The organism is Vibrio mediterranei (assembly GCF_013364395.1).
Classification (GTDB): Bacteria; Pseudomonadota; Gammaproteobacteria; order Enterobacterales; family Vibrionaceae; genus Vibrio; species Vibrio mediterranei.
In genome coordinates this window covers 1,034,067-1,091,737 of record NZ_JABXGK010000001.1, presented here as the reverse complement: position 1 = coordinate 1,091,737, position 57,671 = coordinate 1,034,067, and the positions used below count along the sequence as shown (strand labels likewise).

The 57,671-nt window shown below is 44.1% G+C and carries 50 protein-coding genes, 1 riboswitch and 1 other annotated feature (1 of these 52 only partly in view); of the genes, 21 read left to right on the top strand and 29 right to left on the bottom strand.

Annotated elements, in window-relative coordinates; all coding sequences use genetic code 11:
- The 12 genes from tolQ to aspS all read right to left on the bottom strand — a co-directional run.
- Nucleotides 1-421, bottom strand: partial view of a protein TolQ gene (gene tolQ, locus HOP38_RS05255; protein WP_006075294.1) — the 5' portion only. 266 nt of this gene lie to the left of the window's left edge; 421 of the gene's 687 nt are visible here — the first part of the coding sequence; it begins with the start codon at nt 419-421; its stop codon lies off the left edge, out of view.
- The gene (ybgC, locus tag HOP38_RS05250; RefSeq protein ID WP_006075293.1) at nt 411-830 is read right to left on the bottom strand and encodes a tol-pal system-associated acyl-CoA thioesterase; all 420 of its coding nucleotides are present in this window, start codon (nt 828-830) and stop codon (nt 411-413) included. Before ybgC ends, tolQ begins: the two co-directional genes overlap by 11 nt.
- Before the next feature lie 183 nt (nt 831-1,013).
- On the bottom strand, nt 1,014-1,316 hold the full coding sequence (gene ybgE / locus HOP38_RS05245; RefSeq protein WP_006075292.1) for a cyd operon protein YbgE: 303 nt from the start codon (nt 1,314-1,316) through the stop codon (nt 1,014-1,016).
- Nucleotides 1,309-1,416, bottom strand: coding sequence for a cytochrome bd-I oxidase subunit CydX (gene cydX / locus HOP38_RS05240; protein ID WP_006075291.1), 108 nt, complete (start codon nt 1,414-1,416; stop codon nt 1,309-1,311). Before cydX ends, ybgE begins: the two co-directional genes overlap by 8 nt.
- Before the next feature lie 12 nt (nt 1,417-1,428).
- Nucleotides 1,429-2,565 (bottom strand): cytochrome d ubiquinol oxidase subunit II, encoded by a 1,137-nt coding sequence (cydB, locus tag HOP38_RS05235; protein ID WP_031495488.1) that lies wholly within the window; start codon nt 2,563-2,565, stop codon nt 1,429-1,431.
- Between the two features lie 15 nt (nt 2,566-2,580).
- Entirely contained in the window at nt 2,581-4,167 is a 1,587-nt protein-coding gene (gene cydA, locus HOP38_RS05230; RefSeq protein ID WP_063605596.1) for a cytochrome ubiquinol oxidase subunit I, read from the bottom strand.
- Between the two features lie 524 nt (nt 4,168-4,691).
- Nucleotides 4,692-5,699, bottom strand: a complete 1,008-nt coding sequence (gene ruvB / locus HOP38_RS05225; RefSeq protein WP_006075045.1) for a Holliday junction branch migration DNA helicase RuvB — start codon at nt 5,697-5,699, stop codon at nt 4,692-4,694.
- Between the two features lie 65 nt (nt 5,700-5,764).
- Nucleotides 5,765-6,382, bottom strand: coding sequence for a Holliday junction branch migration protein RuvA (gene ruvA, locus HOP38_RS05220; RefSeq protein ID WP_006075044.1), 618 nt, complete (start codon nt 6,380-6,382; stop codon nt 5,765-5,767).
- An 80-nt stretch (nt 6,383-6,462) separates the two neighbouring features.
- On the bottom strand, nt 6,463-7,890 hold the full coding sequence (locus HOP38_RS05215) for a methyl-accepting chemotaxis protein (protein WP_006075043.1): 1,428 nt from the start codon (nt 7,888-7,890) through the stop codon (nt 6,463-6,465).
- 203 nt (nt 7,891-8,093) lie between these two features.
- Nucleotides 8,094-8,615 (bottom strand): crossover junction endodeoxyribonuclease RuvC, encoded by a 522-nt coding sequence (ruvC, locus tag HOP38_RS05210; RefSeq protein ID WP_006075042.1) that lies wholly within the window; start codon nt 8,613-8,615, stop codon nt 8,094-8,096.
- 13 nt (nt 8,616-8,628) lie between these two features.
- Nucleotides 8,629-9,375 carry a YebC/PmpR family DNA-binding transcriptional regulator gene (locus HOP38_RS05205; protein ID WP_038230107.1) on the bottom strand — a complete coding sequence of 249 codons (747 nt, stop codon included), beginning with the start codon at nt 9,373-9,375 and terminating at the stop codon, nt 8,629-8,631.
- A gap of 262 nt (nt 9,376-9,637) precedes the next feature.
- Nucleotides 9,638-11,416: an aspartate--tRNA ligase gene (gene aspS, locus HOP38_RS05200; protein WP_124940907.1), complete on the bottom strand. Its 1,779-nt coding sequence runs from the start codon at nt 11,414-11,416 to the stop codon at nt 9,638-9,640.
- 287 nt (nt 11,417-11,703) lie between these two features.
- On the opposite strand from aspS, the gene HOP38_RS05195 reads away from it, so the two are divergent.
- From HOP38_RS05195 to HOP38_RS05170, 6 genes are all read left to right on the top strand, one after another.
- Nucleotides 11,704-12,585 (top strand): DUF72 domain-containing protein, encoded by an 882-nt coding sequence (locus HOP38_RS05195; RefSeq protein WP_038223187.1) that lies wholly within the window; start codon nt 11,704-11,706, stop codon nt 12,583-12,585.
- 183 nt (nt 12,586-12,768) lie between these two features.
- The gene (cmoA, locus tag HOP38_RS05190) at nt 12,769-13,497 is read left to right on the top strand and encodes a carboxy-S-adenosyl-L-methionine synthase CmoA (RefSeq protein ID WP_006075038.1); all 729 of its coding nucleotides are present in this window, start codon (nt 12,769-12,771) and stop codon (nt 13,495-13,497) included.
- A gap of 67 nt (nt 13,498-13,564) precedes the next feature.
- Complete coding sequence (gene cmoB / locus HOP38_RS05185; protein WP_198557584.1) at nt 13,565-14,542, top strand: tRNA 5-methoxyuridine(34)/uridine 5-oxyacetic acid(34) synthase CmoB; 978 nt, start codon at nt 13,565-13,567, stop codon at nt 14,540-14,542.
- Nucleotides 14,543-14,700: 158 nt separating this feature from the next.
- Nucleotides 14,701-15,435, top strand: a complete 735-nt coding sequence (locus HOP38_RS05180) for an ATP-dependent zinc protease family protein (protein ID WP_006075035.1) — start codon at nt 14,701-14,703, stop codon at nt 15,433-15,435.
- A gap of 53 nt (nt 15,436-15,488) precedes the next feature.
- Nucleotides 15,489-16,994, top strand: coding sequence for an inactive transglutaminase family protein (locus HOP38_RS05175; protein ID WP_006075034.1), 1,506 nt, complete (start codon nt 15,489-15,491; stop codon nt 16,992-16,994).
- A gap of 3 nt (nt 16,995-16,997) precedes the next feature.
- A complete protein-coding gene (locus HOP38_RS05170) occupies nt 16,998-17,981 on the top strand; it encodes an alpha-L-glutamate ligase-like protein (RefSeq protein WP_006075033.1) in 984 nt (327 codons plus the stop codon).
- Between the two features lie 116 nt (nt 17,982-18,097).
- Here the strand turns inward: HOP38_RS05170 and HOP38_RS05165 are convergent, their stop codons facing one another.
- Nucleotides 18,098-20,215: a methyl-accepting chemotaxis protein gene (locus HOP38_RS05165; RefSeq protein ID WP_198557583.1), complete on the bottom strand. Its 2,118-nt coding sequence runs from the start codon at nt 20,213-20,215 to the stop codon at nt 18,098-18,100.
- A gap of 176 nt (nt 20,216-20,391) precedes the next feature.
- Here HOP38_RS05165 and xthA point away from each other — a divergent pair, with 176 nt between their 5' ends.
- Nucleotides 20,392-21,198, top strand: coding sequence for an exodeoxyribonuclease III (gene xthA / locus HOP38_RS05160; protein WP_198557582.1), 807 nt, complete (start codon nt 20,392-20,394; stop codon nt 21,196-21,198).
- Nucleotides 21,199-21,348: 150 nt separating this feature from the next.
- On the opposite strand, the gene HOP38_RS05155 is transcribed toward xthA, so the two are convergent.
- The 4 genes from HOP38_RS05155 to HOP38_RS05140 form a co-directional block, all read right to left on the bottom strand.
- Nucleotides 21,349-22,032, bottom strand: a complete 684-nt coding sequence (locus HOP38_RS05155) for an ABC transporter permease (RefSeq protein ID WP_006075030.1) — start codon at nt 22,030-22,032, stop codon at nt 21,349-21,351.
- Between the two features lie 2 nt (nt 22,033-22,034).
- The gene (locus HOP38_RS05150) at nt 22,035-22,775 is read right to left on the bottom strand and encodes an ABC transporter permease (RefSeq protein ID WP_006075029.1); all 741 of its coding nucleotides are present in this window, start codon (nt 22,773-22,775) and stop codon (nt 22,035-22,037) included.
- Nucleotides 22,776-22,896: 121 nt separating this feature from the next.
- Nucleotides 22,897-23,667 carry an ABC transporter substrate-binding protein gene (locus HOP38_RS05145; RefSeq protein WP_031494603.1) on the bottom strand — a complete coding sequence of 257 codons (771 nt, stop codon included), beginning with the start codon at nt 23,665-23,667 and terminating at the stop codon, nt 22,897-22,899.
- 91 nt (nt 23,668-23,758) lie between these two features.
- Nucleotides 23,759-24,529 (bottom strand): ABC transporter ATP-binding protein, encoded by a 771-nt coding sequence (locus HOP38_RS05140; RefSeq protein WP_198557581.1) that lies wholly within the window; start codon nt 24,527-24,529, stop codon nt 23,759-23,761.
- 889 nt (nt 24,530-25,418) lie between these two features.
- On the opposite strand from HOP38_RS05140, the gene HOP38_RS05135 reads away from it, so the two are divergent.
- The 3 genes from HOP38_RS05135 (at nt 25,419) to HOP38_RS05125 (ending at nt 30,742) form a co-directional block, all read left to right on the top strand.
- Entirely contained in the window at nt 25,419-26,966 is a 1,548-nt protein-coding gene (locus HOP38_RS05135) for a DUF3360 family protein (RefSeq protein ID WP_031494604.1), read from the top strand.
- 259 nt (nt 26,967-27,225) lie between these two features.
- Nucleotides 27,226-29,502: a formate C-acetyltransferase gene (gene pflB / locus HOP38_RS05130; protein ID WP_124940904.1), complete on the top strand. Its 2,277-nt coding sequence runs from the start codon at nt 27,226-27,228 to the stop codon at nt 29,500-29,502.
- Nucleotides 29,503-29,761: 259 nt separating this feature from the next.
- Nucleotides 29,762-30,742: a lipid A deacylase LpxR family protein gene (locus HOP38_RS05125; protein ID WP_006074145.1), complete on the top strand. Its 981-nt coding sequence runs from the start codon at nt 29,762-29,764 to the stop codon at nt 30,740-30,742.
- 62 nt (nt 30,743-30,804) lie between these two features.
- Here HOP38_RS05125 and HOP38_RS05120 read toward each other — a convergent pair whose 3' ends face one another.
- Nucleotides 30,805-32,685 carry a methyl-accepting chemotaxis protein gene (locus HOP38_RS05120; protein ID WP_198557580.1) on the bottom strand — a complete coding sequence of 627 codons (1,881 nt, stop codon included), beginning with the start codon at nt 32,683-32,685 and terminating at the stop codon, nt 30,805-30,807.
- A 275-nt stretch (nt 32,686-32,960) separates the two neighbouring features.
- Between HOP38_RS05120 and pflA the strand changes: the two genes are divergently transcribed.
- The 6 genes from pflA (at nt 32,961) to HOP38_RS05090 (ending at nt 40,001) form a co-directional block, all read left to right on the top strand.
- Nucleotides 32,961-33,701, top strand: a complete 741-nt coding sequence (gene pflA / locus HOP38_RS05115; RefSeq protein ID WP_006074139.1) for a pyruvate formate lyase 1-activating protein — start codon at nt 32,961-32,963, stop codon at nt 33,699-33,701.
- 171 nt (nt 33,702-33,872) lie between these two features.
- A complete protein-coding gene (locus HOP38_RS05110; protein WP_006074138.1) occupies nt 33,873-34,373 on the top strand; it encodes a YfbU family protein in 501 nt (166 codons plus the stop codon).
- A gap of 287 nt (nt 34,374-34,660) precedes the next feature.
- Nucleotides 34,661-36,595, top strand: coding sequence for a PrkA family serine protein kinase (locus HOP38_RS05105; protein WP_006074135.1), 1,935 nt, complete (start codon nt 34,661-34,663; stop codon nt 36,593-36,595).
- Between the two features lie 76 nt (nt 36,596-36,671).
- Nucleotides 36,672-37,943, top strand: a complete 1,272-nt coding sequence (locus HOP38_RS05100) for a YeaH/YhbH family protein (protein ID WP_198557579.1) — start codon at nt 36,672-36,674, stop codon at nt 37,941-37,943.
- A gap of 12 nt (nt 37,944-37,955) precedes the next feature.
- Nucleotides 37,956-39,488 carry a SpoVR family protein gene (locus HOP38_RS05095; RefSeq protein WP_198557578.1) on the top strand — a complete coding sequence of 511 codons (1,533 nt, stop codon included), beginning with the start codon at nt 37,956-37,958 and terminating at the stop codon, nt 39,486-39,488.
- A 111-nt stretch (nt 39,489-39,599) separates the two neighbouring features.
- Nucleotides 39,600-40,001, top strand: coding sequence for a hypothetical protein (locus HOP38_RS05090; RefSeq protein WP_006074128.1), 402 nt, complete (start codon nt 39,600-39,602; stop codon nt 39,999-40,001).
- On the opposite strand, the gene HOP38_RS05085 is transcribed toward HOP38_RS05090, so the two are convergent.
- Nucleotides 39,998-41,143 carry a glycosyltransferase gene (locus HOP38_RS05085; protein WP_198557577.1) on the bottom strand — a complete coding sequence of 382 codons (1,146 nt, stop codon included), beginning with the start codon at nt 41,141-41,143 and terminating at the stop codon, nt 39,998-40,000. The two genes, HOP38_RS05090 and HOP38_RS05085, sit on opposite strands and share 4 nt — an antisense overlap.
- Before the next feature lie 264 nt (nt 41,144-41,407).
- On the opposite strand from HOP38_RS05085, the gene HOP38_RS05080 reads away from it, so the two are divergent.
- Together HOP38_RS05080 and HOP38_RS05075 are read left to right on the top strand one after the other, a co-directional pair.
- Nucleotides 41,408-42,346 carry a glycosyltransferase family 2 protein gene (locus HOP38_RS05080; RefSeq protein ID WP_198557576.1) on the top strand — a complete coding sequence of 313 codons (939 nt, stop codon included), beginning with the start codon at nt 41,408-41,410 and terminating at the stop codon, nt 42,344-42,346.
- Complete coding sequence (locus tag HOP38_RS05075; RefSeq protein ID WP_198557575.1) at nt 42,343-43,776, top strand: lipopolysaccharide biosynthesis protein; 1,434 nt, start codon at nt 42,343-42,345, stop codon at nt 43,774-43,776. Before HOP38_RS05080 ends, HOP38_RS05075 begins: the two co-directional genes overlap by 4 nt.
- Before the next feature lie 61 nt (nt 43,777-43,837).
- Here the strand turns inward: HOP38_RS05075 and hisIE are convergent, their stop codons facing one another.
- From hisIE to HOP38_RS05030, 9 genes are all read right to left on the bottom strand, one after another.
- Nucleotides 43,838-44,464: a bifunctional phosphoribosyl-AMP cyclohydrolase/phosphoribosyl-ATP diphosphatase HisIE gene (gene hisIE / locus HOP38_RS05070; protein WP_006074118.1), complete on the bottom strand. Its 627-nt coding sequence runs from the start codon at nt 44,462-44,464 to the stop codon at nt 43,838-43,840.
- Entirely contained in the window at nt 44,461-45,234 is a 774-nt protein-coding gene (gene hisF, locus HOP38_RS05065; protein WP_198557574.1) for an imidazole glycerol phosphate synthase subunit HisF, read from the bottom strand. The genes hisIE and hisF overlap by 4 nt, the downstream gene beginning before the upstream one ends.
- A complete protein-coding gene (gene hisA, locus HOP38_RS05060; protein ID WP_198557573.1) occupies nt 45,216-45,953 on the bottom strand; it encodes a 1-(5-phosphoribosyl)-5-[(5-phosphoribosylamino)methylideneamino]imidazole-4-carboxamide isomerase in 738 nt (245 codons plus the stop codon). Before hisA ends, hisF begins: the two co-directional genes overlap by 19 nt.
- Nucleotides 45,954-46,026: 73 nt before the next feature.
- Nucleotides 46,027-46,650: an imidazole glycerol phosphate synthase subunit HisH gene (gene hisH / locus HOP38_RS05055; protein ID WP_006074112.1), complete on the bottom strand. Its 624-nt coding sequence runs from the start codon at nt 46,648-46,650 to the stop codon at nt 46,027-46,029.
- Entirely contained in the window at nt 46,650-47,723 is a 1,074-nt protein-coding gene (gene hisB, locus HOP38_RS05050; RefSeq protein WP_006074110.1) for a bifunctional histidinol-phosphatase/imidazoleglycerol-phosphate dehydratase HisB, read from the bottom strand. Before hisB ends, hisH begins: the two co-directional genes overlap by 1 nt.
- A 28-nt stretch (nt 47,724-47,751) precedes the next feature.
- Nucleotides 47,752-48,804 (bottom strand): histidinol-phosphate transaminase, encoded by a 1,053-nt coding sequence (gene hisC / locus HOP38_RS05045; protein ID WP_006074108.1) that lies wholly within the window; start codon nt 48,802-48,804, stop codon nt 47,752-47,754.
- Nucleotides 48,804-50,102, bottom strand: a complete 1,299-nt coding sequence (gene hisD, locus HOP38_RS05040) for a histidinol dehydrogenase (protein ID WP_198557572.1) — start codon at nt 50,100-50,102, stop codon at nt 48,804-48,806. The genes hisC and hisD overlap by 1 nt, the downstream gene beginning before the upstream one ends.
- A 4-nt stretch (nt 50,103-50,106) precedes the next feature.
- Nucleotides 50,107-51,003 carry an ATP phosphoribosyltransferase gene (gene hisG, locus HOP38_RS05035; RefSeq protein ID WP_006074105.1) on the bottom strand — a complete coding sequence of 299 codons (897 nt, stop codon included), beginning with the start codon at nt 51,001-51,003 and terminating at the stop codon, nt 50,107-50,109.
- Nucleotides 51,004-51,043: 40 nt separating this feature from the next.
- Nucleotides 51,044-51,180: a sequence feature (His leader region), on the bottom strand.
- A 226-nt stretch (nt 51,181-51,406) separates the two neighbouring features.
- Nucleotides 51,407-53,008, bottom strand: a complete 1,602-nt coding sequence (locus tag HOP38_RS05030) for a Na+/H+ antiporter NhaC family protein (protein WP_006074104.1) — start codon at nt 53,006-53,008, stop codon at nt 51,407-51,409.
- A 113-nt stretch (nt 53,009-53,121) separates the two neighbouring features.
- A riboswitch (Lysine riboswitch) is annotated at nt 53,122-53,305 on the bottom strand.
- Nucleotides 53,306-53,847: 542 nt separating this feature from the next.
- Here HOP38_RS05030 and HOP38_RS05025 point away from each other — a divergent pair.
- On the top strand, nt 53,848-54,255 hold the full coding sequence (locus HOP38_RS05025) for an H-NS family histone-like protein (RefSeq protein ID WP_038222895.1): 408 nt from the start codon (nt 53,848-53,850) through the stop codon (nt 54,253-54,255).
- 53 nt (nt 54,256-54,308) lie between these two features.
- On the opposite strand, the gene HOP38_RS05020 is transcribed toward HOP38_RS05025, so the two are convergent.
- Complete coding sequence (locus tag HOP38_RS05020) at nt 54,309-55,613, bottom strand: inosine/guanosine kinase (RefSeq protein ID WP_006074101.1); 1,305 nt, start codon at nt 55,611-55,613, stop codon at nt 54,309-54,311.
- A 241-nt stretch (nt 55,614-55,854) separates the two neighbouring features.
- On the opposite strand from HOP38_RS05020, the gene mnmA reads away from it, so the two are divergent.
- Nucleotides 55,855-56,964: a tRNA 2-thiouridine(34) synthase MnmA gene (mnmA, locus tag HOP38_RS05015; RefSeq protein WP_038230055.1), complete on the top strand. Its 1,110-nt coding sequence runs from the start codon at nt 55,855-55,857 to the stop codon at nt 56,962-56,964.
- Nucleotides 56,965-56,996: 32 nt separating this feature from the next.
- Nucleotides 56,997-57,614 carry a high frequency lysogenization protein HflD gene (hflD, locus tag HOP38_RS05010; RefSeq protein ID WP_006074097.1) on the top strand — a complete coding sequence of 206 codons (618 nt, stop codon included), beginning with the start codon at nt 56,997-56,999 and terminating at the stop codon, nt 57,612-57,614.
- The last annotated feature ends 57 nt before the right edge of the window (nt 57,615-57,671 follow it).

Genomic DNA, 57,671 nt, shown 5'->3' with positions numbered 1-57,671 from the left:
TATATGGAGAGATAGAACCAACGGTTGCTAAAAATGGTAGGTTTGTCTCTAGATCTTCTACTTCGCGAGAAACCGCAACACGCATCGAACGCCCCGTTCCTTCCATAATGAAAGCTGGTGATTCAGCGTTAGATTTACGAAGTCTTAAAAACTCAGTGAAGCCGCTATAGAAAATCTCTTCCGTACCAGAAAGGTCGTCTTTTCTTTTTTTCACGTCTTGGTAGATCTGCGAAAGATCGGCACCTGACCAGAACTTATCTTCAAACTCGTCGGAGTCTTTAGTAGCCTGTTTTAGCACCTTGCTGCGTTTGATGATCATCGCCCAAGATACGACTGACATCCCAAGCAGAATCAACATTACCAATTGAACCAGTAGACTTGCCTCTAGAATGAGGTCCACAAACGAAATATCAGCCGTCACTGTTTTTTAACTCCAATAAGATAGTCGAAGGGATAGCCTTCGGCTTCATTTTTATATTATCGATACATGCCACTTTAACGAGAGCCTTTGCAATTGTCACATTTTGCTCATCAACAATTTCTTGTTGAAATGTTAATGACGCTCGTTTGAATTCAGAAATATGTGTCTTCACTGTGAGGTGGTCGTCTAGCCGTGCACCGCGGATAAAATCAATATCGATATGACGAACGACAAAGCCGACTTGTTGGTCAAGCAGCTGACGTTGATGTACGTTTCTGCTACGAAGCAACTCGGTTCTAGCGCGTTCAAAGAAATTGAGATAATTCGAATGGTAGACCACGCCGCCTGCGTCGGTGTCTTCATAATAGACGGTGATGGGGAATTCGAAATACGGTGATAACTGAGACAAACTGGTAACTTCCTAATGAATACTGCGCTCTAATATAACGCAAGTGATTGTGTTTGTTATAAGAGCTGACAAAAAATTTTGAATAAAGTGCCAAAATTTACACTCAACTGATGAAGTTATTAGCAGTTTCGAAAGTTTGTTTGTTTCAAAAGGTAAAAAACCCGAGCATAGCTCGGGTTTTCTTTAGATAACGTACATTAACGTTAAGTAACTCAACACAGTTAGTGACAAGTACGGACTGAACACCGCTTGCCAGAGCCAGAACCTCGGTCGGAATCCGACTCCAAACACCATGCTGGCACAAACAGACAATACAAATAGCAATCCTAAGAATGGCGAGAAGCCACCAATGGCGTCAGCGTATTGGTCTGGACTCCACATAAACAAACCGACATTAACAAAGCCGAGTATCAGAGATAAGACGCGCAATAGCGTCTTATCTACAGGTTTGTGGAGTTGCTCTAACTGTTGGTTAAGATTACTCACTGTCTTCGTCCATCATCTCACTGTGCTCTAACCAAAGAGCGTTGATGATGCCGAATGCACACGCAAGTAATACACCTAAAATCCAAGCGAAATACCACATATCAAATGCTCCTTAGTAAAGTGAATTTTTGTTTTCTTCGATGAACTTGTCATCAAGACGACCAAACATCTTGTAGTAAGTCCAAGCTGTGTAGCTAAGAATTACTGGAACCATGACGAACGCTACTGCTGTCATTAGGTTCAGAGTCAACTCACTTGAAGTCGCATCCCACATAGTCAAGCTATGGTTAGGGTTTAGGCTACTTGGCATTACGAATGGGAACATTGCAAAACCAGCCGTAAAGATGATGCCACCGTTCGCTAGAGAAGAAGCAATGAACGACACTGCACATTTCTCTAGACGCGAAGCCAGTACTGCTAGTAGAGGCATCACCACACCTAATGCTGGAGCAATCCAAAGTAGTGGGTACTTCTCAAAATTCGCCATCCACGCACCTGCTTCACGAACCACTTCTTTATTAAGTGGGTTCGATGCTGCATTACCGTCAATTGCGCTTACGATTGAGTAGCCATCGATGTTTTGAATCCAGAAACCTGCTGCTACGAAAGCCGCAACAACCAATAGACCCATTAGCTGTGCTGTGTTGCGAGCACGAGTATGGATATCACCTGTTGTCTTCATTTGTAGCCAAGTTGAGCCTTGTAGCAAGATCATGAACAAGCTTACTAGACCGCAAAGTAGCGCAAATGGGTTTAGTAGACCAAAGAACGAACCGTGATACGTTGGCATCATGAATTCACTCAGTTGGAACGGTACACCTTGTAGCAAGTTACCAAATGCCACACCAAAGATGATTGGTGGAACAAAACCACTGATTGAAATAGCGATATCCCAAACGTTACGCCATTTGGTGTCTTCTAGCTTTGAACGGTAGTCCAAACCGATTGGACGTAGCCATAGCGCTGCTAGCGTCACAATCATTGCAAAGTAGAAACCGGAGAACGACGTTGCATAAACAAGTGGCCATGCAGCGAATAACGCACCACCAGCAGTGATCAACCATACTTGGTTACCATCCCAGTGAGGGGCAATCGAGTTGATCATTACACGGCGTTGGCTGTCCGTTTTACCTAGGATAGGCACTAGAGCACCTACCCCCATATCAAATCCATCGGTGATTGCGAAACCAGCCAATAGTACGCCGATCAGAATCCACCAGATGAGTCGTAAGACTTCGTAATCAAACATTCTTTTTCTCCTTGCTTACGCTTCTACTTGGCGACTAACTTTGTTCTCTACCGTTTCGTCATTTTGTTCGAAATGGTAACGACCAGTCTTCAAGCTACTTGGACCTTTACGTGCGAATTTCACCATCAAGTAAACTTCAGCAATTAGGAACACAGTATAGAGGGCGATGATTGCGAACAGTGAAGACCATAACTGGCCTACCGTTAACGCTGACGCGGCTACGTGAGTCGGTAGAATTTCACCAACAGCCCACGGTTGACGTCCGTATTCAGCAACAAACCAACCTGCCTCGATAGCGATCCAAGGTAGTGGGATACTGAATAGCGTTGCTTTGAGAATCCATCTCTTCTGTTCGATTTTTTGACGACATGTTTGTACAAACGCTGCGCCGAATACGAATAGCATGACAAAGCCACACGCAACCATGATACGGAATGACCAGAATAGCGGCCAAACTTTAGGGATAGAGTCATCCGCTGCTGCTTGGATTTGATCTTCTGTCGCATCAACAACTTTATCTGTGTAGCGTTTAAGTAGTAGACCGTAACCTAGGTCATCTTTCACTTCATCAAACGCGGCAACGTTAGCTTCGCTGCGGTCACCTGCACGAAGTTTTTCTAGCAGCTCGTAAGCGTACATACCGTTACGAATACGATCGACGTGCTCTTCGCGTAGGTCACGAAGGCCAGTTACAGGAGTATCTAGAGAACGCGTTGCGATAATACCCATTACATATGGGATCTTAACCGCGAAGTCGGTGTGCATTTCTTCTTGGTTTGGTAAGCCAAACAGAGTAAATGCTGCCGGTGCTGGCTCAGTGTGCCACTCTGCTTCAATAGCCGCGAGTTTCACTTTTTGAACATCACCCAGCTCGTAACCTGATTCATCACCAAGTACGATTACCGATAGGATAGATGCCATACCGAACGAAGCTGCGATAGCAAACGAACGACGAGCAAATGCAACATCACGACCTTTAAGTAGGTAGTAAGAGCTGATACCTAGGATGAACATTGCACCCGTTGTATAGCCTGATGCTACTGTGTGAACAAACTTAACCTGAGCTACTGGGTTGAGTACTACCTCAGCGAAGCTCACCATTTCCATACGCATTGTTTCAAAGTTGAACTCAGCGCCTACTGGGTGTTGCATCCAACCGTTTGCAACAAGAATCCAGAGTGCAGAGAAGTTCGAACCAAGCGCAACTAACCATGTAACGGCTAAGTGCTGACGTTTTGAGAGCCTATCCCATCCGAAGAAGAAAAGTCCGACAAAAGTGGATTCGAGGAAGAAGGCTACGAGGGCTTCGATAGCAAGCGGGGCACCGAATATGTCGCCAACATAATGGGAATAGTAAGACCAGTTGGTACCAAACTGGAATTCCATAGTAAGACCGGTGGCAACACCTAGAGCGAAGTTAATACCAAATAGCTTACCCCAGAACTTTGTCATGTCCTTGTAGATTTGCTTATTGGTCATTACGTAGAGGGACTCCATGATGGCTAGCAGGAACGCCATACCGAGAGTCAATGGAACGAACAAGAAGTGATACATTGCCGTGAGTGCAAATTGCAGTCTCGACAGATCAACAACGTCTATCATGGTAACTCCTTTTGTGTCAGCTGAACGACACTTTCTACATTTAGCTTCAAGGACTTTGTTTAATAGACATTAAACTTGTTGAGCAAATCATCATCCTTGTTGCAAAAATGTACCTCAATGGTTAGTTAATTGTTAAGCTTGCGCTAATATAGCTGGCGCTAATATTACTGTTAAATTGACTCGGTTTCAAAAGGTTTATTTGTAGAGTTGCTTTGATTTACATCAATAAACACAAAGAGTTGATTGTACGATCTTTAATCACATTGATGCAGATCAATTTCAATGAATTTATGTAAGCAAATTAAGGGAAGTGTGAAGGGGAGGAAGAATTGGGAATCCCCCTTTAGTAGCAAGGGATTATAGCGTGAAGTGTTAGCTATATGAAACAGAATTGGACTTCAAATCACACAAAACGATAGATATGACAAATAAAACAAAGCCGCATATTTGCAATATAAATTTACAATAATGCGGCTTAATAATTATTCACAAAAAGGAACTATTTGGATGAAATCTGACAATTATCAATGTTTATCGATACCGAAGTGTAAATAAGCTCGGTCAGACGCGATACGGCCACGAGGTGTGCGTTGTAAATAGCCTTGTTGTATCAAATAAGGCTCAATCACATCTTCGATGGTGTCTTTCTCTTCACCAATGGCTGCTGCTAGGTTGTCGAGACCTACAGGACCACCTGCGAACTTCTCCATAATTGCTAGCAAGAGCTTTCTATCCATGTAGTCAAAACCTTGATGATCGACATCAAGCATATTCAGTGCTTTGTCTGCGATATCCGCACAAATATGACCATTGCCTTTCACTTCCGCATAATCTCGAACGCGGCGCAGTAGACGGTTGGCAATACGAGGTGTACCACGAGCACGACGAGCAATCTCCAACGCGCCTTCTGGTTCCATTGACAAGCCAAGACAAGACGCGCTGCGTTGCACGATCTTTTGCAGATCAGCAATTTTGTAATATTCCAAACGCTGAACAATACCGAAACGGTCGCGAAGTGGTGAAGTCAGTGAACCTGCTCTGGTTGTCGCGCCAATCAAAGTGAACGGAGGCAAGTCAATCTTAATAGAGCGTGCAGCAGGGCCTTCGCCAATCATGATATCCAGTTGATAGTCTTCCATCGCGGGATATAAAACTTCTTCAACCATTGGACTTAAACGGTGAATCTCGTCAATGAACAAGACGTCATTTTCTTCGAGGTTGGTCAACAGCGCAGCCAAGTCTCCTGCCTTCTCAAGCACCGGACCGGACGTGGTGCGAATGTTCACTTCCATTTCATTGGCGACGATATTGGCTAAGGTTGTCTTACCTAGACCCGGAGGACCAAATATCAACAAGTGATCAAGCGCCTCATTACGCAGTTGTGCCGCTTTGATGAAAATTTCCATCTGGTCACTAACATGCTCTTGGCCTTCATAATCGGCCAGTTTTTTAGGACGTATTGCTCGGTCAATCACGTCCTCATCTTTGAAAACAGGATTTTCAGGCGCTATTAAGCGATCGGCTTCAATCATGTCACGCTGTCTCTTTGCTATTCATTCAGCTTATTTAATAAAGGTGAGATTTAATTTCTCACAACTTAAACCATAGCACGCAGTGCTTCACGAATCAGCGCTTCGCTGGTCATATCTGGTTTCGCAACTTGAGAAACTACTTTTGATGCCTGTGTAGGTTTATAGCCCAACGCAAGCAGTGCACTGACCGCCTCTTCTTCCGCGTTGTCGGCATTCATAGCACCAACACTATCAACTGGTGCAGCGTCAGTCGCAGGCGTAAACAAGTCACCCGCGCCCCAACCTTTCAAACGATCTTTCATTTCAACAACTAGACGCTCAGCAGTCTTTTTGCCGACGCCAGGTAGCTTAACAAGAGTAGAAATGTCTTCACGTTCTACACACGCAACAAACTGAGTAGCCGACATGCCGGATAGGATACCAAGACCTAGTTTTGGACCAACACCATTGGCTTTGATGACCTCTCTGAACAGTGCACGTTCACGGACGGTATTAAAGCCATAAAGTAATTGCGCATCTTCACGCACTACAAAGTGAGTGTAAATGATCGCCTCTTGGCCAATTTCAGGTAGTTCGTAGAAACAGCTCATCGGCATTTGAATTTCGTAGCCAACGCCGCCCACTTCAATTAACAGTTCTGGCGGTTGCTTTTCGATTAGAGTTCCACGTAATCGTCCTATCACAGTTCAATGTCTCATGTTAGTTGCAATAGGGCTTAGGATATAGAATAACTGGATAGGTATCCAGTTATTCTAAGTAAAATTTAAGGCATAACAGAGCGTAGGCGCTCGGAGAGTTCAGTGCCCTCATGGATTTGCTGACCAAGCTGATCACTAATCGTCTGAATGTCTTCGGCAATCGCTTTACTGCCGACAACAGACTCCGCCACATCACTGCTTGCTTGGTCTAATTCGCCGATGGCTAAATTCTGCTGAGTGACCAACTCACTGAGCTCGGTAATTTCTGAAGAGATGGTTTGCACCTGTTCTATCATCATACTCAACTCAGAGACTGTGGTTTGAATGGTTTTTTGTCCAGAGTTGATTTCTTGCTGACTGTTGTTAATAAGAGTGCGAATCTCATCCACTGAATTACTGGTTTTAGACGACAGTTCTCTGACCTGCTCAGCAACGACGGCGAAGCCACGACCATGTTCACCTGCCCTTGCTGCTTCAATAGCAGCGTTTAACGCAAGCAAGTTAGTTTGCTCTGCCACGGAAGTAATCAGCTCAATAACCGACACCACTTTCTGATTACTGTTATCGATATTGGTGATGGCCTGCGTCGAAGCATTCAGCATTTCCGAGCTGCTCTCTGCTTGCTGCTTTATTGAGTCGGTTTGGGTAATCACTTGCTCCATAAAATTGACCGACTCTTGGGTGAACGACGACAGCTGTTCCAATTGCTGACTCATTTCCTCTGCGGCACTGGCTTGAGAAGCGCTGTTGAGACTCAGTGACTGTACGTTACTTGTCAGTTGTGTAGATTGCGTGTTCACTTGGTGAATCACTTCATCTAACTCTTGAACACTTTCGTTAACAGCGAGCAGCATGCTATCAAGTTTCTTCTCACCTTCTGACGCTTTTTCTGCTTGTAACGCACTCTCTTTTTGCGCTTTTTCAGCGCGTGAAATCGCACTTTCTTTCTGTTTTGAAGTAAAACTTTGCGCGAAGCAAATGACAAATAGCGGCAGTAACATGCCAGACCAAATCTCTATATTTTGCTTAGATGCCGACAAGTTAATCGTTGGGAACTGATAGCCGGAAGTATGCAAATAGGTCATCACGGCGGATACCGCTAGAATCCCGACGCTCCACGTTAATGCCATAATACGAGATGCGGAAAGATAGAAGGCTACGATCAACAGCGGGGCCCAGAACGCTTGCGTCGAATCAACGATGCCACCGCTTTGGAAGATAATATTCACCGCATGCAGCACCATACCAAAGAAACCGATGTTCAGTGCAAGTGTGATCATCTTACTAAAACGAAGCACTGCTAAAGCAATAACTTCGACTAAGATCAACGCGATAGAGGTGAGAAATAGAGACGCGTGGCCATTGGATTGCCACTTAATCGCGCTGTATAAACCAACCACCAAAGCCACAACTGAGAAGACCGCGGTGATTTCCGCTTTACGAAGGGTGTTACGAGAAAGGCTATCCGAATTATTGATAAAATAATGCCACATGCCGTTGGAGTTCCTTGTTATTTGATTATTCGGACATTTGGTCCTTTGAATTGACTCATCGGACCAATATTAGGAAGTTAACAAATAATTAACAAGGTGAATTAGGCAAAAAGCTCTAAAAGTGTGGACTGGCTATCGTTAAAATTATCGGTATGGCGTTTATATCGCCACGCTTCCTTAATGGCTTCATGCGATTAATTTGATTAGCGATAACGCCCTTTTTTTGCGCCTGTTGCTTTACCCGCTAAAGCGACAAGTGTTTTGTTGGTGTTTGCATGACAGATTGCGACACCTAAGGCGTCAGCCGCATCAGCTTGAGGTTTGGACGGCAATTTCAGCATCGCCATAACCATGTGCTGAACCTGTGCTTTATCTGCTCCACCCGTACCTACTACCGCTTGCTTGATTAAGCGTGCTGCGTATTCGTAGACAGGCAAGTCATTATTCACGGCAGCAACAATTGCGCTGCCTCTGGCCTGTCCTAACTTAAGCGCTGAATCAGCGTTTTTAGCCATAAACACCTGTTCAATAGCAAACACGTCTGGCTGAAATTGAGTAATGATCTCACTCACACCTGCGTAGATTTGTTTGAGTCTGCCTGGTAACTCTGCTTCTGATGTACGGATACACCCGCTACCGAGGTATTGCAAATGGCGACCCTGCTGACGAATTACACCATATCCGGTGATACGCGAGCCAGGGTCGATTCCTAGTATTATTGACATGATTTCTCGTTAATTACTCAAGGCTTGCTGCGACTTCGTCAGAGATATCACCGTTGTGATAGACCTCTTGCACATCGTCAAGGTCTTCCAGTGCGTCAATCAAGCGCAGCAATTTTGGTGCTGTCGTCTCATCAAGCTCTGCTTTAGTTGACGGCACAAGCGTCACTTCTGCATTGGCGGCTTGGTACCCAGCGCCATCTAGCGCATCTTTCACCGCACCAAAGTCGGCAGGCGTGGTGTAAACATCAATAGCACCATCGTCTCCGGTTTCAATATCATCAGCACCACCTTCTAGTGCGACTTCCATCACTTCGTCTTCGTCCAGACCTGGAGCATAAGAAATGACGCCCTTTTTATCGAATAGATAGTTCACACTCCCGTCAGTACCGAGGTTGCCCCCTGCTTTAGAAAATGCGTGGCGAACGCCAGATACGGTTCGATTACGATTGTCGGTCATGCATTCCACCATGACTGCCGTTCCACCGGGACCGTAACCCTCGTAGATAACCGTTTCCATGTTGTCATCGCCTTCCCCACCAGCCCCACGACTCACGGCACGATTTACCGTATCACGAGTCATATTGTTGGAGAGTGCTTTATCAATAGCGGCACGAAGACGAGGGTTGTTTTCAGGTTCACCACCACCTTCTTTAGCGGCAACGACAATTTCGCGAATTAATTTAGTGAAGATTTTGCCGCGCTTGGCATCTTGCGCAGCTTTACGGTGACGAATATTCGCCCATTTACTATGACCTGCCATAACAAATCCTTTGAGTTCTATGAAGTTGGATTACTTTTTATGTTGGTATAACTATACAGATTTTGGAAACAAAAACTCCCGCTGTTGCGGGAGTTTTGGGTATGTTGTGATCTTGGCTTTTAGTTTTGGTGCTCGCGGTTAGAAGGTCCCTGCATACGCAGGGATGACAACAGCTTGAGCACACCAAAGGTTGATGTGTTATTCCTGCGCAGGCAGGAATCTACCCAAGGCGTGCGACCTAACTAAAAAACCACGTCGTACCTTAAGAGTCTTTCTTCTCTTTCGCCGCCGTTACTGCAATCGCTAGCTCTTCAAGTGCTGCTGGGTTTGCTGCACTTGGTGCATCTGTCAGTAGACAAGCTGCTGCGGTCGTTTTCGGGAATGCGATTACGTCACGGATGTTTTCCGTACCGCAAAGTAGCATCACAAGACGGTCAAGACCGAATGCAAGGCCTGCGTGCGGTGGCGTACCAAATTTTAGTGCATCTAGTAGGAAACCAAACTTCTCACGTTGCTCTTCTGCATCAATACCAAGGATCTCGAATACTGCTGCTTGCATTTCTGCGTTATGGATACGAACAGAACCGCCACCTACTTCATAGCCGTTTAGAACCATATCATACGCGTTTGAGTTTGCTGCCGCTGGGTTCGCTTTTAGCTCTTCCGCAGTCATGCCTAAAGGAGACGTGAATGGGTGGTGCATCGCGTGTAGGTTACCCTCGTCATCTTCTTCGAACATTGGGAAGTCAACAACCCAAAGTGGTGCCCACTTAGACTCATCGGTAAGCTCAAGATCCTTACCAATCTTAAGACGAAGTGCGCCCATTGCTTCAGCAACCGTGTTCGCTTTGTCTGCACCAAATAGGATGATGTCGCCAGACTCAGCTTCAGTGCGTTCAAGAATACCGTTGATCACTTCTTCGTTTAGGAACTTCGCTACTGGAGACTGGATACCTTCCATACCTGCGGCACGGTCGTTAACCTTCATCCACGCAAGACCTTTCGCGCCGTAAATACCAACGTACTCTGCGTAACCATCAATCTGCTTACGAGTTAGAGAAGCACCGCCTGGTACACGGATAACAGCTACGCGACCTTTTTCGTCGTTAGCTGGGCCTGAGAACACTTTGAATTCAACGTCTTTTAGTAGATCAGCAATGTCTACTAACTCAAGCGGGTTGCGTAGATCTGGCTTATCTGAACCAAAACGACGAATCGCTTCAGAGAAAGGCATAACTGGGAACTGACCTAGGTCTACGTTCAATAGCTCTTGCCACATATCGCGAACCATTTTTTCTGTCACTTCACGAACTTGATCCGCAGACATAAAAGAAGTTTCGATATCGATTTGAGTAAATTCAGGTTGACGGTCAGCACGCAAGTCTTCATCACGGAAGCACTTAACGATTTGGTAGTAACGGTCGAAACCAGACATCATCAGCAGCTGCTTAAATAGCTGTGGTGATTGAGGTAGTGCGTAGAACGAGCCTTTGTGAACACGGCTAGGCACTAAGTAGTCACGTGCACCTTCTGGTGTCGCTTTAGTTAGTACTGGTGTTTCGATGTCTAGGAAGCCATTGTCGTCAAGGAAACGACGAACAAAGCTTGATGCTTTAGCGCGCAGCTTAATACGATCGCTCATTTCTGGACGACGAAGATCGATGTAACGATACTTAAGGCGCTGCTCTTCAGTATTGGTTTGGTTGAAGTCTAGTGGCAATACATCACTGCGGTTGATGATTTCAAGGCCAGTTGCCAAGATCTCAACCTCGCCAGTTGCCATGTCTTTGTTAACTTGGCTTTCTGGACGAACACGAACTTCACCAGTCAGCTTGATGCAGAATTCGTTGCGAAGTTGGTTTGCCACTTCGTAAGCATCAGCCATGTCTGGATCAACAACTACCTGAACGATACCTTCACGATCTCGCATATCGATAAAGATAAGACCGCCTAAATCTCGGCGACGGTTTACCCAGCCGCACAGTTCTACAGTTTGTCCTGCAAGGGACTTGTTCAGGTGACCACAGTAATGGCTACGCATAGTGAATTTCCCAATTTCCAATAGTGATAATGAAACGTATAGTATGGGCAAGTGACTATTATCTAGCCAACTTACATTACACCCATAAAATCAAAGGTTCATTTATACTCGGAAAATCGTCTAAAATCGACCTAATTTGACAGAATTGTTGTGTTTAATTGCCAGTTGCGGCACTAGAACTCTTGAAATGGATAAAATATCAACAAATCCTGTTGATACGATCTAAGCCAGAACATTACAGTCAATACACGAGATGCCATAGATGGAAACGAAAGCAAGGGAAGATGATGAGCGAGCTTAAGTTAAGATTGGGTTTAACCATGTGGTCACACAGTGATTGGCAGCACTCATTCTATGGTAAAGGTACCAAGCCAAATGAGCGCTTGGAGCGTTATGCATCTGTTTTTCACACTGTGGAAGGCAATACCACCTTTTACGCTACACCGAATAATTCTACTGTCGATAGCTGGAATCGTGCGACTCCTGAAGATTTCCGCTTTACCTTCAAGCTCCCAAAACAGATCACCCACGAGCAAATGCTCACTCAATGCCGAGCAGAGCTAAACAACTTCCTCAAAGTTATGGAACCGCTGCACTCGAAAATTGGTATGTGGACGATTCAGCTTCCGAGCAGTTTTGCTCCCGAACACCTCGCATCACTGCAATCTTTTTGCCAGTGGTTCCCTAGCGACATGCCGTTGGGGGTTGAGGTTCGCCATTTGGGATTTTTCAATAAATCTGATGACGAACGACGGTTTAACCAATGGTTAATGGAGCAAAATATCGACCGAATTATTATGGATAGTCGTCCTGTTTTCGCGGCCAAGCCGGATACCCCTGCCGTCATCGATGCTCATGAAAAGAAACCAAAAGTACCTGTTCACGCTATTGCAACCGCAGAACATCCAATGATCCGCTTTATTGGTCACCCAGATATGGAACAAAATCTTCGCTTCTTTAAGCCTTGGGAAAACAAACTTGCCGAGTGGGTTCAACAAGGTAAGCAGCCTTACGTTATGATTCATACTCCTGACAATGTCGAAGCGCCTGAGCTTGCCATTAAGCTTTATGAAGTGCTAAGCCAGCATTTGGCGACGCTACAAACAACGCTTTCCCCACTCAACGCAATTCCAGCATTGCGCGACGATCATCAAATTTCAATGTTCTAATTCATTACTGCGTGTCTATCTCTCACTGATTTGACCTAACACAAGTTGCGATACAGTTACGTAGGATGACTTTTCTTGATGAATAACGTAAAATGCGCGCCTTTTTTATTGCCTCTGAACTTGTACTTAGCAAAGCGCTGAACCAAGTTTAGGACTGAGTGAGACCGCATGGGGAACAATGATATGCAGAACAAAGATACGATATTCTCTGCACCTATCGACAAAATTGGTGACTTTACCTTCGACGAACGCGTAGCGGAAGTCTTCCCAGATATGATTCAACGCAGTGTGCCGGGTTACAGCAATATTATTTCTGCTATTGGCATGCTGGCTGAACGCTTTGCAAAGCCTCACTCCACTATTTATGACTTAGGCTGTTCCTTGGGCGCTGCTACGCTATCTATGCGTCGTAACATTACTCAAGAAGGTTGCCAAATCATTGCGGTCGATAACTCTCCAGCTATGGTTGAGCGTTGCAAACTTCATGTGAACGCTTACCGCTCTGATACTCCAGTTAGTGTCGTTGAAGCTGATATTCGTGATATTGATATCACCGACGCATCCGTTGTGGTGCTTAACTTTACGCTTCAATTTTTATCTCCAGAGGATCGTCGAACTCTGCTTGAAAAGATCTACGCGGGTTTGCGCCCGGGCGGTATTTTGATCTTATCTGAGAAATATGTGTTCGAAGACGAAAGCGCCAATGAACTATTGATCGATTTGCATCATGACTTCAAACGCGCCAATGGCTACAGCGAGCTCGAAATTAGCCAAAAGCGCAGCGCCATTGAGAACGTCATGCGCCCAGACTCAATTGCAATGCACAAAGCACGCTTTGAAGAGATCGGTTTTAGTAGCTGTGAAGTTTGGTTCCAGTGTTTCAACTTCGGCTCTATGTTTGCTATTAAATAGCGTATTACGACCATTACCTAGATATACCATTAGCGAGATATCGCTAAGTTTAAAATTAGAGAATCCAATGTTTAATTTTGCAGACTTCTACCAACTTATTGCTCAAGATACACGCCTACAGCCATGGCTTAATGTGTTGCCTCAACAGCTGACTGACTGGCAAAACGCTCAGCATGGCGATTTTGATCGTTGGTTAAGAGCCCTAGCAAAGATTGATGTAGGTCAGCCTGATAACGTAGAGCTGAAAGACAGTGTAACTATTTCAAACTCTGAGCCACTGCCCACTGGCGAAATGAAAAAGCTTGAGAGCTTACTGCGTACTTTCCACCCTTGGCGTAAGGGTCCGTACCATGTTCATGACATTCATATTGATACTGAGTGGCGCTCTGATTGGAAATGGGATCGCGTGCTTCCACATATCTCACCGTTAAATAATCGCTCTGTGCTGGATGTTGGCTGTGGTAACGGCTATCACATGTGGCGCATGCTAGGTGAAGGCGCACGTCTATGCGTGGGTATTGACCCATCACACCTATTCTTGGTCCAATTTGAAGCGATTCGCAAAATGATGGGCAACGACCAACGCGCTCATTTACTGCCACTGGGTATTGAACAGCTTCCAGAACTGCAAGCGTTTGATACGGTATTCAGCATGGGTGTGTTGTATCACCGCCGTTCGCCGCTCGATCATCTTATTCAACTAAAGAACCAGTTGGTACCGGGTGGCGAGCTGATTTTAGAAACCTTGGTGATTGAAGGTGATGAGAATGCAGTCCTAGTACCGCACGATCGCTACGCTCAAATGCGCAATGTTTACTTTTTCCCGTCAGCACGTGCACTGAAAGTTTGGCTCGAGAAAGTTGGCTTTGAAAATGTACGTATCGTTGATGAGAACGTGACGACAATCGGTGAGCAACGCACTACCGAATGGATGACACATAACTCGTTGCCTGAGTATCTAGATCAGAACGATCCTAGCAAAACTGTCGAGGGCTACCCTGCTCCTCGTCGCGCTATCTTAATTGCTGATAATCCAAGCAATTAATTAATCGCAAGTGTTGTATACGTCTCACTTTATCGAGTTTTGACATGACGTTTATAACTCTAACGGAGCTCTGACAATAGGGAGTATCAAACTCCCTTATTGATCAGCTAAAATCCATACCACTTCCTGTTCCATTATTTACTGTTTTAGGGTTTAAGATGTACAAACGCTTGGCACCACTTGTCGCCATCGGTTTACTTTCCGGCTGTTCCACTATTAATCACCAAGAACTTCACCAAAGTACACTCAATGCAATCGAGCAATCCGAGCAACGCCTCGAGAATCGCCTCACCAATATCGACCTGCAGTTGAGCAACCAAACTGACTACATCGATAGTTTGGAATCTGAAATAATCGCACTTAATGAACAAATTAAGGTACTAGAAAACAATCAAGTAGAAGGATTGGAGAAAATTGATGACTCCAAGCCTCTGCCAGCAATCGTTGCTGTGCCTTCAATTTCAAGCCCTGTAATCTTAGGCTCAGTTGAAAAAGTAAAACTCGATGTTTTAAAACAAACCTTCGATGCGCGTGTCGATACTGGAGCAGCAACCTCTTCATTAAATGCTGCCGATATTCAAGCGTTTGAGAGAGATGGGAAGCAATGGGTGAAATTTCACCTCGTTAATGACAAGGTTAAAGAGCAGGAAAAACGTTGGATTGAAGCCCCTGTACTCCGATACGTTAAAATACGCCAATCTACCAGCGATGAAATGGAACGTAGAGCTGTAGTTGAATTGTGGATCCGTGTAGGAAAAATCCATGAAAAAGCGCAATTTACACTGGCGGATCGCTCGCAAATGACCCACCCTATACTACTAGGAAGAGAATTTATCAAAGATATTGCTTTAGTGGATGTAAGTCAGCAATATATACTTTCATCTAACAAATAAATCTCTTTTGAATAACACTTTCAGGGAAAGCAATTACAATAATAAGGTTGTTTATGACTTCACGTATTCCATTTTACCTATCAGTAGGCTTACTGATTGCCGCAGGTATTGCGCTTAGTGTCATCAGACACGAGACGTACGGCGTTCCATGGACTCCAGGTGAAACTCGCCAAGTCTGGGATATCGAAGCTAGAGTTGAATTTAACGCCATTGGCAAGCCCGCCAAAGTTTCTTTAGCGGCACCTTATACTCAAGAAGGCTTTACACTCATTGGAGAGTCAGCATCTTCACCAGGTTACGGTGTTTCGTATGTTGATTCTGATGCAGGACGCCGAGCAGAGTGGTCAATCCGCCAAGCCCAAGGTCCTCAAACCATCTACTACAAAACTCAATTTCTTGTTGATGACCAAGCGCTCGCTAACTCGACACCTCCTACAGAAGAAATCATTAAACCGACCTTTGATGGTCCAGAAGAAGCCGCTGCTATTGCCCTCGTAGAACGCGCCACCTCTCGCTCTTCTGACAATATCACTTTCACTCGAGAACTTATCAAAGCACTGAACGATGGTGATAGCCAAAACTCGGCGCTCATTCTGAACAGCATGACTAAGTTGCAAGCAGCCTCTAAGCTTCTAGCGTATGCTGATGTTCCCAGCAAAGTTGTCGGTGTGATTGAATTAGAAGATGGTCGTCGCCGTCAATCCAGCCAACAAATGTTGCAAGTTTGGGATGGCAAAAAGTGGCAAATTTTCTCTCCGGAAACAACCGAAGGTAAAAAACAACAGAACCTATTGGTTTGGGATGAGTCTAACGTCTCTTTGCTTGATGTCGTCGGTGGTAAAGACAGTAAAGTTCATTTCACCATGATTTCGCAAGAGGTATCCCCTCAAGAAGCAACAAACAGTAAAGTTGATGCTGACGGTCTTCTTAACTTCTCTATTCATAGCCTGCCTCTCGAAGAGCAAGCCATGTTTAAGACCATCATGCTAATACCAATTGGTGCCTTGATTGTTGTATTCCTGAGAATACTGATTGGCCTGAAGACCTCAGGTACTTTCATGCCAGTACTGATTGCCGTAGCATTCGTTCAAACACAGTTAGTCACCGGTATTGTCGGCTTCTTACTGATAGTGGGTACTGGTCTGGTGATCCGTAGCTATCTATCTAAACTCAACTTACTATTAGTTGCCAGGATATCAGCGGTTATCATCACCGTTATTTTGATTATTTCAGTCTTTACCGTCGTTGCCTTCAAGATTGGTCTCACCGAAGGTCTGTCGATTACCTTCTTCCCAATGATCATCCTGTCTTGGACAATCGAACGTATGTCGATTCTATGGGAAGAGGAAGGCGCGAAAGAGGTTGTACTGCAGGGTGGTGGCTCACTACTCACAGCGGTTCTGGTTTATCTTGCGATGACCAACCCATATGTACAGCATCTGACGTTTAACTTTATCGGTCTGCAATTGGTTATCCTTGGCGGTATCCTAATGCTAGGTACTTACACAGGCTACCGTCTGACTGAGCTACGCCGTTTCAAACCTCTAACGGAGGACTAATTTATGCTACGAAAGCTAACCAGTCCTTTTAAGTTACGTGAACGCGGTATCATGGGTATGAACCAGCGTAACCATAGTTACATTGGTCGCTACAATGATCGTTCTAAATACCCGTTGGTTGATGACAAACTTAAAACCAAAATCATCGCAGAGAAAGCTGGCGCAACCACGCCAGCCTTGATTGGCGTTATTCGAAGCCAAGTTGAAGTTAAAACCATCCATGAGATGGTCAAAGACTGGCCAGGATTCGTAATTAAGCCTGCTCAAGGCAGTGGTGGTAAAGGTATCTTGGTAGTCACAGAGCACAAAGATGGGGTCTACACCAAACCATCTGGTTCTACCATTAACAAAGAAGACGTTGAACGCCATATCAGTAACGCGCTAGCGGGACTGTTCTCATTAGGTGGTAAGAACGATGTAGCGGTAGTCGAAAACCTCATCAAGTTTGATGATTGCTTTGAAGGCTTTAGTTACGAAGGGGTTCCTGACGTTCGAATCATCGTATTCCAAGGTTATCCAGTGATGGCGATGATGCGTCTTTCTACATCTGCATCCGACGGCAAGGCCAACCTTCACCAAGGTGCAGTAGGTGTTGGTATCGATATCGCTACCGGTAAAGCGGTTAGAGCGGTTCAGTTTGACCAACCTGTAACTCACCATCCAGACACTGGCAAAGAGCTTGCAACGCTCGCAGTACCTCACTGGGAACGACTCCTCACTCTTGCCTCTAGTGCTTATGAGATGACAGGCCTTGGCTACATGGGTACGGATATGGTGTTAGATAAGGAAGAAGGGCCAATGGTGTTGGAGCTTAATGCTCGTCCTGGTCTTGCGATTCAAATCGCCAATGGAAGTGGCATCTTACCGAGACTGCAGCACATCGAATCGTTAGGCGAACCAAACCCGTTCACCTACCCTTCTCCAGAAGAGCGCGTTGCCTATGCGGCTAAGATGTTTGGGCACGTTAATGGGGAAGAAACGTCATAACTTTTCCTTGATGATGTCTTTTCTGCACTGACTTCTGTCTTCGCTGAATTGTTAAAGTAAAACGCGACCCATTAGGTCGCGTTTTTTGTTATTACCGTTATGTTCAGTTGGAGCAGTTACACCTTGAATTGGCTCATCAACCCTTGTTGCTCGCTAGAAAGCTGGTTAATTTCTTTGCCCACTTTTTCTGAGTCTCCCGCCTTCTCTAAGATTTGAGCACTTAAATCACGAATGTTACTTACGTTTTGATTAACTTCCGCCGATACAGATTGCTGCTCTTCTGCTGCCTTAACAATCTGGCTATTCATATCGTTAATCGCAGAGATAGACTCGAAGATGCTGCTCAGTGCTGCCACGGCTTGCTGAACATGCGTCGCCGTAGAATCTGCAAGTTGTGACCCTTCTTGAATCGCGCTCACCACATCACGTGTTCCCTTCTGGACACGCTCAATAACTTCTTGGATTTCGCCGACCGAATCATGAGTACGACTTGCTAGACTTCTAACCTCATCTGCAACTACCGCGAACCCACGACCTTGCTCCCCTGCTCGCGCTGCTTCAATGGCAGCATTGAGTGCCAGTAAGTTAGTCTGCTCGGAAATGCCTTCAATTACCGCGAGGATCTCTGTGATATTAGTGTTGTTCTTCGCTAGCTCTTCTACCACCGGAACGGTAGCTTTCATCTGTTCAACCAAACGAACCATTTCACTGGCTGACAGTTCAACGACTTCCTGACCTTGGCTAGCAGACTCATTTGCTGAAGCCGCAGCTTGCACCGCAACCTCAGCATTTTGCACCACGAGTGACGCCGTTTGTGTCATCTCTTCTGACGCAGTTGCAACGAGGTCAACTTCTCTAAATTGAGCTTCACTACTCTCTCGTGTCGCAACCGCTGTGGCATTGGCACTTTCAGCTGTACCAGCAATGCGTTCAGTGGTTACGGCAACTTGTTGGATCGTCGTTTGCAATTTTGCTAAAAATGCATTGAACTGCTCTGCAAGCTGACCTATCTCATCGCCCGATTGGACTTCCAAACGCTGCGTTAGGTCCCCCTCTCCACTAGCAATATCCTCTAAGCGAGTAACTACCTCTCTAATTGGCTTAACTAGACGTAGCGACATTAGAGCAATGATGACGAGCCCTACAATGACAAAGCCAGCACCCACTAAGACTTCAAATACAATTCCTTCTTCTAACTGCTTAGAGATAATGCTATCAAGCTCAATAGCATCACTGAGAACGCTGCTACGAGGCATATCAAAGAATACGCCCCATGTCTGATTAGCAATAGTGACTGGATTAAATACCGTTAACCACTGACCATCTGCACTCCATTGAGCGCTAGCTTCTTCTCCAAACATCAGGTCTGTAATCTGCTCTGACGATAAAATGGCACTTTGATAAGGAGAGCCAACTTTAATACTCGAATCGTCACTGGCAATTACACTTTCATCGAGGCTGATGATGTTCACGTGTCCACTGCCATTAAAGAGGCTGGCATCTGACTCCATAACGGTATTGGCGAGCTCAGTCAGTTTAAGGTCGATACCTAAAAAACCAATTAACATGTTATCGACTTCAATTGGAATTGATAGCGATGAAGTGAGGTGTTGCTGATCACCAATGGCACTGAGTCGTGGGGTACTGACACACGATGCTTCGGTAGCGAGAGGACAATAGAAGCGTTCCCCATCTTCTAAAGCGTCAAGCTTACGCTTAGTTAGAACCGTGCGGATGGCATTCTCACCCGTCTCGGTGATTTGCCAATAAGTCGCAAATTGTCCAAGCTCATTAGAACCAACATAGTCGGCTCCCTCATAGTTTGAATCTTCTCCATCAAGCATATTTGGCTTGAAGACTAAGTATGCGCCTTGGATAGAAGGAAACTCGATAACGGCCTGTCGAATCATTTCATCCAGTGCCGTTCGCAGATCCTCACTGGGGACGAAATTTTCTTCTGCGTTATACTTTTGGAACTTAGCGTTGGCGATCAACATTTCCGCACGGTAAATCGCTTCATTGAAATAATCTTTGACTTCTCGTGCGTTAATATCCGCACGAGCTTCAAGTAACGCCTGTGATTTTTCAACCACCGATTCGGAACTGAGTGTCTGAATTGCTTTTTGGCTGTTGATGGCGTTATAGAGTGAAAAGCCTATCAAAGCTATGGAAGTAAATAGCAAGCAACAGCCTGCTAACACCGTGATTTTCCACTGCACGGAAAGAGTTCGCATAGTACATCCTTTTTGCAAACGTGAGCCAGTATGTTTTTTTATCGACGTATTGTCGTTTTTATTTAGCGATTTATTACATCATTTTTACATCTTCACCTCAACTGAAGCGTTGTACGTTCAGGATGCTCAATGCTAGTATTTTGACCCTGATATAAAAATCACAGGATTAGTGAGAAATGAAAGTCATCAGTTTTAATATCAATGGCCTACGCGCTCGGCTTCATCAACTTCAAGCTTTGATTGATAAGCACCAGCCAGACGTCATTGGTTTGCAAGAAATCAAAGTTCATGACGAGGCCTTCCCAGTAGAAGCGGTAGAGGCTATGGGCTATAAAGTCTATTTCCACGGCCAAAAGGCACACTATGGTGTTGCTATGCTTTGCAAGCAGGAGCCTATCTCGGTCCATAAAGGGTTCCCTACCGACAACGAAGATCATCAAAAACGTATGATCATGGCAACATTCGAAGATGCTAATGGCGACAAAGTGACCGTGTTAAATGGCTACTTCCCTCAAGGGGATAACATTAGCCATGAGACCAAGTTTCCTTATAAAGAAGCTTTCTACAAAGATCTGATGACCTACTTGAATGAGCACCATAGTAATGATGAGAAGCTTATCGTTATGGGTGACATTAATATCAGTCCAATCGACCTAGATATCGGCATCGGTGAACCAAATCGTAAGCGCTGGCTCAAGACTGGTAAGTGTTCCTTCCAACCAATTGAACGTGAGTGGTTACAGACTCTACTCGACTGGGGCTTCGTAGATACATTCCGTCAGCTGCATCCAAACGTCGATGATCAATTCTCATGGTTTGATTACCGCTCTCGCGGTTTCGATGATAATCGCGGCCTACGAATTGACGTGGTATTGGCTACGAAGAGTCTTGCTGAAACGTGTTCAGAAGCAGGTATTGATTACGAACTACGTGGCATTGAGAAGCCATCTGATCACGCGCCAATTTGGTCTGTGTTTGGCTAAACCAAGCTCTGGTGTGCGCTAATATAACGTCATTCCTGCCTAGAACAGGAATCTGCCCAAAGCGTAGTGTAAAAACAAAATCCCCGATCATCACTTTCGTAACAATCGGGGATCATAATTCTAATTATTCTTTCTTAAGGAATAACTACATCACTGTGACTCTAGTGGTCTCATATACGCTAGGAATCGCTTCTCTGCTTTCTTAAATACCCAAAGAATAATGAAGGTTAGTCCCATATAGAACAAACCTGCAGTCAGGAATGATTCAAATGGCGCATAGTAACGAGAGTTCACTAAGCGAGCAGCACCGGTCAAATCCATAATAGTGACGATACCAGCTACCGCCGAACCGTGAAGCATGAAGATAACTTCGTTACTGTACGCGGGTAAGGCTCTGCGTAATGCGCTTGGCAAAATAATGCGACGATAAGTCTTCCAAGGACTCATTCCATAAGCTTTTGCAGCTTCGACTTCACCTTTTGGTAAGCCATTTATCGCACCGCGGATAATTTCTGCCGTATACGCTGATGTGTTAAGTACAAACGCGACTAACGCACAGAACCATGCGTTTTCCCACAACGTATCTTTGACTGGGAAGAATTGGTCCATGCCGTAGTAAATCAAATAAAGTTGAACCAACAGTGGCGTACCACGGAAGAAATAGATAAAACCCCACGATGGTAAACTGAATAAATAATTTGTGCTGTTTCTAGCTACCGCTAAAGGTATTGCCACACACAAACCAATCACAAGGGCTAGCGACACCAACCATGCGGTAGTCCAAAGGCCGTCCAGATAGACTGGGAAACTTTCTACTATCAATGAAAAGTCCATATCTACCTCACATGAATACTAAATTTGCGCTCCACCAGCTTTAAGAAACCGGTTGAGATGCTGGTGAACAGTAAGAAGATAATCGCCACCGACATATAGAAGGTAAATGGCATCTTGGTTGAACCTGCCGCTAATGAACTCACGCGTACCATGTCTTCTAGTCCAATGATGGAGACTAGTGCAGTTGTCTTAAGAAGTACCAGCCAGTTATTGCCAAACCCCGGTAAAGCATGTCGAATCATTTGGGGTAGAAGTATACGTCTAAATGCTAAGACAGAGCTCATGCCATAGGCCTTCGCTGCTTCCATTTCACCTTTATCAACGGCCATGATTGCACCGCGGAAAGTTTCGGCCATGTAAGCACCAAAGATAAATCCGATAGTTAATACCCCTGCAACGAATGGAGATACATCAATATAGTCAGGTAAGTATGAAGTCCACTCATGATTCGGGTCACTGGACATAAACCAGTTGTTGAGCCATTCGTTGACGGCGTACAAACTGTTATTGAGCAGTATTTGTCCGCCAAAGAAGATTAGCATCATTAAAACGAGATCTGGGATGCCTCGAATAATGGTAGTGTAAAGTGTCGCTATCGCACGTGCCCACTTATAGGGAGCAAGCTTAGCGAGCGCGCCTAACATACCTAAGAACATAGCAAGCAATAGCGAAAGTATTGCCACTTCTATGGTTAGTACGGCCCCTTTTAATATTGAGGCTTCATATCCTTGTAAATCGAGCATAGTTCCTTCCAACAGCACAGCAAATTTGTTGGTAAGTCATACTAAAAAACACCTGTGACACGCTTTTTAGTAAAAGGGCCTGAGACTAGCTCAAGCCCTTATCGTTATTTAAGCTAAGTGATTAGTCGCCGTATACATCGTAGTTGAAGTATTTAGCTGCAATCTCTTGATACTTACCTTTCTCACGTAGAGATTTGATAGCCGCATCAAGTTGCTTAGTTAGGTCTTTGTCTTGTTTACGAACTGCGATACCCATACCTTCACCAAACCACTTAGGATCTGTCAAAGAAGGGCCAACGAACTCGTACGCGTCACCGCCATCTTTATTGATTACACCTTCTTCAAGTGCTGATGCATCACCAAGAACAGCAACGATACGACCGTTTGCTAGGTCCAAGTATGCTTCATCGAAAGAGCCGTAACGAACGATTTCCACTTGGTCACCGTAGTTATCTGTTAGGTACTTGTCGTGCGTAGTTGCACGCTGTACACCAATTTTCGCACCATTTAGGTTATCAAAGTCCAAGCCAGCGCCTTTCTTAGCGATAAACTTGTTAGGGATTTGTGCGTATTTACCAGTAAAGTCAACTTTCTTCTTACGCTCTTCCGTGATAGACATTGCTGCGATAATTGCGTCATATTTACGCGCCAATAGTGAAGGAATGATGCCATCCCAATCTTGAGGAACGATCACACACTTCGCCTTAAGCTCTTCACATAATGCGTTTGCCATATCAACGTCAAAACCTTTTAGTGAACCGTCAGCTTCAGTCCAGCTAAATGGAGGGTAAGCACCTTCAATACCGAAGCGCACAGTTTTCCATTCCTTAGCTTGTGCTACTCCAGTTGCTGCTGTTGCAGCAAGTGCTGCTACCATTAACCACTTTTTCATTTCCATACTCCTGTGATTGAGATTTTTGTTATTAATGTTGTGTTTGTTTGATTGTTCTCGGAACCTAGGTTCCGACATGCCACCCTCTATATTAGTAGATGGATGAGATAAATTGTTGTAAACGTTCAGATTCAGGGTTAGTGAACAGTTTGGCAGGATCACCCTGCTCTTCAACTAGACCTTGGTGTAAGAACATCACATGATTTGAAACGTCACGGGCAAACGCCATCTCGTGAGTCACTACCAACATGGTGCGACCTTCTTCCGCGAGATCTTGCATTACACCCAGAACTTCACCTACCAGTTCTGGGTCCAAAGCAGACGTTGGCTCATCGAAAAGCATAACTTCAGGTTCAACTGCCAGTGCGCGAGCGATAGCAGCACGCTGCTGCTGACCACCAGAAAGGTGCCCTGGGTAATAATCTTTACGCTCATACAAGCCTACTTTTTTAAGAAGCAGTTCTGCATTTTCAATAGCTTGAGCTCTCGGCACGCCCAGAACATGAACGGGTGCTTCAATAATATTTTCCAGCACCGTCATATGAGACCACAAGTTGAAACCTTGAAATACCATAGCCAAGCGAGAACGGATTCGCTGAACTTGTTTTTCATTGGCAGGAAGAGACTCACCCGAACGATTGCGCTTCATTTCGATTAACTCACCGTTAACCCAAATTTCACCCTCTGTGGGTGTTTCAAGAAGGTTGATACAACGAAGAAATGTACTTTTTCCAGAACCAGATGAGCCAATAATCGAGATGACATCACCTTTGTGTGCAGAAAGGGAAATCCCCTTTAAAACTTCATTTTGACCAAAGGTCTTGTGCAGTTCTTTTATGTCCAGCGCTGGTACATCATTCATGCGCTTGTGCTCCCTGTATATTATTGACTGCTATGCCTATTATTAGAGGCGAAAGGTACTCCGACCTTTTATTCGTTCGATACAAGCTAGCACTACAATGTACAGTTTGCAACAAACTATTAACCTGTTTTTATTCTTAACACAGCGATTGTATCTGACGATTTATGCAATTTAAAGAGTTTATAACTTATAATTGTGAATAATCTTTACTGAATGCTGCACATTTAGTCATTGGTGATTTTTTATTCTCTACGTGGATTTATTGCACAAATGTTACACAAAACAATCATAATTTAGCCCTTATCTCTACCATACATCAAAATATCGGAATATAAGCCTACCTAATGACGCATTAGCTAAGATAATGAGCTAGTTGAGTGTTTTGATAGTTAGATCAAAATACTGAGTACAAGCACTGGTATTGATTACTCTTGGCTTACTTCGCCCTCCACAGCCCCTAATGGTTGTTTTATAAGCAAACCCACTTCGTCAACATCTGAGTTTCGTCACCACAATCAAATAAACTTCGTCAATCTCACTGCCGACTCCATTAACTGGGGGAGCAGCCAATACTTATTGATAAAAATGATGTTGTTCATAAAATTTTCATATTGAAAGTCGCTTACGCTCACTGTTAATAAAGTGCGCTGATTCAAACAACTGTTGTAGTTTTCTTTCACATTTTTTCTTAAAGTGATCAAGATCAATCAAGGTCTTAGTGTTGCTTGTTAGACTCGGCTCCATTGATATAGCACGAATTATTCACCCCATTTTTAGGAATCTCGTCTATTCTTAGCACGTCGTTAACGTGCAGCAGCCTAGCCAAGTCGGTGTGAACCAGTTCGTTTATCAAGCCAAACGACTAACTTTTTATATATATGAGGAATCTATGTCAGACGCAGTTAACAAAGCGCATTCTGATTCGGATATCGAGACTAAGAGCTATCAAGAGCTTCACCGTCCAGCATCTGAGTTTGCCAGCCGCTCTGAATACCTAGACCACGAACTTCAAATCATGAAACCGCGCCGCTTTGGTTTAAACCTACCAGGCCGTGACTTCCGCTTTGAACTAGAAGATTTAGTACCTGCTCTTGCTGGTACCATCGGCATTATTGCAATGTACTCTGCAGTAATGATGTCATGGGCTGACGGTCTAACCGCTGCTTGGGATCACGTAAACCTTGGGAAAGAGTTTGCGATCGAAGTTGCACGTGTAGAAATGCTAATCCCAGCACTTCTTTTCTGTGTTCTTGCATCAGGTTTCATCAACCCAAGAGCTAACCTTGCTGGTAACCACGGTCCGATGATCCCACTTATCGGTTCTATCGCGCTTGCTGGTGCTCACCCTCTTGCTCTTGCAATCCTTCTTGGTGTGTTCGGCCTATTGCTAAGTTACTTCAAAGGTGGCTCAAAGCTTGTAAACCTCACCTCCCAAGGCACGGCGGGGGGCTTATTAATCTTCCTCGGCTTCACCGGTACGATGAGCCAAATCGGTTCCATTCAAGAATGGGCAGTAGGTCTGCAATCTGCGAGTGTTGAAGCAGGCAGCATGGGTTATGTTGGCTTGGTCGTACTGGGCATCAACATCGCTGTGTACGCCTACCTCGCTAAGATCAACATGCGTTGGCTTGCTATTCCGGTTTGTGCAGTTACGGGTCTTCTACTAGCCCTTGGTCTAGGTGCTGGTTTCGACTTAACGTTCGAAACTGAAATGGGTCTTCCTAACCTAAATCCAGTTTACTGGTGGGGCAGTACAGAAGAAGGTTGGATGCTAGGTCTTCCAAACCTACAACACTTTATTGCTTCTCTACCATTTGCGATTCTAGCGGTTGCGATGTGGTCACCTGACTTCCTTGGTCACCGTATTTTCCAAGAACTTAACTACCCACGTAAGACTGAAAAAGTACTCATGGATGTAGATGACACAATGACTATGTGTTCTATCCGTCAAATGGTAGGTACTGCGGTTGGTGGTGGTAACATCACTTCTTCTTGGGGTACTTACATGATCCCAGCTGCGATCGCTAAGCGTCCAATTCCAGCAGGTGCGATTCTACTTGGTTCTCTATGTATCATTGTTGCTATTCTTGGTTTCCCAATGGACGTAGCAGTATGGCCTCCAGTAATGCGCGTTGCGCTACTAGTGGGTGTATTCCTTCCTCTACTTGAAGCTGGTATGCAGATGGTAAAAGAGACTAAGGATTCACAAGCGGCAGGTATCTGTATCTTTGCATCAGTCGTTGCTAACCCAGTGTTGGCATGGGCGCTAACCATGTTCCTAGATAATAATGGTCTAATTGGTGACAAAGAACGTGCTTCTCGTCTATCTTTTGTAGATAAGATTGTCATCCCTGTGGGTGTGTTCGTTATCTGCTTAGTAGCGATGCTAGCTGTAGGTATGCTAGAAGGTCAGTACGGCATTCCAGCTTTCCTATAATATCTAGTTGATTATTTGGGCAGTGACATTCACTGCCCATATTTTTATCAAACTTTTTTAACTTTTATTGATTTAGTTTAAGTTTTACAAATTATTTTTAGTGTAAGCTTGATTTTAACGTAGGGAATGACAATATCTATATCCATACTAACCCTAAGTGGTTATAGATATTTTTATTCAAGTGTACTGGTTCATCCTCCGGTGAGCATGCGTAAAAGCGTACAGTACGTGTTTTTTCTACTAAAAAGGTAGGTATGTCATGGCAGAGCAATTTGCTAAAGCTTGGGAAGGTTTTGCTGCAGGTGAGTGGCAAAACGAAGTTAACGTTCGTGATTTCATCCAAAAGAACTACACTCCATACGAGGGTGACGAGTCTTTCCTAGTTTCTGAAGGTACTGAAGCAACTAACAAGCTTTGGGCTAAGGTAATGGAAGGTATCAAACTAGAAAACTCAACTCACGCACCAGTTGATTTTGATACTTCAGTTATCTCTACCATCACTGCTCACGATGCAGGTTACATCGAAAAAGATCTTGAAACTATCGTAGGTCTTCAAACTGAAGCGCCGCTTAAGCGTGCAATCATCCCTAACGGTGGTATCCGTATGGTTGAAGGTTCATGCAAAGCGTACAACCGCGAACTAGACCCACAAGTTAAGAAAATCTTCACTGAATATCGTAAAACTCACAACGCTGGTGTTTTCGATATCTACACTCCAGACATCATGAAATGCCGTAAGTCAGGCGTTCTAACTGGTCTTCCAGATGCATACGGTCGTGGTCGTATCATCGGTGATTACCGTCGTGTGGCTCTTTACGGTATTGACCGTCTAATGCAAGACAAGCTAGCTCAATTCGCTTCTCTACAAGAGCGTTTCGAGAACGGCGAAGATCTTCAAATGACTATGCAGCTTCGCGAAGAAATCGCAGAGCAACACCGTGCACTTGGCCAAATGAAAGTTATGGCTGAGAAATACGGTTGCGACATCTCTCGCCCAGCTGAAACAGCTCAAGAAGCTATTCAGTGGACTTACTTCGGCTACCTAGCTGCTGTTAAGTCTCAAAACGGTGCTGCAATGTCTCTAGGTCGTACTTCTACTTTCCTTGATATCTACATTGAGCGTGACATCGCTGAAGGTAAGATTACTGAAGTTGAAGCTCAGGAAATGATCGACCACTTCGTAATGAAGCTACGTATGGTTCGTTTCCTACGTACTCCTGAGTACGATGATCTGTTCTCTGGTGACCCAATCTGGGCTACTGAGTCTATGGGTGGTATGGGTCTTGACGGTCGTACGCTTGTTACGCGTTCAAACTTCCGTTTCCTAAACTCTCTATACACTATGGGTCCTTCTCCAGAGCCAAACATCACTGTACTTTGGTCTGAGCAACTACCTGAAGGCTTCAAGAAGTTCTGTGCAAAAGTATCTATCGATACTTCTTCTATCCAGTACGAGAACGATGACCTAATGCGTCCAGACTTCGAGTCTGATGACTATGCAATCGCATGTTGTGTATCTCCAATGGTTATTGGTAAGCACATGCAATTCTTCGGCGCTCGTGCGAACCTAGCTAAGACTCTTCTATACGTTATCAACGGCGGTGTGGACGAGAAGCTTAAGATTCAAGTTGGCCCAGAAATGCCTAAGATCACTGACGAAGTTCTAGACTTCGACGATGTATGGGGCAAACTAGACCACTTCATGGATTGGCTAGCTAAGCAGTACGTAACTGCACTAAACAGCATCCACTTCATGCACGACAAGTACAGCTACGAAGCTGCACTAATGGCTCTACACGACCGTGACGTTCGTCGTACTATGGCTTGTGGTATCGCTGGTCTTTCTGTTGCTGCTGACTCTCTAGCTGCTATCAAGTACGCTAAAGTTAAGCCAGTACGTGACGAAGACGGTGTTGCAATCGACTTCGAAATCGAAGGCGACTATCCTAAGTTCGGTAACAACGATGCTCGCGTAGATGACATTGCTTGTGAACTAGTAGAAGTATTCATGAACAAGATCCGTTCACTGAAAACTTACCGCGACGCTGTGCCTACTCAGTCTATCCTAACTATCACTTCTAACGTGGTATATGGTAAGAAAACTGGTAACACTCCAGATGGTCGTCGCGCAGGCGCTCCTTTCGCACCAGGTGCTAACCCAATGCACGGCCGTGACGAGAAAGGTGCTGTAGCTTCACTTACTTCTGTAGGTAAACTACCGTTTGCACACGCTAAAGATGGTATCTCTTATACTTTCTCTATCGTTCCAAACGCTCTAGGTAAAGAAGAAGACAGCCAACGCGCTAACCTTGCTGGTCTGATGGATGGTTACTTCCACCACGAAGCTGGCATTGAGGGTGGTCAACACCTGAACGTGAACGTTCTTAACCGTGAAACTCTAGAAGACGCTGTTAAGCACCCTGAGAAATACCCTCAGCTAACAATCCGTGTATCTGGTTACGCTGTTCGCTTCAACTCTCTAACTGCAGAGCAACAAGCTGACGTAATCGCACGTACGTTCACTGAATCTCTATAATCTGAGATTATACTGATTGAGATAAAAACCTCGCTTCGGCGAGGTTTTTTTTATTTCTATCTATTTTTAATTTCTGCCTAATTTTGATTCCTATCTACAAAAAAGTACTTAGTTCTCACTGGTTAAGGATTGTTTACAATTTCGCTACGATAGAGATACTTTTTCATCTATAGATCACTGACTAACCTTTTTCTTTCGTGTCACACTCAACTTAATAATAAAACATCTCTACTAGCCGTATTTGAAGAGAGTGACACATATGAAAGCAGCCGCCATTTTACCTTTGATTTTTGTCAGCAGTGTTGTCTTAGCCTCTGAGCGCTCTACCGTCTCATTTTCACTCGATAATGACGGTATCTTTGGCACAGACGAAGACTATACCAACGGTATTTTTCTTTCTTATACCAGCAGCGCCATCACCCCTTGGGCTTTATTCAAACCGCTTAGTCTGTCTTATTGGGGAAGCGCTTCTCTTGATAAGTTTGAATTTCAGCTTGGACATAAGATGTGGACCCCTTCGGATATTGAAGCCACTGTACCTCTGGCTAATGACCGCCCCTATGCAGGTTATTTCCATGGCGAATTGAATTACATTAGTTTGCACCCTCAACAGGCACAGCGTTTCAATCTCACGTTAGGTAGCACTGGTGAAGGGTCATTTGCCGATAAAGCGCAGCAGTTGGTGCACTCGATTGTGGGTTCAGCAGACCCAAAAGGCTGGGAATATCAGATTGAGGATCAAGTCGCAGGCAGTATTGGTTACTTAACTCATCTAAATTGGAAGCGCGAGCCACTTTTTGGCAATACCGGATGGGAAGTCTCAAACGTCACCGAAGCAAACCTAGGGAATTTTAGAAGTGATGTTTCCACGGGGATGATGTTTCGCTTTGGTTCAGAACTTGGAGGTAACTTCGGTTCTGCAAACATCAGTACAGAAAACCCGTTTAAGGCCGGGATGATCGGCGCCTCTAATAAGGGCTGGTTTACTTATTTTGGCTTAAAAGCTCGCTACCGATTTAATGATCTTACTATTCAAGGAGAGAGACCCGGAATACCAGAGCCAAGTGATGCTTACGACGTCACTTTACAGCCGTGGCAAGGTGAGGCAGTTCTTGGTGTGACGTGGTATAACGCCTATGTTGGTATTAGTGCCTTTGCCGGTTCTAAGTCCGCTGAATATAAAGAAGCGTCAAAGTCTATCTATGGCAATGGAGGAATTTCGCTTTTTGCTTTCTTCTAAAATGAAATAGGCACCTTCCTAGGTGCCTATTTCATCGACATATTCCTTTACCGTAGCGTTTATTATACCGTCTTAAATCTCTCACATTCTTGATAGAGCTCCGTAGAACGCTTATCTACCCCATCACTGGTTTCTTTCAAACTCTGACTACTCGCCTCAAGTTCACCCATAGAGTCACTGATTTGCGCCATGTTGCTGGCCATCGATTGCGAAGTTGTCGCAAGTTCCTTAACAGAGGCAAAAATCACTTCAGTTTGAGAACTAGCTTCTTGTGCCTTATTCATGATCTCTTCAAGTGCGGTTTTCGCTTGATTCCCTTGCTCTCGACCAGACTGCATGGAACTGTCAGATTGAGCAATAAACTGAATAACTTGCGTGCTTTCCTGTTTCATTGTGTCTATCGTACCAGAGATTTCCTCTACCGCTTGTACTGTCCTTACTGCGAGACTTCGCACTTCATCTGCCACCACAGCAAAACCTCGACCTTGCTCTCCTGCCCTCGCCGCTTCAATCGCGGCATTCAGTGCCAATAAGTTGGTTTGCTCAGCAATACCATTAATGATTTCCATCACTGAGTCTATCTTTTGGGAAGCTTGCTCCAGCTGTTCGATATGGGTAGCGGCTTCTTCCAGAATAGTGCCAACTTGTTCAAAAGCAGCGATGGTATCTACAATAACTTCACCACCCGCTTGCGCAGACTCTGCTGAGGTTTTACTAATGGTTGCCACATACTCTAAAGAACCAGAAATTTCTTGTGTGGTAACACTCACCTCTTCAGTCGCGGACGCCAATAACTGCGTTTGTTCAATAACTTGACTTTGGTGCTGTCTTAGTTGATTGATTCCGCTGTCTAGCTCACCAGAACTGTTCGATAGTTGCTGACTGTTGGTTTTCACACCGTCAACCAAAGTACCTAAGTTTTCGCAACTCACATTGATGGCTTGCTTAAGTTGGTTGAACTCATCACGATGATTGTTACTCACGGCAAGACGCGTCGAAAGATCACCTTGTTCTATTAGTTTAAGTGCCGACAGTGTTTGCTTTAACGAACGAGCCAGAGAGACATTTAATGTGAGGAAGATAGCTGTAGTAAATAGCGCTAATAAAGCACAAGCTATACCGACGGAAGCCTTAGTCATGCTCGATACATCGGCGGCTTGATTACCTAGTGAAAGTGCTTGTTGATTCAGTGCTAGAGCGGCTTTATCAAAGGCCTCTAAAGTAATCGCCTGAGCTTGGTCTAACTTCTTCTCTAAACCAACTAAAGTACCTGACAGCTCAACCACTCGCGCGAAGCCGAGTTCCAATGCTTTGACTTCATTCTCATAAAGCTCCAACATGGCATAGGTATTTGATGCATTAACAAATCCCGCAAGAGCTCGCTTAAAGCCTTTTTCGTTTTGTTCGTTGGGCTGAATTAAGTATTCCTGCAAACTGGTCACTACTTTCTGAAAATCTGAAGTCAGCGTCACCATACCTGTTTCTTTGATAGCGGCATCGATCTTGGCGTTATTCTGCTGTAGCTGCTGTAGCAATCCGTCATTCACGGAGAAACCCAACTCTGATTTGATGGTTAGCCAAGGGCTCAAATTAAAGATAAACGACTCTAACGTATTGGAAACATTATCACTCTCAGTAGTCAAACCGGCTTGCTTTAAGAACGCTAGGTCTTGCTCCGCACTGGTTTCCAATCGGTCCATGCTATCTTCAAACGCATCCATGCCACCAGCTACTAATGTGGTTCGTCGATTAACGGTATCCATCAGCAACACTTGAGTAGAGGATAAATGCGCACTGGCTCGCTCCATGTCACTACTACTGGTAAATTTCTCGCTTAAACTGGAAAGTGAGTTAAAAATAAAAAACACCAAAATGATGAACCCTGACCAAAGAGTGAGCATCGAAAAGACAGTTTTTTGTTTTTGTGATAAGGCTACTTCCATGTATTTCCCCTTGTGACGATAAGCATGTCGGTCTCCTGACCGATATTATCTGCAACAGACGCAACCAGTTGATACTGGTTTAAAGTAAGCAAACTAGCAATCTATGTACCATGTATTAATAATATAATTAACAACGCTATAACATTATTTCACTATGGGCAACAGAAGTCGGTTTTTGATCGATACAGACTATGAATGGGGTACCACTTTTCCTGTCGTAGGGGGCCATTTTGTAATAAAATGACGCGTAAAAATAAGTAAGTAGAGAAGAGCATATGTCAACAACTGGTCGCATTCACTCATTCGAATCCTGCGGTACGGTCGATGGACCTGGGATCCGTTTTATTGTCTTTCTTCAAGGCTGTCTCATGCGTTGTATGTATTGCCACAACCGTGATACTTGGGATACTCATGGCGGCAAAGAAGTGTCCGTCGACGAGTTGATTGCCGAGGCAAAATCCTACCGTCACTTTATGAATGCATCTGGTGGTGGTATTACTTGTTCAGGCGGTGAGGCCATGCTCCAACCTGAGTTTGTCCGTGACTTCTTTCGCGCCGCTCAAGCGGAAGGCATTCATACCTGCTTGGACACTAACGGCTACATCCGTAAGCATACTGATGTTATCGACGAAGTTTTGGATGCTACCGACTTAGTGATGCTCGATATAAAGCACATGAAAGATGAAATTCATCAGGACTTCATCGGTGTATCTAATCGCCGCACATTAGATTTTGCTCGTTATCTACACAAAATTGGCCAAAAGACATGGATTCGCTATGTTGTCGTCCCTGGTTATACGGACGATCCAGAAGCGGCTCACATGCTTGGCGAGTTTATTAAGGATATGGACAACATCGAAAAAGTCGAACTGTTGCCATACCACAAGTTAGGCGCACATAAGTGGGAAGCGCTCGGTTTTGAGTACCCTCTTGAAGGGACACAGCCGCCGACCAAAGAAGTCATGGATAACATCCAAAATATTCTTCTGCAATATACTGATACCGTTAAATACTAACAGTAGATTCGGAAATCTTTTGACACGAAAAAAACGCGCTAGAAAGCGCGTTTTTTTGTAATAAATACGTGTTGAGATCATGTTACACAATATCGAGAAGCTGATAACCTGTCGGTATAGCGAATTCATTCGTAAACTTATAATGATGACTTTTTAGTGAGGCTTTTCACCATGGAAATGACAAATGCTCAACGTCTAATCCTATCTAATCAATATTACCTAATGGCTAAGCTAACGCCGGAAAATGCAGAAAAGTACAAGCGCCTACAAACAATTGTAGAGCGTGGCTATGAACTGCAAATGCGTGAAATGAACAAAGAGTATGGCTGTTTAGTTGAAGACGAGTGTCGTGAAGTAATCGACATCATGGAAATGTACCACGCAATGCAAGAATCCAATAAGATGCTTTCAGATGAAGAGCGTAACGATGTAGACCAGCGTCGCTTGCAGTTCTTAGGGTTTGATATCGCAGCTGAAGCACAATTGGTTAATTATGTTCGATTTCTAATCGATTCTGAAGGGCTTTACCCACAATTCGACAAAGGCGATCATCACTTCAATAGCCATGTGCCTATGCTTGAGAAATATCGTCGTATGTTAGTGACATGGCGAAATTGCCCACGTCAATACCACTTATCAGCAGCAGAATTCAGACAGATTTTTAACGCTTAACTTTAACGCGTTAAAACAATCAGTTATCAAAAAGCCCTCTTCCTCCCTAGGCAGAGGGCTTTTTTTGAGCAACTTTTCTTACTCTCAACCGGTCTAATCTAATAATCGGGACTCACGTATAAAAGTTGAGACTGGGGGATAATCACCAGACTAAATTGAGGAAGTTTTGTAAATAAATGCATAATTGATAAGCATAAATCTGAAAACCCTACTAGTCTTAAAAATGACATGGAGTCGCATTGTATATCTGTCAATGGTCAGCTTTGCAGGTTTAAGGGGAATCAGCTATGAGTATTTTCGATCATTATCAAGCGCGCTACGAAGCCGCAAAAGATGAAGAATTGTCTATCAAGGAATTCTTATCTCTATGTAAAGACGACAAGAGTGCTTACGCCAATGCAGCAGAACGTCTATTACTCGCAATCGGTGAACCTGAGGTTATTGATACCGCTCAGGATCCTCGCTTAAGTCGTATTTTTTCAAACCGCATTATTTCTCGCTACAAAACGTTCGAAGATTTCTACGGCATGGAAGATGCCATCGAACAAATTGTGTCTTATCTCAAGCATGCCGCTCAAGGTCTAGAAGAAAGAAAACAAATACTATACCTTCTAGGTCCAGTAGGTGGCGGTAAATCTTCGCTTGCAGAGAAGCTTAAAGCACTAATGCAAAAAATGCCGATTTATGTACTATCTGCCAACGGCGAGCGCAGTCCGGTCAACGATCACCCGTTCTGTTTGTTCGATGTTTCAGAAGACGGCGACCTGCTGAAAAGCGAATATGGTATTGAGAAACGCTACTTACGCTCGATCATGTCACCTTGGGCAGCCAAGCGCTTGCACGAATTTGGTGGCGACATCACTAAGTTTAAGGTAGTTAAAGTCAGACCATCTATTTTAGACCAAGTCGCGATCGCTAAGACCGAACCGGGTGACGAGAACAACCAAGACATTTCCGCTCTAGTTGGTAAAGTTGACATTCGCCAACTTGAGCACTTCTCACAAGACGATCCAGATGCGTATAGCTATTCAGGTGCGTTGTGCCGCGCAAACCAAGGTTTGATGGAATTCGTGGAAATGTTCAAGGCACCAATTAAAGTCTTGCACCCACTCCTAACCGCAACACAGGAAGGTAACTACAACGGTACTGAAGGACTTTCAGCCTTGCCGTTCGATGGTATGATATTGGCGCACTCGAACGAATCAGAATGGCAAACCTTCCGTAATAACAAGAACAACGAAGCATTCTTGGACCGTGTCTATATCGTCAAAGTGCCATACTGCTTGCGCGTCTCTGAAGAAGTTAAAATTTACCAGAAACTTCTTGATCATAGTGAACTCTCAAAAGCACCTTGTTCACCAAGCACCCTAGAACTTCTAGGTCAATTCAGCGTACTATCGCGCCTAAAAGAGCCAGAAAATTCATCTCTGTTCTCGAAAATGCGCGTTTATGACGGTGAAACATTAAAAGACACCGATCCTAAAGCGAAGAGCTATCAAGAATACCGCGACTATGCCGGTGTCGATGAGGGCATGTCTGGCCTGTCTACTCGTTTCGCCTTTAAGATCCTGTCACGGGTCTTCAACTTCGACCAATCTGAAGTTGCAGCAAACCCCGTGCACCTGTTCTATGTCATTGAGCAGCAAATTGAACGTGAACAGTTCCCTCAAGAAGTCGGCGAGAAGTATTTAGAATTCCTTAAAGGTTATCTAGTCCCTCGCTATGTGGAATTCATAGGTAAAGAAATTCAAACCGCTTACTTGGAATCATATTCAGAGTACGGTCAAAATATCTTCGACCGATACGTCACCTATGCGGACTTCTGGATTCAAGACCAAGAGTATCGTGACCCGGAAACCGGTCAGCTATTCGACCGAGCTTCACTTAACGAAGAGCTAGAAAAAATCGAAAAAACTGCGGGTATTAGTAACCCTAAAGATTTCCGAAACGAGATCGTTAACTTTGTGCTTCGTGCTCGTGCTAATAACAATGGTTCAAACCCAGTTTGGACAAGTTACGAAAAACTTCGCACGGTTATTGAGAAGAAAATGTTCTCCAATACGGAAGAGCTACTACCTGTTATTTCATTTAATGCGAAAACATCATCCGAAGACCAACGTAAGCACGACGACTTTGTCAATCGTATGATGGAGAAAGGCTACACCGAGAAACAAGTACGATTGCTGTCTGAGTGGTACTTGAGAGTTCGTAAATCCTCATAAGTACACCTGACTGTTTATCTCAGCCCCGAGCGAAAGCTCGGTGGCTGTTTGGTGAGAGGAATACAGGGAGTAACTCATGGCACAATTTATCGATAGACGCTTGAACGGCAAGAACAAAAGTGCCGTTAACAGGCAGCGTTTAATACGCAGGCATAAACAGAAAATTAAAGAATCGGTTACCGATGCCGTCAATCGCCGCTCCATTACCAATACGGAGACTGGCGAGGATGTTTCGATTCCTGCAAAAGACCTTAGCGAACCAATTTTCCATCAAGGTCAAGGAGGCGTAAAAGAGCGCGTCCATCCTGGTAACGACCAATTCATCACCGGGGACAAAATTGAACGTCCACCAAAAGGCGGACAAGGTGGTGGATCTGGTCAGGGGGAAGCTAGTCCTGACGGTGAAGGTGAAGACGAGTTCGTGTTTCAGATTTCTAAAGACGAATACCTTGATATTCTGTTTGAAGATCTCGCACTACCGAACCTCAAAAAGAATCAAATCAACAAAATCAAAGAATGGAAAACGCATCGTGCAGGTTATCAAACTGCTGGTATGCCTTCTAACATTGCCATCGTTCGTTCCTTACAACAGTCGTTAGCGCGACGTACCGCGATGACAGCGGGCAAACGTCGTATGCTCGATGAACTATGTAAAGAACTTGATGACGTCCAAATGAGCGAGCCAGCTAAACCAATTGAGGAAAACCGACTCAAAGAAGAGATCGCTGAGCTTCGCAAAAAAATCGACAGCGTGCCTTTTATCGACACCTTCGATCTTCGTTTTAAAAACTATGAAAAACGTCCAGTTCCTTCAAGCCAAGCCGTAATGTTTTGTTTGATGGATGTATCTGGTTCAATGGACCAAGCAACCAAAGATATCGCTAAGCGCTTCTATGTGCTGCTGTATTTATTCTTAACACGCACCTATGAGAATGTTGAAGTGGTGTTTATTCGACATCATACTCAGGCGAAAGAGGTTGATGAGCACGAATTCTTCTATTCTCAAGAAACTGGTGGCACCATCGTTTCAAGTGCTCTCAAATTGATGAAGGAAATTGTAGAAGACCGTTATCCTCTCGGAGAGTGGAACATCTACGCAGCGCAAGCTTCAGATGGCGATAACTGGGCTGATGATTCGCCTCGTTGTCGCGAATTACTCGTCAATAAACTGTTACCAGCTTGCCAGTATTACTCTTACATCGAAATCACTCGTAGGACGCACCAAACACTGTGGCATGAATATGAAAAGTTAGAGAATGAATTCGACAACTTTGCAATGAAGAACATTCGTTCTGTTGAAGACATATTCCCAGTGTTTAGGGAGTTGTTTCAAAAAGAGACCGCATAGGGAGACGTGCATATGACGACAGATACTAAAGTTAAGTCAAAGGTACTTCCAGACGGTCCTGATTGGACTTTCGACATGTTGGAACGCTACCACAAAGAAATAAAGCGTGTCGCAGAGCATTACCGTCTCGACACCTACCCTAACCAAATCGAAGTTATTACGTCAGAACAGATGATGGATGCCTATTCGAGTATAGGGATGCCCATTAACTATAATCACTGGTCATTTGGTAAGAAGTTCATCCAGACAGAACAGGGGTATAAACATGGTCAAATGGGTTTGGCCTATGAAATCGTAATCAATTCCAACCCATGTATTGCGTATCTCATGGAGGAGAATTCAGTCACCATGCAGGCGCTGGTTATGGCTCATGCCTGTTACGGTCACAACTCCTTCTTTAAAGGCAACTATCTATTTCAAACATGGACGGATGCTAGTTCTATTATTGATTACCTGCTTTTCGCTAAGAAATACATTGCTGACTGCGAGCAAAAGTATGGTGAAGAGGAGGTAGAGCAAATTCTAGACTCGTGCCATGCCTTAATGAATTACGGTGTGGACCGTTATAAACGTCCAGAAAAAATCTCAATTGCAGAAGAGAAAATTCGCCAAGAGGAACGCGAAACCTATTTGCAATCACAGGTCAATGACTTATGGCGCACTGTGCCTAAAAATCGAACACCTGAAGAAGACCAAAAGGTACACTTCCCTAGTGAGCCTCAGGAAAATATCCTCTACTTCATAGAAAAGAACGCGCCATTACTTGAACCGTGGCAACGTGAAATCGTCAGGATCGTGCGCAAAGTAAGTCAATATTTTTATCCACAAAAACAGACGCAGGTAATGAATGAAGGTTGGGCAACCTTCTGGCATTACACAATTCTTAACCATTTGTATGATGAAGGTCTGGTATCTGACAAGTTCATACTCGAGTTCTTGCACAGCCACACCAGTGTCGTTGCTCAACCCGCTTATAACAGCCCTTATTTTAGTGGCATAAACCCTTATGCTTTAGGTTTTGCAATGTTTAGGGATATTAAGCGAATCTGTGAAGAACCAACGGACGAGGACAGAGAATGGTTCCCAGAGTTAGCCGACAGTGATTGGCTGGATGCTATGCATTTTGCTATGCACAACTTCAAAGATGAGAGCTTTATTAGCCAATATTTATCTCCACATTTAATGCGTGAGTTTAAGTTTTTCTCCATTCTCGATGATGATCGAAAGAACTTCGTTGAAGTCTCAGCTATTCATGATGAAATGGGATATCGTCAGATACGTGAAAAACTCGCAGCGCAATACAACCTGAGTAATCTAGAGCCGAACATCCAAGTCTACAATGTAGATGTTCGAGGAGACCGCTCGCTTACATTACAACATGTTCCACATAATCGCATCCCTCTGGATAAAGGTCATGACGAGGTCTTGAAGCATCTTTATCGACTTTGGGGGTTCGATGTCATTTTAGAAGAAGTGAAGGAATCTGGACGAAGAGAAATTCTTGGTACTTGCCCTAAACGTGAACCTTATAATTCTACTATCTAACCATTTACTGGTCGTGGGTCCCTACCTGCGACCAGATAATTTTTCGCACTCCCTTTCCTTCAATGGTAAGCTTGGCACTTGCTCATTATCCTTCGTTTCAACTCGTACCTTATGAACAAATTACTCCTAGCTTTTGGTGTGGTTTTACTTGCCATCATCGCAACCCTCTCATGGGTGTTTATACCTACCCACGAAACAATGGGTAAACAAACTCTCAGCGCCCCTTTGAGTGATGAGTTCAAGCTCGTCGCGCACCGAATTCATTCTACCGACCCCGATGCAGGTCCCAAATACGCCTACTTTGTCTTGTCTGACGCAACGCCAATAGATAACAGTGAGCCTTTTCTGGTCACTTCCGACCAATTCACAAAATTAGAAAGCGTCAAAGAAAATGGATTCACCCTCACCGTAAATGGTCGCATCTACGAATATCATAATGATCTATGGATAGAGAAAACTAACGGACAACTGCATCGTTGGCACGTAAGCATCAACGCAAGGTACATTCGTTAAGCTGGATTCTCTATCCAACGAGACAACTTTCTGGCCTGTAACAGCGCGTTGAACTTTACTTGAACGCGCTCATGCCCCAATCGCCCCATCATCACTCTTTGGCTAAAGCTGAGCTGAGAAAACTCCACAATGCTCGCCCTGAGCGCTGTGACATCTTTTTCATGGACAACGAAGCCCGTCTCTGGAGTCACAATTTCTTTACACCCCATGATGTCTGTCGTGATTACGGGTGTGCCTACTGCCATTGCTTCCTTAAGGACGAGGGGGCCCGTATCTACATTACCCGTAGAGGCCATACAAAACGGCGCGACTAAGCAATCATAATTTGGCAGAGACTTTTTCACCCAATCGTGAGATTTTGCACCACAAAAGTTTACTCGATCGGATAAATCAAGCCGTTGTACTTGATGCTTCAGCTCGGCTTCCAACTCTCCGGTACCAACAATATCAAGGAAAATGTTGAGTTTTTCGGCTACCGGAGCCATCGCTTCCAACAAATGTTGAACACCTTTCTGCTCGACTAGGCGGCCTAAAAAGACAAGTGAGATTTCAGGGCGAGGCAATTTAGGCGAGTACGTAAACTGCTCGGTTTTCACTCCACAGTGTAACAGTTTGATATTTTTTCCTGCCATGTCTTTAAAATCATCCAGCATGTCACGACAAACAGCGACTGCGAAGTCACAGGCGGCAAGTTTCTCTCCGACGTCGAAAGGAGACTCATAAACATCGTGTCCATGTGCAACAAAAGAGCTACTTATTCCGAGAAGCTTTGCTGCAACAATGGCGTGTGCCGTGGTGTGCTGGCAAAAGTGAGCGTGAACGTGCTCAACATCAAGTTCTGCGAGTTGAGTTGCTAATTTGGCGCCATAAACGAGCAACGAACGCTTAGGAAGTGAGCTCTGATTACGAACAAACTTCACCGCCGCTAGCAAATTTTTGTACTTAAACTGGACCAGTGCAGACAAACAGAAATTTTCACCGATTTTAATAACATCATAATCAAAAGTTGATTGCGTTTGTTCCAGTTCAAATGCAAACACGCAGACGGGGTGCCCACATGCTCTAATCGAATCTACTTCTGTTTGAATAAAAGTCTCACTCAACACCGGGTATGTAGGCGCAATGAACGCGGTTTTTTTCATTCTTCCGTCCCAAAAGCTAACTATGTCTTTTGTTCTAAGCAAGATACGCACCAAAGGCTTAAAGCTTGTTAAGCAATCATTTATCGCTTAAATAACGCTCTATTCGCATTTCGATAATCAATTTGCCTAATCTGACACTTGTTAGCCAACTGAAAACAATCAATTTGCGACAAATAGTCATAAGTACATGTTTTAAAACAATATCGGTCTTGGCATGTATAGTGCTACTTGTCGTATACCGCTGCAGATAAGAGAGCTAAGGATATGGCTAAAATCTCGATCATCATTCCAACCTATAACTGCGTTGAGTACTTACCTAAAGCAGTTGAAAGTGTGTTCTCTCAAACACATCAGGACATTGAAGTTATTGTTGTCGATGACAATAGTACTGACAACACCTCAAGTTACCTTAACAGCATCAGTGATTCTCGAATGCAGATAATTACAACGTCAGGTCTTGGTGCTTCGGGTGCAAGAAACTTGGGAATTAACAGAGCTAGCGGAGATTATATTGCTTTTCTTGATGCTGACGACTATTGGATGCCTAATAAGTTAGAAAGGCAGCTCCACTTTCATCAATGCCACCCTGAGCTTGCAGGTACCTTTACTAACTACCAACACGTTACCGAACAGTACGAAGAAATAATTGATTGCTTTGGTTATTGGAATCAGTTTCAGTCTGACAGTCGTCAATATATCGTGATGAACGATGCCTTGGAGTTTGTCCTTCAAAATAACGTGATTGGTACTTCAACGGTAATGATTAAGGCTGAGATTTTTCGAGACATCGCACCCTTCGATTCTAATTTAGAATATGGAGAAGACCTCGATTTGTGGCTACGCATTTGCGAGCAACACCCGTTCGGTGCGGTGAACTCTATTGAAGTAGGCTATGTCATGAGACAAGGTTCAACTACTCAAACAGACGATAATCGGTTGCGCAACTTAAAATCTTTAGAAGCTATCTTGCACAGGTACACATCTGCTCACCTTTATTGGAACATTTCCTCATCTGCTTTAAGAAGTTCAAAAGCACGCATTCTTGAAGGATACGCCGACTACCACCGTTGTCTTAACCAACCTTTATCGGCGATCTTACTTGGCCTACGCTCACTATCCTTGGCTCCAGAAAAACGACGTTTACGCAGTCTACTTGGAGACTGCAAAAGCATTATCCTTCTACCAAGTAGATCGGCATCATGAACTCACTAAAGCAATCCGCTTATTATGCTATCGGCATCTTAATGATGAAAGGGGTATCCCTCGTCATGATTCCCTATATCACGCATAAGTTGTCGCTCGCCGAGTATGGTTCACTTGAAGCTTTAGTGTTACTCGCTGATATCGGCACTATCCTATTCAGTTTTGGCATAGTCGATGCGATGTATCGATATATTGGTACCGCAAAAGGTACAGAGAAGCAGCAGCTTATTTCAAACTGCTTTACCTTAAGTATCATCGTTTGTGTCATTGGCGGTAGCCTCATTGGAATATCCCTCCCCTGGTTGATTCACGCTTTGCCTGTTACCTTCGAAAGCTACCAAATTGTGTTACTGCTCATTCCAACCATGATCGATGGTGCAATATCCATCCCGTTAACATTAATGCGTATGAATGCCATGGCGAAACGCTTCTGCATTCTTAATGTCATAAAAGCGCTCGTTCAAGCGATGATGACCTTTGTTCTACTCGAAGCAGGGCTTGGTATCGATGGTGTATTAATTTCAGCAGCCTGTTCTAGCTTGCTTCTGCTAATGTGCTTGCTCAAGTATCAATGGAGTCAAATGGGGAGTTTTGGTTATTTGGGCTCCTCTCGCCTTATTTTGAGTTTTGGTTTGCCTGTGCTCGTAGGAAGCACATCAGTCTATATGATTAATGGACTTGATCGTTGGTTCCTTGCGAGTTTTGTTGGTGTGGAACAACTCGCTATCTATGCGGTCAGTGCTAAATTCGCACTAATACTTGGACTTGCTCTCCAACCCTACGCACTGTGGTGGTTTCCAAATCGAGTAGCGATACTAAACGGTATTAATGGTAAACAAGAGTGTGCTGATAAGGCGATTCTGGGGGTTAACATTGCAATCTTGCTTGCTACTGTAATGATTCTAACCGCACCAAGCTTCGTTACTTTGATACTACCAACCACCTATCAATCCGCAAGCACGCTTGTTGTTGCACTTCTTGTCATAGGAGTAATTAAAAACGCCGGAGATTATTTAAATTTGGGCTGCTACAGTGGCAATTCCAGTAAGGCACAAATGTGGATTCAAGGCATCTGTGCCACTATCGCGGTTATTGGGTATTTTGTGTTGGTACCTATTTGGGGATTACTGGGGGTTATTGCAGTGCTTACTATCGCTTATACAGCTCGACTTATTATGCTCTACAAGGCAAGTCAGTTTCTTGAGTTTCTACCTTATTGCCACATGGCTTTACTCTCTGCCCTTACGATCTCAGCATTGGCAATTTCAACTCACTGGCTACTAACCGAGTCGATGAGTGCAGCTTTTCAATTCGCAACAGGTATTATTTTCAGCATTCTCACTATGGCTGGTTTTGCAAAGTTTTCAATAATCCCATTACCTCTCGACGTGCTTCGCAAGTTTAAATTGATTAGGCACTCAGCTATTTAGAAAACAGCAAAAAAAGCCAACAAGGTCAAACCTTATTGGCTTCTATATTAGAGATCGCGTTTTATTTATGGCGCTCTTTCAGCTTATTAACCACATCATTCATCGACAGGCCTTGGTCCTGAAGTAGCACCATTAGGTGATAAATTAAGTCAGCTGATTCGCATACTAGCTCCGCCTTGTCACCCGACGTTGCCGCAAGCGCGACTTCAACGCCCTCTTCGCCCACTTTCTGCGAAATACGTTTGGTACCACGGGCATAGAGGCTCGCGGTATAAGAAGATTGCGGATCCGCATCTTTTCGAGCGGCAAGCAATTGCTCAAGCTGATGAAGCCACACCATTTGAGACTCTTCTTGTGGATCACCATCGAAACACGTAGTCGTACCTGTGTGACACGTTGGTCCAATTGGGTCCACTTTGACAAGTACTGTATCATTGTCACAATCTAGAGCGATATTACGAAGTTGGAGTACGTTGCCTGACGTTTCTCCTTTCGTCCACAATCGGGATTTCGTGCGAGAAAAAAAGGTCACTTGCTCAGTTTCTAAGGTCTTTTCCAACGCTTCAGGATTCATATATCCCATCATTAGAACTTGGCTAGATTGAAAGTCCTGAATAATAGCAGGTACAAGACCATCTACTTTTTCCCAGTCGATACGCTCGGTGAGCGCTACTGCTGCTTCACTCATAGTCTGATCTCCACACCTTGTTGTTTTAGATATTGCTTAAGCTCACCGATATTGATGATCTGCTTGTGGAATACGGAGGCGGCCAACGCACCATCAACATTGGTTTTTTTGTACGCTTCTGCAAAGTGCTCCATCGCACCCGCACCGCCAGAAGCAATGAGAGGCACCTTACACACTTCGCGAACCATATTAAGCTGCTCGATGTCATAGCCATTTCGCACCCCATCTTGGTTCATCATATTAAGTACGATTTCCCCTGCACCGCGCTTTTGTACTTCTTGAACCCAGTCGCGGGTCTCCCACTTAGTGGCTTTAGTACGTGATTCGTCACCGGTGAATTGATACACCTGATACTTACCCGTTTCTTTATCAAAGTAGGAGTCGATACCGACGACAATACACTGAACACCAAACTTGTCGGCAAGCTCGGTAATCAATTCAGGGTTAGCCAAAGCTGGCGAGTTGATTGATACTTTATCAGCACCAAATTCTAAGATACGTGCCGCATCTTCAGCAGACTTAATACCACCAGCGACACAGAATGGAATATCAATCACTTCTGCCACTCGCGCTACCCAGCTTTTATCCACTACACGGCCATCGCTTGAGGCAGTGATATCATAAAAGACTAACTCATCTGCACCTTCTTCTGCATAACGCGCAGCTAACGGAACGATATCACCAATAATCTCGTGGTTTCGAAACTGAACGCCTTTCACCACTTGACCGTCACGGACATCCAAACAAGGAATTATTCGCTTTGCCAACATTGGAATGCCTCCTCTGCGGTAAATTTACCATCTAATAACGCTCGGCCAACAATCACGCCCGATACGCCCGTGCCTTTTAGTGCTTCAATATCGGCAAGGCTACCGATACCACCTGAAGACTGAAACTGCACTTGTGGGTACTGCTTGCACAGGTCTACATAGAGTTCGACATTACTACCTGCTAATGTGCCGTCACGTGAAATATCAGTGCACAGCACATGCTTTAAGCCCACTGTTAGATAATCATTAATTAACGCTTCAATGGTGATGCCAGAGTCTTCTTGCCAACCTGAGATGGCGACTTTGCGTGTACCGGTTTCATCGATGTTAATATCGAGTGCTAGCACAATTTTCTCTGCGCCATATTTTTCCATCCACCCTTTAACCAACTCTGGTTGCTTAACCGCTGTCGAACCAACTACAACACGTTGAGCACCAGCCTCAAGCAGATCAACTACATCTTGCTCAATGCGCACACCACCACCAATCTGTATGTTTGCTGGCGTTCCTGCTAGTAGTTTGGCAATTAAATCAAGCTGGCGCGCTGATGTGTCTTTCGCGCCAGTCAGATCGACAAGGTGTAGCCAATTTGCTCCGGCTTGATGGTAGAGGTTGAACTGCTCAATCGGATCGACCTTATATTCAGTAACCTGACCATAATCGCCTTGATATAGACGAACCACTTGTCCTTCAATTAAATCTAATGCTGGAATAATCACAATCATTTCCTTCAAAGCCTCACGACCGTGTGAAGCCGATAAATTCTATCGATAACTTCTTGTTAGTCAGGAATTACACTAACTCTAGGAAGTTTTGAATCAGTTTTGAGCCTGCTTTGGACGAGCGCTCTGGGTGAAACTGTACGCCGTAGTAGTTACCACTTTGTATCGCAGCACTAAACGGTTTGCCATACTCGCATTCAGCAATGGTGTAGTCGCCGACGGGCATCCCAAAACTGTGCACGAAATAGAAGTATTCACCCTCTTCAATCCCTTGAAACAGCGGATTGCCAGCCACAGCCTTCACGGTATTCCACCCCATATGAGGAAGAGGTAAGTCTCCTGTTTCAAGACGTTTTACTTCACCTTCACAAAGGCCCAAACATTCAACAAGCTCGTCCGCCTTTTGGCCTTTCTCTTGTGAAAGCTTGCCCAACAACTGCATACCCAAGCAAATACCAAGTACTGGTTTCTCAACCTGCTTGACCAGTTCGATAAGATCGCGCTCTTGAAGGTTTTTCATCGCTTCACTTGCCGTACCTACACCTGGCAGAAACAGCTTGTCAGCACCCAGAACCACTTGAGGCTCCTTAGAAATAACAACATCGTAGCCAAGACGCTGAATAGCAAACTTTACTGACGAGACGTTAGCACAACCGGTATCAATAATGACTACATTCTGTTTGCTGCTGGCCATTACAAGACTCCCTTACTACTTGGTAACTCGTTACCCTCTACCTTAATGGCTTGACGCAGTGTACGGCCGAAGGCCTTAAACAAACTCTCAATGATGTGATGATCATTATCGCCAGAAGAAGATAAGTGAAGTGTACATGCGAGCGTGTCAGTCAAAGATCGGAAGAAGTGAACGACCATTTCTGTAGACAAGTCCCCCACCTGCTCACGAGAGAACTTGGCATCAAATTTAAGATATGGGCGACCAGATAGATCTAAGGCACATTGCGCCAAGCACTCATCCATTGGCAAGCTAAAGCCAAATCGACCGATACCGCGCTTATCACCCAGCGCTTCTTTCAAAGCTTGCCCAAGAGCCAAAGCGGTATCTTCAATAGTGTGGTGGTCATCAATGTGCAGATCGCCATCCACAATGCACTTCATCTGGAAACCGCCATGAGTGGCAATTTGATCAAGCATGTGGTCGAAAAAGCCCATGCCAGTTGAGATTTCATTACCACCCGCTTCATCAAGGTTTACAAATACCTTGATATCCGTTTCTTTGGTAGTACGAATTACTTCCGCTGTACGTGCTTTTACCGTTAAGTCTTTTAAGATTCTTGGCCAACCCATGGTCTCCGGATTGTACTGAATTCCACGAATCGCCATATTTTCAGCTAGCTGAAGATCAGTTTGTCGGTCACCAATCACAGCAGAGGTTTTGAAATCCACTTTGCCACTTTGAAGATACTCTTTAACCAAACCAAGTTTTGGTTTACGGCATGAACAGTTGTCTTCATCAAAGTGCGGGCAAATTAAAACATCATCAAATTTAACGCCTTGAGACTCAAAGATTTCCATCATCATATTATGAGGAGCGTCAAAGTCTTCCTGAGGATAGCTAGCAGTACCTAAACCGTCTTGGTTAGTCACCATCACAAGGCGGTACCCTGCGTCTTGCAGAGCCAATAAACTTGGAATAACAAACGGCTCGAGTTTGAGTTTATCCAAACGGTCAACTTGAAAATCCACTGGAGGCTCAACAATTAACGTACCATCACGGTCTATAAATAATATTTTCTGTTGGTTGCTCACTTTATAAATCCTTTTCTTGATGGCTAGCTTATGCCGCTGTTTGTTCTAGTTGATTGCGAATAAATGACAATGTCTTCTCACATTCGTCACGATTACCAACACTGATTCTTACGCAGTTTTCAATCGGTGAATTTCTAAGAATAATTCCCGTATTCCACGCTGCTTTAAATAGCTCATCGCCATTAGCAAATTCAACGAGTAGATAATTACCCCAACCTTCATATACGGTAACACCTGGTAAGGTCGATAAACCTGCTTGCAGGTAGGCACGATTGGCATTGAGATCCAGCACCTGGAACTTAGCGCGCGCTAACCCTTGTTCCGATAAGGCTTGCACCGCGATTTCCGCGACAGGGATTGGTACCGGATATGGTGCAATCACTTTAAGCAGTACGTTGATTAGCTCTTCATTGGCAAGTGTAAATCCGCAACGAAGACCAGCCAAAGCGAAGGCTTTTGATAATGTACGTAAGATGGCTAAGTTCGGATATTGGGCCAACAAATCAACGGTTGACGCTTCCGGACAAAAGTCGATATACGCTTCATCCATGACAACAATAGCTTTATCTTTGGTCATCTCCAATAAAGCGATAATGTCTTCACGCTTAACCAAGTTACCCGTTGGGTTGTTTGGGCTACAAACGAACAGTACTTTGACGCCATCTAAATTGGCTTCAATTTCCGGCAGATTGAGTTGCCAATCAGAAGTCAAGGGTACCGTTTTACGGTTAACACCAATGGTTTCAGCACTGATGGCGTACATGCCATAGGTCGGCGGACAGAATAAGATGCTATCTTCACCCGGCTCACAAAAAGCACGAATAAGTAATTCAATGCCTTCGTCAGCACCACGAGAAGTCAGTGTTTGTTCTGGTTTGACACCAGCATATGCCGCATAGGCTTCGATTAGCGCTTTAGGCTGACATTCGCTGTAGCGATTAAGACGTGCAAAGTCTGTTTTATATTCATTATTAAATGGTGATTCATTAGCATTGAGCCAAATATCACCGCTACCGCCAATACGTCGTGCTGACATATATGGCGTTAGCTGTTGAACTTGTTTACGAGCGAGCTTTTCCATTAGTTACTCTCCTGCGCAAGCTTCTCGACACGAATGGTCACGGCACGTTTGTGCGCATCCAGCCCTTCTGCCTCAGCCATAGTGACAACCGTCGGAGCCAGATTTCGTAACCCATCGGCAGTTAATTCTTGTACCGTCATTCGCTTCGAAAAGTCAGCTAAGCCCAAGCTTGAATAAGTACGAGTGTAGCCATAAGTCGGCAGTACGTGGTTAGTACCTGAAGCGTAATCGCCCGCAGACTCTGGTGACCAATCGCCCAAGAAGATAGAACCTGCGTTATCAAGTAGCGGTAACAGTTCACGTGGTGCTTTAGTCTGAACAATCAAGTGCTCAGGGCCATAGTAGTTTGAAATAGACACACACTGAGTGATCGACTCAGCGATAATAATGAGACTTGAGCCTAATGCTTGCTGCGCGATATCAGCACGCGACAGTTGCTTAAGCTGTTTATTCACCGCCTCTGTTACTTGGTCTGCAATCACTGGAGATGGAGTGACAAGCACTACTTGAGAGTCTGGGCCATGTTCAGCTTGGCTTAGTAGATCGGCCGCGACAAAATCGGCATCTGCCGTTTCATCAGCAATAACCAACACTTCAGATGGGCCAGCGGGCATATCGATCGCTGCTCCACGGAAATCATTACTCACTTGACGCTTGGCTTCGGTAACATAGGCATTGCCCGGACCGAAGATCTTATCTACTTTTGAAACGCTCTCTGTGCCATACGCCATCGCCGCTACGGCTTGACCACCACCAACGTTATATACTTCATCGATTTTACATAGCTTGGCAACATAAAGGATTTCATCCGCAATAGGCGGTGGGGAACATAATACCACCTTACGACAACCAGCAATCTGAGCTGGAACCCCTAGCATAAGCACGGTTGATGGTAATGGTGCGCTACCGCCCGGAATATACAGTCCAACCGTATTTATAGGACGAGTCACTTGTTCACAGACAACGCCTGGTTGAGTTTCTACTCGCAGTAGTTCCGGACGCTGAGCTTTGTGAAACTTAGCGATATTAGAATACGCTTGCTCCAGCGCTTGTTTCATTGTTTCAGAGAGACGCGATGATGCAGCTTCAATCTCTTCGTTAGAGACTCGAATTGAGTCAGGTCGAACTTGATCAAACTTTTCTGTAAGATCTAGCAGCGCTTTATCACCTTCGCTACGTACTTGCTCGATAACCGCCGATACCGCAGAAGTAATATTTGCGCCTTCAGTAATCGCAGGACGCTCAAGAATAGACTCTTGTTGCGACTGACTTAATGATTGCCAAACTACAGTTCTCATGGCCTTACCCCATCATTTTCTCAATCGGAAGCACAAGAATAGAACTCGCTCCAAGTTCTTTCAGCTGTTCCATAGTTTCCCAGAACAAGTTCTCTGTACTAACTAGGTGAACCGCCACACGCTCTTTATCCGAAGATAGAGGTAATACTGTCGGATCTTCTGCACCCGGTAAAAGCGCTTTGATTTGCTCAAGTTTTGCGACTGGTGCGTGCAGCATAATGTATTTAGACTCTTTCGCTTGCTGAACGCCTTGCATACGAGTTAGTAGCTTCTCTATAAGTGCCTCTTTATCGGCATCAAACTCGCCTTTGCGCTGAATCAGCGTTGCTTTAGAACGGAAGATAACTTCTGCTTCTTTTAATCCGTTGGCTTCCAATGTCGCCCCTGTAGAAACAAGGTCGGCAATAGCGTCCGCTAAACCAGCTCGCGGCGCGACCTCGACCGACCCTGTAAGCATACAAGTACTGAAGTCTACACCTTGCTCATCCATATAAGCTTTCAGTAATTGTGGGTAAGTGGTCGCTATTCGTTTGCCTGCTAGATCTTGCGGGCCGTTGTACGTTTCATCTTTGTCGATGGCGATAGATAAACGACAACCACCGAAATCAAGACGGCGAAGCGTTACGAACTCATTTGGTTCACCAAGTGCTTTGCGATCTAAGCGAACTTCTTCTAGCTCATTCTCACCAATAAAGCCAAGATCGACGACACCATCCATGATCAAACCAGGGATATCGTCATCACGTACCAACAGTAGATCGATTGGCATATTTAACGAGTGAACAACAAGACGCTCACCCATTACGTTGAACTTAACTCCGCATTTTTTTAGTAGGTCTTGGCTTTCTCTGCTAAGACGACCTTTCTTTTGTATTGCGATTCTTAGGCGTTGTGTTTGCATTGCTGTATCCCTGTACAAGATATTGATTTTAAATTATAAAACGAAAAAACCCTCGGGAGCTTTGGTCTCCCGAGGGTTTAATTCTTTAAATCTTAAATCGAACCTCCGAGAGTTTTACCTATCTCTCGGGTATGCGTTCATCTCCCGAAAGATTAAGCTGGGTGATGATGGTGATGATGAATGTTCATATCAAAATTTAGCATACTTATGTTTAGGTCCTTTGTGTCTGTACCTTCACACTAACGAAGCTCATTATGATTTTCAACCACTATTTTACAGATCAGCGAATTTTTTTTCGTACTCGCCAACAAGTATGATTTGTTATTACGAATAACGGCAAAAGTAGGCCAAAAGACATAAAAAAAGGAGCCTTGGTAGGCTCCTTGATATTAAAGCAATTTATTTACGCATTCGCTTCTTTAGCCATTCTTGCTTTAGATAGAGCAGAAAGAATGAAACAGACAAGTATAAACGTCACTGTTGCAGCACCGAATGACAGTGCTACCGACGTTGTCATACCCAATGTAATAAAGCCGATACAAGAAACAAATGCCACTGACAATGCATATGGCAACTGCGTAGACACGTGGTCAATATGGTTGCAGCGTGCACCTGTCGATGACAAGATGGTCGTATCTGAGATTGGTGAACAGTGATCACCAAATACTGAACCCGCTAATACCGCACCAAGCATTGGAAGCATCATTGCGATATCCGTTGCACCCGCCATATCACCTGCGATTGGTAACATAATTCCGAATGTACCCCATGATGTACCGGTCGAAAATGCCATAAGACCAGAAAGCATGAACAGAATAACTGGTAGCCAATGGACATCAATATTACCTTGTACAGTTGACGATAGGTAAGCGCCTGTTTTCATGTCGCCAATGACAGAACCGATAGACCATGCAAAGAACAGAATCAAGATTGCGCCGAACATCGACTTAGCACCAATCCACATGGTTGTTGCAATATCAGCCGCAGAAAGCTTCTGTTTCACGACGGTATAGACCGCTGTTAATAAACCAGCAGAACCACCGTAAATTAAAGAAGTACCAACATCCGTATTCTCAAATGCACCAAGAACATTAAATGCAACGCCATCTGCCGCCAGAGCTTGACCACCAGTAAAGATCATCGCTGCTACCATCGCTCCTATAAGGACAACAATAGGTAGAATCAGATCTGAAACTGAACCAAAGTCGCTTTCTTTAATATCCAACTCTTCATTCAGTTCATGAGCTTCAGCAGAATCGTTCTCTTTATCTTTGTCAAAACCAAGACCTTGTTTTGCACGAAGCTCATGCTTACGCATTGGGCCGACATCTAATTGGAACCAAGCAACAGCGAACACCATTAATAGTGCAAATACTGCGTAAAAGTTCATTGGAATTAGGCGAACATACGCGCCAATCGCTGAGTATTCAGTAATACCATGTGAGATAAGAATACCGCTGACGATAGTCATAATGTATGCACCCCAGCTCGAAGCTGGCATAAGCACACACATAGGAGCAGCCGTTGAATCTAGAATATAAGCAAGCTTAGCGCGCGATACGTAAAAGCGGTCAGTAACAGGACGAGAAATCGCGCCAACTGCTAAGCTATTGAAGTAATCATCAACAAAAATGAACACACCAAGGAATGCAGCAAGAAGCTTTGAGCCACGTTTACTTTTCACGCGTGCTTGTGCCCATTCAGCAAACGCTTTGGTACCACCTGACAACGTTAATAACGCCGTCATCATACCGAGTAGCAATAGGAAGCCAACGATACTCATGTTCCAGGTGTTTAGACCACCATCTTCAATAACAACGCCAGATACTGTGTCATAGACATAGCCTGCAGCATTCATTACCGAGTAATCGTTGAGTAGAAAAGCGCCTAATACAATACCTACACCTAGGGAAAGCAAAACGCGACGTGTGATAATCGCCAAACTCAAAGCTACGATCGGCGGTAGCAGTGATAATGGTGACGAAGCAAAATCGATTAAATTCATGATCTTCAAAAACCAGTTTTAATTATGGTTAGAGATCTACTGCAGACATGCGTATCTATAAGTTCATACGCAAACGTTGAACTAAGCGAAAGGGAAGTGAACACTTCTCCCAACCCTACAGTAGCGCTCCATAGTTTAACAATATAATAGACTATGGCAGTGTTGTTCGTTTCGGATACAACCCCAGCGAGAGTGCTTGATATTCAACTCTCACTTCGGCGACAGCGCCTTTTTTTGTCGTTCATTGGCATCACCCCAACGACAAGGACTTTTCGCAGTCGCGCCTCTACATCAAAAGAAAAATCATTCACTACTATGCGTTAGCATGTTGAAAGAATGTTCTTACTTTTGCATTAGGTGGACGTCATTGTACTTACCAAAGCATCAATTGCAACATGAATGTTGCTACCACCTTGTAAACAGTGTTGCAGTTTAGTTATAGCACAGGGTTCAAATCACCCATTAACTACTCAGAGATAAACATTTTTTGAACGACCATCACTGACAACTTAATTTTATAGAAGTTCATTTATATCGAACTCAATCAATTTCGTAATACTTACAAATAAACTATATGTCTAACTAACCACACTTAGTACAATATGCAACAAAATCCACTCAAAGTCCGACTTTTGTGTAGTTCATACTAAGGTTTAGTAATTATTAATGTTCTAATTTCACCTGCTATATACACCACTATGTATTTCTATCGTCGTCTATTATCAGGTTTTTGTAAGAATTATTATATTTCTTCTCTTATCCACTAAGAAAATATTGTCAATTCAATATTTGCTGTTTATTATTAATCCGAACCAAATAATAATCTCATGGGAACTGTCATGTCTGAATTAACCAAAACTCTACTAAATATTCGTAGCCTACGTGCATTTGCTCGTGAGCTAACTTTAGAACAACTAGAAGAAGCACTAGAAAAACTGACTACTGTTGTTGGTGAAAGACAAGAAGCGGAAGCAGAAGAAAGAGCAGCGAAAGAAGCGCGCGAAGCTAAATTAAGCGAGTACGCTCAAATGATTGCTCAAGACGGTATTGACGTTGAAGATCTTATCGCTGCGCTATCTGGTGAATCTAAAGGTAAAGCGAAGAGTAAACGTGCTCCTCGTCCAGCAAAATACAAATATGTAGACGCTAGTGGCGCTGAAAAGACTTGGACTGGTCAAGGTCGTACGCCTTCTGCAATCCAAACTGCTCTAGATGCAGGTAAATCTCTAGAAGAATTCGAAATCTAATATCTTTAAGTAATATTAGATTTATAAAAAAAGCGCCTTTCGGCGCTTTTTTATTATCGTTCCCAATATGCCTCTTCAAGGCTATCTTCTTTCTCTGGCAGACCGCGAGAAAGACGTGGAGAATGTTGAACCAGCACTTCATAGCTTGCTCGATTTGAGTATTTACATACTTGTGAGAAAGAAGAGTAAGTAAGGTATGGGTGTTGGTGCTTACTTGAGTTTGGCACATTTTCTTTATGGTATTTATTCGCTGCCATATCGTGCAGTAATGCAGATAAAGCTGCGTCGCCCGCACCATTGGTATTCTTGATTTTTTCTGGCCCACCCATATAAGGTGCAATATGTGAATAAACTTTTGTAGGATTTTCACATGCAGATTTTATAGCAGGTCGGCTAAATTCATATCGGTTAAATTCAGCAATACACCCTGGTAATAATGGTAACGAAGTTTCTCTTTTGGCAGCATCCTCTGTATAACCAGCCATAAATAAACCGATTGGTCCAGCAGTACATAAAACAAGATCAACCCAATCGAGTGCTTTATCCGCAGCAGCCAATGGATCTTTTTCACCTGTTAATGCTTCAGCTTCATCCTCATTCATAGCGACAACCGAAACATGCTGTTTCAAAAAGTCTTGCCAATATTCCGGATCATCTTGAATAACGAAGCGAGTTCCCAATGTTAATACCACAGGTACGTCGTATTTCTTCGCATATTCTATTGCCTGCATGGTTGCTTCCGGCATTGGGTCGCCATCTTTGCAACGAACTAAATAGGCTGTTAATACCAACGCTGAGGCTTTCTTAAAAATTTTCTCAGGAATACTCTCAGCACGAAGTTGATTCATTTGACCTTCGCTAATTGCAAAAGTTCGCTCGCCGTCTTCAGTAATTAACGTAAAACAACGTCCAATGGCACCATCAACGCCTTGTAAATAGTTTAAGTCCATACGGCTAGAAGTATTACATAGATATCGATAGCCATAACTACCGATTCGGATATCAGCACTCATTACACCTAACAATACCGATTTGTCATCTGCCAACACGGAAAAGTTATGTAATGTATTCCCTATTGTGCCCCCAGCAAATTCATTGGTAATTAGCTCTTGCTCTTTCAATTCGTTATACAGATTTTCAGCTGCTTGGTCATCAATAACCAAAGAGTGCCCTTTGCTCAGTCCAAATTTCTCAATAACACTACTATCCACGCGCGCTTCTATATCAACTAGTGTTTGGTCAATACCGATAATATGGGTTCTCGACATTTTTTTGCTAGTTTGAGATTGGCTGACTAATGGGTCACGAGCGTGAACCGGAAAGTAATGCTTCGATTTTCTTTGGCCGGGGAATTTCATAAGGATATCTTCGTAACAGGAATGTAAGGGCGACAATTCTAACTCTGTATAGTTTACCTCGGCAACATAGGCAACCTTAGCAAACGTTTACGCTACAATTTTTTTTATCACTGACCTTGTTTTTCACTCTATTTGTACAAACATTTATGCTCCTAGAAAGTGTGATTTAGTTCGCGGATCTGTATTGCGCCTTCGGTTTCTGCTAGAATCTGCGTCCAATTGATATAGGTGGTATTTTAACATGTCTGATAACAGCCAAAAGAAAGTGATTGTCGGTATGTCCGGCGGTGTAGACTCCTCTGTTTCTGCCTACCTTCTGAAACAGCAAGGCTACCAAGTAGAAGGCCTGTTCATGAAGAACTGGGAAGAAGATGATAATGAGGAATATTGTACTGCAGCGGAAGATTTAGCCGACGCACAAGCGGTCTGTGATAAGTTAGGTATCCACCTACATACGATCAACTTTGCAGCAGAATACTGGGATAATGTATTCGAGTATTTCTTAGCAGAATACAAAGCAGGTCGTACACCAAACCCAGATATTCTTTGTAACAAAGAAATCAAATTCAAGGCATTTTTAGAATTTGCAGACGAAGTTCTCGATGCGGACTATATTGCTATGGGTCACTACGTTAGCCGTACCTTCCCTGAAAACGGTGAAAAGCCGCAAATGCTTCGCGGTTTAGACAGCAACAAAGACCAGAGTTACTTCCTTTATACATTAAGTCACGACCAGGTGGCTCGCAGCTTGTTCCCTGTAGGTGAGTTAGAAAAACCAGAAGTGCGTCGCATTGCTGAAGAGCAAGGCTTAATTACCGCGAAGAAAAAGGACTCGACAGGTATTTGTTTTATTGGTGAGCGCAAATTTACAGACTTCTTGTCTCGCTATTTGCCAGCACAACCGGGTAAAATTGAAACACCGGAAGGTAAAGTCATTGGTGAACACCAAGGTCTGATGTACCACACATTGGGTCAACGTAAAGGGTTACATATTGGGGGCCAAAAAGGTGGCGGCGGTAATGAAGATCCATGGTATGTTGCTGAAAAAGATCTTGAACGTAATGTATTGATTGCGGTTCAAGGTGCTGATCATCCATTACTTAAATCAAACGGACTGCGTGCATCTCAACTTCATTGGGTGAGTCGCGAAGCGATTAAAGAACCAATGCAATGCACAGTGAAAACGCGCTACCGTCAACAAGATATCCCTTGTACGATTATCCCAATTGACGATGACAACATTAAGGTTATCTTTGATGAACCACAAGTAGCTGTCACTCCGGGACAGTCTGCTGTCTTCTATAGCGACAATGTTTGCTTGGGCGGCGGCATCATCGAAGAGCGTATCTAACATTTATTCGTTTATTATCTTAGGAGAGCTACGTGGCTAATACACTTTATGACCGTACAATAGCATTTGCAGGAATTTGCCAAGCCGTTGCCCTTGTTCAACGAGTTGCTAAAGACGGTTACTGTGATTCAGACGCGTTCGAAACTTCTATCAAAGCTATTACCAATATGAACCCATCCAGTACGTTAGATGTATTTGGTGTTGAATCCGACCTTAAAGTTGGACTCGAGTGTTTGGTAAAAGGCATTGATAGCACACCAAGCGGAAGTGAGATTACTCGTTACATCATCAGCTTAATGGCACTAGAGCGCAAACTAAATGGGCGTAATGATGCCATGTCTCAACTTGGTGACAGATTACAAATGGTCAGTCGTCAACTTGAGCACTATGAGCTTCTTGACGAGCAGATGATCAGTAATTTAGCTAGCGTGTATTTAGATGTTATTAGTCCGATTGGTCCTAGAATTCAAGTCACAGGCACTCCGGCAGTACTTCAACAAACCGGCACCCAGCAAAAGGTGCGCGCGCTTCTATTGTCAGGTATCCGCAGTGCAGTGCTTTGGCGACAGGTAGGTGGCAAACGACGCCACCTCGTGTTTGGTCGTAAGAAAATGATCGAACAAGCTCAGATTCTACTCGCTAGAATGTAATCATCGACTCGCGACCTTGTCGCGAGTTATTTTTTCCTACCAAAATAAATTTAGCGC

Coding starts and splice junctions, on each gene's coding strand:
- cydX (WP_006075291.1), bottom strand. CDS start 1,416: ATGTGGTATTTCGCTTGGATTTTAGGTGTATTACTTGCGTGTGCATTC.
- cydB (WP_031495488.1), bottom strand. CDS start 2,565: ATGTTTGATTACGAAGTCTTACGACTCATCTGGTGGATTCTGATCGGC.
- cydA (WP_063605596.1), bottom strand. CDS start 4,167: ATGATAGACGTTGTTGATCTGTCGAGACTGCAATTTGCACTCACGGCA.
- ruvB (WP_006075045.1), bottom strand. CDS start 5,699: ATGATTGAAGCCGATCGCTTAATAGCGCCTGAAAATCCTGTTTTCAAA.
- HOP38_RS05215 (WP_006075043.1), bottom strand. CDS start 7,890: ATGTGGCATTATTTTATCAATAATTCGGATAGCCTTTCTCGTAACACC.
- ruvC (WP_006075042.1), bottom strand. CDS start 8,615: ATGTCAATAATACTAGGAATCGACCCTGGCTCGCGTATCACCGGATAT.
- HOP38_RS05205 (WP_038230107.1), bottom strand. CDS start 9,375: ATGGCAGGTCATAGTAAATGGGCGAATATTCGTCACCGTAAAGCTGCG.
- aspS (WP_124940907.1), bottom strand. CDS start 11,416: ATGCGTAGCCATTACTGTGGTCACCTGAACAAGTCCCTTGCAGGACAA.
- HOP38_RS05195 (WP_038223187.1), top strand. CDS start 11,704: ATGAGCGAGCTTAAGTTAAGATTGGGTTTAACCATGTGGTCACACAGT.
- cmoA (WP_006075038.1), top strand. CDS start 12,769: ATGCAGAACAAAGATACGATATTCTCTGCACCTATCGACAAAATTGGT.
- cmoB (WP_198557584.1), top strand. CDS start 13,565: ATGTTTAATTTTGCAGACTTCTACCAACTTATTGCTCAAGATACACGC.
- HOP38_RS05180 (WP_006075035.1), top strand. CDS start 14,701: ATGTACAAACGCTTGGCACCACTTGTCGCCATCGGTTTACTTTCCGGC.
- HOP38_RS05175 (WP_006075034.1), top strand. CDS start 15,489: ATGACTTCACGTATTCCATTTTACCTATCAGTAGGCTTACTGATTGCC.
- HOP38_RS05170 (WP_006075033.1), top strand. CDS start 16,998: ATGCTACGAAAGCTAACCAGTCCTTTTAAGTTACGTGAACGCGGTATC.
- HOP38_RS05165 (WP_198557583.1), bottom strand. CDS start 20,215: ATGCGAACTCTTTCCGTGCAGTGGAAAATCACGGTGTTAGCAGGCTGT.
- xthA (WP_198557582.1), top strand. CDS start 20,392: ATGAAAGTCATCAGTTTTAATATCAATGGCCTACGCGCTCGGCTTCAT.
- HOP38_RS05155 (WP_006075030.1), bottom strand. CDS start 22,032: ATGGACTTTTCATTGATAGTAGAAAGTTTCCCAGTCTATCTGGACGGC.
- HOP38_RS05150 (WP_006075029.1), bottom strand. CDS start 22,775: ATGCTCGATTTACAAGGATATGAAGCCTCAATATTAAAAGGGGCCGTA.
- HOP38_RS05145 (WP_031494603.1), bottom strand. CDS start 23,667: ATGAAAAAGTGGTTAATGGTAGCAGCACTTGCTGCAACAGCAGCAACT.
- HOP38_RS05140 (WP_198557581.1), bottom strand. CDS start 24,529: ATGAATGATGTACCAGCGCTGGACATAAAAGAACTGCACAAGACCTTT.
- HOP38_RS05135 (WP_031494604.1), top strand. CDS start 25,419: ATGTCAGACGCAGTTAACAAAGCGCATTCTGATTCGGATATCGAGACT.
- pflB (WP_124940904.1), top strand. CDS start 27,226: ATGGCAGAGCAATTTGCTAAAGCTTGGGAAGGTTTTGCTGCAGGTGAG.
- HOP38_RS05125 (WP_006074145.1), top strand. CDS start 29,762: ATGAAAGCAGCCGCCATTTTACCTTTGATTTTTGTCAGCAGTGTTGTC.
- HOP38_RS05120 (WP_198557580.1), bottom strand. CDS start 32,685: ATGGAAGTAGCCTTATCACAAAAACAAAAAACTGTCTTTTCGATGCTC.
- pflA (WP_006074139.1), top strand. CDS start 32,961: ATGTCAACAACTGGTCGCATTCACTCATTCGAATCCTGCGGTACGGTC.
- HOP38_RS05110 (WP_006074138.1), top strand. CDS start 33,873: ATGGAAATGACAAATGCTCAACGTCTAATCCTATCTAATCAATATTAC.
- HOP38_RS05105 (WP_006074135.1), top strand. CDS start 34,661: ATGAGTATTTTCGATCATTATCAAGCGCGCTACGAAGCCGCAAAAGAT.
- HOP38_RS05100 (WP_198557579.1), top strand. CDS start 36,672: ATGGCACAATTTATCGATAGACGCTTGAACGGCAAGAACAAAAGTGCC.
- HOP38_RS05095 (WP_198557578.1), top strand. CDS start 37,956: ATGACGACAGATACTAAAGTTAAGTCAAAGGTACTTCCAGACGGTCCT.
- HOP38_RS05090 (WP_006074128.1), top strand. CDS start 39,600: ATGAACAAATTACTCCTAGCTTTTGGTGTGGTTTTACTTGCCATCATC.
- HOP38_RS05085 (WP_198557577.1), bottom strand. CDS start 41,143: ATGAAAAAAACCGCGTTCATTGCGCCTACATACCCGGTGTTGAGTGAG.
- HOP38_RS05080 (WP_198557576.1), top strand. CDS start 41,408: ATGGCTAAAATCTCGATCATCATTCCAACCTATAACTGCGTTGAGTAC.
- HOP38_RS05075 (WP_198557575.1), top strand. CDS start 42,343: ATGAACTCACTAAAGCAATCCGCTTATTATGCTATCGGCATCTTAATG.
- hisIE (WP_006074118.1), bottom strand. CDS start 44,464: ATGAGTGAAGCAGCAGTAGCGCTCACCGAGCGTATCGACTGGGAAAAA.
- hisF (WP_198557574.1), bottom strand. CDS start 45,234: ATGTTGGCAAAGCGAATAATTCCTTGTTTGGATGTCCGTGACGGTCAA.
- hisH (WP_006074112.1), bottom strand. CDS start 46,650: ATGGCCAGCAGCAAACAGAATGTAGTCATTATTGATACCGGTTGTGCT.
- hisC (WP_006074108.1), bottom strand. CDS start 48,804: ATGGAAAAGCTCGCTCGTAAACAAGTTCAACAGCTAACGCCATATATG.
- hisD (WP_198557572.1), bottom strand. CDS start 50,102: ATGAGAACTGTAGTTTGGCAATCATTAAGTCAGTCGCAACAAGAGTCT.
- hisG (WP_006074105.1), bottom strand. CDS start 51,003: ATGCAAACACAACGCCTAAGAATCGCAATACAAAAGAAAGGTCGTCTT.
- HOP38_RS05030 (WP_006074104.1), bottom strand. CDS start 53,008: ATGAATTTAATCGATTTTGCTTCGTCACCATTATCACTGCTACCGCCG.
- HOP38_RS05025 (WP_038222895.1), top strand. CDS start 53,848: ATGTCTGAATTAACCAAAACTCTACTAAATATTCGTAGCCTACGTGCA.
- HOP38_RS05020 (WP_006074101.1), bottom strand. CDS start 55,613: ATGAAATTCCCCGGCCAAAGAAAATCGAAGCATTACTTTCCGGTTCAC.
- mnmA (WP_038230055.1), top strand. CDS start 55,855: ATGTCTGATAACAGCCAAAAGAAAGTGATTGTCGGTATGTCCGGCGGT.